The organism is Streptomyces sp. NRRL S-87, from assembly GCF_000719335.1.
Classification (GTDB): domain Bacteria; phylum Actinomycetota; class Actinomycetes; order Streptomycetales; family Streptomycetaceae; genus Streptomyces.
The window spans coordinates 1-57,671 of sequence record NZ_JOGB01000022.1 but is presented as its reverse complement, the minus strand read 5'-3'; the positions used below and the strand labels follow the sequence as shown (position 1 = coordinate 57,671).

Annotated in this window: 44 protein-coding genes and 2 riboswitches (1 of these 46 running past the window's edge); of the genes, 22 read left to right on the top strand and 22 right to left on the bottom strand. The window is 73.1% G+C overall.

What is annotated here, in order from left to right:
* Nucleotides 1-713 carry the beginning of a sugar transferase gene (locus IF43_RS0116425; protein ID WP_030200502.1) on the bottom strand. 760 nt of this gene lie to the left of the window's left edge, so only the first 713 of its 1,473 coding nucleotides appear in the window; its start codon is at nucleotides 711-713; the stop codon falls past the left edge of the window.
* A 393-nt stretch (nucleotides 714-1,106) separates the two neighbouring features.
* On the opposite strand from IF43_RS0116425, the gene IF43_RS0116420 reads away from it, so the two are divergent.
* Nucleotides 1,107-3,380, top strand: coding sequence for a M4 family metallopeptidase (locus tag IF43_RS0116420; RefSeq protein WP_030200500.1), 2,274 nt, complete (start codon nucleotides 1,107-1,109; stop codon nucleotides 3,378-3,380).
* Between the two features lie 222 nt (nucleotides 3,381-3,602).
* On the opposite strand, the gene IF43_RS0116415 is transcribed toward IF43_RS0116420, so the two are convergent.
* Nucleotides 3,603-4,520: a DMT family transporter gene (locus IF43_RS0116415; protein ID WP_051795448.1), complete on the bottom strand. Its 918-nt coding sequence runs from the start codon at nucleotides 4,518-4,520 to the stop codon at nucleotides 3,603-3,605.
* A gap of 168 nt (nucleotides 4,521-4,688) precedes the next feature.
* Between IF43_RS0116415 and IF43_RS0116410 the strand changes: the two genes are divergently transcribed.
* Nucleotides 4,689-5,834 (top strand): AI-2E family transporter, encoded by a 1,146-nt coding sequence (locus tag IF43_RS0116410; protein WP_051795432.1) that lies wholly within the window; start codon nucleotides 4,689-4,691, stop codon nucleotides 5,832-5,834.
* Nucleotides 5,835-5,940: 106 nt separating this feature from the next.
* Here the strand turns inward: IF43_RS0116410 and IF43_RS0116405 are convergent, their stop codons facing one another.
* From IF43_RS0116405 to IF43_RS0116395, 3 genes are read right to left on the bottom strand one after another with little or no spacing between them, the layout of a single operon-like run.
* Nucleotides 5,941-7,188, bottom strand: coding sequence for a hypothetical protein (locus tag IF43_RS0116405; RefSeq protein ID WP_051795430.1), 1,248 nt, complete (start codon nucleotides 7,186-7,188; stop codon nucleotides 5,941-5,943).
* A complete protein-coding gene (locus tag IF43_RS0116400; protein WP_063753342.1) occupies nucleotides 7,185-9,002 on the bottom strand; it encodes a hypothetical protein in 1,818 nt (605 codons plus the stop codon). The genes IF43_RS0116405 and IF43_RS0116400 overlap by 4 nt, the downstream gene beginning before the upstream one ends.
* On the bottom strand, nucleotides 8,999-10,204 hold the full coding sequence (locus IF43_RS0116395; RefSeq protein WP_030200489.1) for a glycosyltransferase family 4 protein: 1,206 nt from the start codon (nucleotides 10,202-10,204) through the stop codon (nucleotides 8,999-9,001). Before IF43_RS0116395 ends, IF43_RS0116400 begins: the two co-directional genes overlap by 4 nt.
* 172 nt (nucleotides 10,205-10,376) lie before the next feature.
* Between IF43_RS0116395 and IF43_RS0116390 the strand changes: the two genes are divergently transcribed.
* Nucleotides 10,377-10,865 (top strand): adenylyltransferase/cytidyltransferase family protein, encoded by a 489-nt coding sequence (locus tag IF43_RS0116390; protein ID WP_030200487.1) that lies wholly within the window; start codon nucleotides 10,377-10,379, stop codon nucleotides 10,863-10,865.
* Between the two features lie 86 nt (nucleotides 10,866-10,951).
* Here the strand turns inward: IF43_RS0116390 and IF43_RS0116385 are convergent, their stop codons facing one another.
* Nucleotides 10,952-11,683, bottom strand: a complete 732-nt coding sequence (locus IF43_RS0116385) for a CDP-alcohol phosphatidyltransferase family protein (RefSeq protein WP_030200484.1) — start codon at nucleotides 11,681-11,683, stop codon at nucleotides 10,952-10,954.
* Between the two features lie 65 nt (nucleotides 11,684-11,748).
* A complete protein-coding gene (locus tag IF43_RS0116380) occupies nucleotides 11,749-13,068 on the bottom strand; it encodes an MFS transporter (protein WP_051795428.1) in 1,320 nt (439 codons plus the stop codon).
* 77 nt (nucleotides 13,069-13,145) lie between these two features.
* Here IF43_RS0116380 and IF43_RS0116375 point away from each other — a divergent pair, with 77 nt between their 5' ends.
* Complete coding sequence (locus tag IF43_RS0116375; RefSeq protein ID WP_078910214.1) at nucleotides 13,146-13,634, top strand: MarR family winged helix-turn-helix transcriptional regulator; 489 nt, start codon at nucleotides 13,146-13,148, stop codon at nucleotides 13,632-13,634.
* 67 nt (nucleotides 13,635-13,701) lie between these two features.
* Here IF43_RS0116375 and IF43_RS0116370 read toward each other — a convergent pair whose 3' ends face one another.
* Both IF43_RS0116370 and IF43_RS0116365 read right to left on the bottom strand, forming a co-directional pair.
* Nucleotides 13,702-15,531, bottom strand: a complete 1,830-nt coding sequence (locus IF43_RS0116370) for an ABC transporter ATP-binding protein (RefSeq protein ID WP_037888811.1) — start codon at nucleotides 15,529-15,531, stop codon at nucleotides 13,702-13,704.
* Complete coding sequence (locus tag IF43_RS0116365) at nucleotides 15,528-17,423, bottom strand: ABC transporter ATP-binding protein (protein ID WP_037888808.1); 1,896 nt, start codon at nucleotides 17,421-17,423, stop codon at nucleotides 15,528-15,530. The genes IF43_RS0116370 and IF43_RS0116365 overlap by 4 nt, the downstream gene beginning before the upstream one ends.
* An 87-nt stretch (nucleotides 17,424-17,510) precedes the next feature.
* Between IF43_RS0116365 and IF43_RS0116360 the strand changes: the two genes are divergently transcribed.
* From IF43_RS0116360 to IF43_RS41640, 3 genes are all read left to right on the top strand, one after another.
* Nucleotides 17,511-18,740 carry a hypothetical protein gene (locus IF43_RS0116360; RefSeq protein WP_158939349.1) on the top strand — a complete coding sequence of 410 codons (1,230 nt, stop codon included), beginning with the start codon at nucleotides 17,511-17,513 and terminating at the stop codon, nucleotides 18,738-18,740.
* 165 nt (nucleotides 18,741-18,905) lie between these two features.
* Nucleotides 18,906-19,271: a hypothetical protein gene (locus tag IF43_RS0116355; protein WP_030200474.1), complete on the top strand. Its 366-nt coding sequence runs from the start codon at nucleotides 18,906-18,908 to the stop codon at nucleotides 19,269-19,271.
* A gap of 401 nt (nucleotides 19,272-19,672) precedes the next feature.
* Nucleotides 19,673-19,819: a hypothetical protein gene (locus IF43_RS41640; protein ID WP_158939347.1), complete on the top strand. Its 147-nt coding sequence runs from the start codon at nucleotides 19,673-19,675 to the stop codon at nucleotides 19,817-19,819.
* Nucleotides 19,820-19,863: 44 nt separating this feature from the next.
* On the opposite strand, the gene IF43_RS0116345 is transcribed toward IF43_RS41640, so the two are convergent.
* A complete protein-coding gene (locus IF43_RS0116345; protein WP_030200471.1) occupies nucleotides 19,864-20,256 on the bottom strand; it encodes a nuclear transport factor 2 family protein in 393 nt (130 codons plus the stop codon).
* Nucleotides 20,257-20,348: 92 nt separating this feature from the next.
* Here IF43_RS0116345 and IF43_RS0116340 point away from each other — a divergent pair, with 92 nt between their 5' ends.
* Complete coding sequence (locus IF43_RS0116340; protein ID WP_078910211.1) at nucleotides 20,349-20,993, top strand: PadR family transcriptional regulator; 645 nt, start codon at nucleotides 20,349-20,351, stop codon at nucleotides 20,991-20,993.
* On the opposite strand, the gene glgX is transcribed toward IF43_RS0116340, so the two are convergent.
* Nucleotides 20,947-23,238: a glycogen debranching protein GlgX gene (gene glgX, locus IF43_RS0116335; protein ID WP_030200466.1), complete on the bottom strand. Its 2,292-nt coding sequence runs from the start codon at nucleotides 23,236-23,238 to the stop codon at nucleotides 20,947-20,949. The genes IF43_RS0116340 and glgX overlap by 47 nt on opposite strands.
* Before the next feature lie 152 nt (nucleotides 23,239-23,390).
* On the opposite strand from glgX, the gene IF43_RS0116330 reads away from it, so the two are divergent.
* The 9 genes from IF43_RS0116330 (at nucleotide 23,391) to IF43_RS0116290 (ending at nucleotide 31,845) form a co-directional block, all read left to right on the top strand.
* Nucleotides 23,391-24,614 (top strand): Ig-like domain-containing protein, encoded by a 1,224-nt coding sequence (locus tag IF43_RS0116330; protein ID WP_030200459.1) that lies wholly within the window; start codon nucleotides 23,391-23,393, stop codon nucleotides 24,612-24,614.
* Between the two features lie 129 nt (nucleotides 24,615-24,743).
* Entirely contained in the window at nucleotides 24,744-25,280 is a 537-nt protein-coding gene (locus tag IF43_RS0116325) for a prealbumin-like fold domain-containing protein (protein WP_158939345.1), read from the top strand.
* Nucleotides 25,281-25,398: 118 nt separating this feature from the next.
* Nucleotides 25,399-26,169, top strand: a complete 771-nt coding sequence (locus tag IF43_RS0116320) for a L,D-transpeptidase family protein (RefSeq protein WP_234332201.1) — start codon at nucleotides 25,399-25,401, stop codon at nucleotides 26,167-26,169.
* A 157-nt stretch (nucleotides 26,170-26,326) separates the two neighbouring features.
* On the top strand, nucleotides 26,327-27,574 hold the full coding sequence (locus tag IF43_RS0116315) for an Ig-like domain-containing protein (RefSeq protein WP_051795424.1): 1,248 nt from the start codon (nucleotides 26,327-26,329) through the stop codon (nucleotides 27,572-27,574).
* A 50-nt stretch (nucleotides 27,575-27,624) separates the two neighbouring features.
* Nucleotides 27,625-28,392 (top strand): enoyl-CoA hydratase/isomerase family protein, encoded by a 768-nt coding sequence (locus IF43_RS0116310; RefSeq protein WP_030200455.1) that lies wholly within the window; start codon nucleotides 27,625-27,627, stop codon nucleotides 28,390-28,392.
* Between the two features lie 230 nt (nucleotides 28,393-28,622).
* Nucleotides 28,623-29,135: an ATP-binding protein gene (locus IF43_RS0116305; protein ID WP_030200453.1), complete on the top strand. Its 513-nt coding sequence runs from the start codon at nucleotides 28,623-28,625 to the stop codon at nucleotides 29,133-29,135.
* A gap of 406 nt (nucleotides 29,136-29,541) precedes the next feature.
* Nucleotides 29,542-30,342, top strand: coding sequence for a polysaccharide deacetylase family protein (locus tag IF43_RS0116300; protein ID WP_030200443.1), 801 nt, complete (start codon nucleotides 29,542-29,544; stop codon nucleotides 30,340-30,342).
* The gene (locus IF43_RS0116295) at nucleotides 30,339-31,550 is read left to right on the top strand and encodes a PQQ-binding-like beta-propeller repeat protein (protein ID WP_051795422.1); all 1,212 of its coding nucleotides are present in this window, start codon (nucleotides 30,339-30,341) and stop codon (nucleotides 31,548-31,550) included. The genes IF43_RS0116300 and IF43_RS0116295 overlap by 4 nt, the downstream gene beginning before the upstream one ends.
* Before the next feature lie 82 nt (nucleotides 31,551-31,632).
* Nucleotides 31,633-31,845, top strand: coding sequence for an EF-hand domain-containing protein (locus IF43_RS0116290; protein ID WP_030200436.1), 213 nt, complete (start codon nucleotides 31,633-31,635; stop codon nucleotides 31,843-31,845).
* A 48-nt stretch (nucleotides 31,846-31,893) separates the two neighbouring features.
* On the opposite strand, the gene IF43_RS0116285 is transcribed toward IF43_RS0116290, so the two are convergent.
* The 7 genes from IF43_RS0116285 to IF43_RS43490 form a co-directional block, all read right to left on the bottom strand.
* On the bottom strand, nucleotides 31,894-32,454 hold the full coding sequence (locus tag IF43_RS0116285) for a PadR family transcriptional regulator (protein ID WP_030200432.1): 561 nt from the start codon (nucleotides 32,452-32,454) through the stop codon (nucleotides 31,894-31,896).
* A gap of 34 nt (nucleotides 32,455-32,488) precedes the next feature.
* Nucleotides 32,489-33,310 (bottom strand): energy-coupling factor ABC transporter ATP-binding protein, encoded by an 822-nt coding sequence (locus tag IF43_RS0116280; protein ID WP_030200431.1) that lies wholly within the window; start codon nucleotides 33,308-33,310, stop codon nucleotides 32,489-32,491.
* 74 nt (nucleotides 33,311-33,384) lie between these two features.
* The gene (cbiQ, locus tag IF43_RS0116275) at nucleotides 33,385-34,134 is read right to left on the bottom strand and encodes a cobalt ECF transporter T component CbiQ (RefSeq protein ID WP_030200430.1); all 750 of its coding nucleotides are present in this window, start codon (nucleotides 34,132-34,134) and stop codon (nucleotides 33,385-33,387) included.
* A gap of 3 nt (nucleotides 34,135-34,137) precedes the next feature.
* Nucleotides 34,138-34,623: an energy-coupling factor ABC transporter substrate-binding protein gene (locus IF43_RS42730; RefSeq protein WP_030200428.1), complete on the bottom strand. Its 486-nt coding sequence runs from the start codon at nucleotides 34,621-34,623 to the stop codon at nucleotides 34,138-34,140.
* Entirely contained in the window at nucleotides 34,620-35,321 is a 702-nt protein-coding gene (locus tag IF43_RS0116265) for an energy-coupling factor ABC transporter permease (protein WP_030200425.1), read from the bottom strand. Before IF43_RS0116265 ends, IF43_RS42730 begins: the two co-directional genes overlap by 4 nt.
* Nucleotides 35,322-35,349: 28 nt before the next feature.
* Nucleotides 35,350-35,548, bottom strand: a riboswitch (cobalamin riboswitch).
* 127 nt (nucleotides 35,549-35,675) lie between these two features.
* Nucleotides 35,676-36,218 (bottom strand): hypothetical protein, encoded by a 543-nt coding sequence (locus IF43_RS0116260; protein ID WP_030200423.1) that lies wholly within the window; start codon nucleotides 36,216-36,218, stop codon nucleotides 35,676-35,678.
* Nucleotides 36,219-36,346: 128 nt separating this feature from the next.
* Nucleotides 36,347-40,810, bottom strand: a complete 4,464-nt coding sequence (locus IF43_RS43490) for a ricin-type beta-trefoil lectin domain protein (RefSeq protein WP_267884782.1) — start codon at nucleotides 40,808-40,810, stop codon at nucleotides 36,347-36,349.
* A 369-nt stretch (nucleotides 40,811-41,179) separates the two neighbouring features.
* Here IF43_RS43490 and IF43_RS0116250 point away from each other — a divergent pair, with 369 nt between their 5' ends.
* Both IF43_RS0116250 and IF43_RS0116245 read left to right on the top strand, forming a co-directional pair.
* Nucleotides 41,180-49,282 (top strand): ricin-type beta-trefoil lectin domain protein, encoded by an 8,103-nt coding sequence (locus IF43_RS0116250; RefSeq protein WP_030200419.1) that lies wholly within the window; start codon nucleotides 41,180-41,182, stop codon nucleotides 49,280-49,282.
* Nucleotides 49,264-49,740 carry a hypothetical protein gene (locus IF43_RS0116245; RefSeq protein ID WP_030200416.1) on the top strand — a complete coding sequence of 159 codons (477 nt, stop codon included), beginning with the start codon at nucleotides 49,264-49,266 and terminating at the stop codon, nucleotides 49,738-49,740. The genes IF43_RS0116250 and IF43_RS0116245 overlap by 19 nt, the downstream gene beginning before the upstream one ends.
* Before the next feature lie 76 nt (nucleotides 49,741-49,816).
* Here the strand turns inward: IF43_RS0116245 and IF43_RS0116240 are convergent, their stop codons facing one another.
* The 4 genes from IF43_RS0116240 to gcvT all read right to left on the bottom strand — a co-directional run bounded on the left by IF43_RS0116240 (nucleotide 49,817) and on the right by gcvT (nucleotide 54,350).
* The gene (locus IF43_RS0116240; RefSeq protein WP_030200413.1) at nucleotides 49,817-51,199 is read right to left on the bottom strand and encodes an L-serine ammonia-lyase; all 1,383 of its coding nucleotides are present in this window, start codon (nucleotides 51,197-51,199) and stop codon (nucleotides 49,817-49,819) included.
* A 287-nt stretch (nucleotides 51,200-51,486) separates the two neighbouring features.
* Complete coding sequence (gene glyA, locus IF43_RS0116235) at nucleotides 51,487-52,743, bottom strand: serine hydroxymethyltransferase (RefSeq protein WP_030200411.1); 1,257 nt, start codon at nucleotides 52,741-52,743, stop codon at nucleotides 51,487-51,489.
* Nucleotides 52,744-52,765: 22 nt separating this feature from the next.
* Entirely contained in the window at nucleotides 52,766-53,143 is a 378-nt protein-coding gene (gcvH, locus tag IF43_RS0116230) for a glycine cleavage system protein GcvH (RefSeq protein WP_030200410.1), read from the bottom strand.
* Between the two features lie 91 nt (nucleotides 53,144-53,234).
* On the bottom strand, nucleotides 53,235-54,350 hold the full coding sequence (gcvT, locus tag IF43_RS0116225) for a glycine cleavage system aminomethyltransferase GcvT (RefSeq protein ID WP_030200409.1): 1,116 nt from the start codon (nucleotides 54,348-54,350) through the stop codon (nucleotides 53,235-53,237).
* Nucleotides 54,351-54,560: 210 nt separating this feature from the next.
* Nucleotides 54,561-54,673, bottom strand: a riboswitch (glycine riboswitch).
* A gap of 420 nt (nucleotides 54,674-55,093) precedes the next feature.
* On the opposite strand from gcvT, the gene IF43_RS0116220 reads away from it, so the two are divergent.
* The 3 genes from IF43_RS0116220 (at nucleotide 55,094) to IF43_RS0116210 (ending at nucleotide 57,530) form a co-directional block, all read left to right on the top strand.
* Nucleotides 55,094-55,696 carry an AAA family ATPase gene (locus tag IF43_RS0116220; protein ID WP_234332205.1) on the top strand — a complete coding sequence of 201 codons (603 nt, stop codon included), beginning with the start codon at nucleotides 55,094-55,096 and terminating at the stop codon, nucleotides 55,694-55,696.
* 249 nt (nucleotides 55,697-55,945) lie between these two features.
* The gene (locus tag IF43_RS0116215) at nucleotides 55,946-56,704 is read left to right on the top strand and encodes an enhanced serine sensitivity protein SseB (protein WP_051795440.1); all 759 of its coding nucleotides are present in this window, start codon (nucleotides 55,946-55,948) and stop codon (nucleotides 56,702-56,704) included.
* Between the two features lie 85 nt (nucleotides 56,705-56,789).
* Complete coding sequence (locus IF43_RS0116210) at nucleotides 56,790-57,530, top strand: enhanced serine sensitivity protein SseB C-terminal domain-containing protein (protein ID WP_030200397.1); 741 nt, start codon at nucleotides 56,790-56,792, stop codon at nucleotides 57,528-57,530.
* Nucleotides 57,531-57,671: the final 141 nt, after the last annotated feature.

Here is a 57,671-nt window from a genome sequence, read left to right as displayed (position 1 = left end):
AGCCGGGCGCCCGGCGCGACGAGCACGAGGTCGGCGTGCTGGTCGCGGACGGCGGTGAGGACCGCTTCCGCCTCGGACAGTCCCTCCGCCGCCTCCGCCCCGAGCCGCGCCGGCTCGGGCACGCCGCTGGTCAGACGGCCGGGGCCGATGGGGACGGCGCCCACGACGACGTACGGGTGGTCGGTGCGGCCGGCGAGGTGGCCGATGACGGCCTCGGCGGCCTCGGGCTCGCCGACGACGAGGACCCGGCTGACGGCCTGGGCCTCGCGGCGGGCGGCTCCGAGGTGGCGGTAGGTCAGCTTGTGGCAGGCGACCGTGAGGAGCAGGGCCGGCACGAGCGCGCACAGGGACACCAGCGGAGCGCTGGACTCACCGGTCGCGGCCCGCGCCACGGCCAGGACCCCGATCAGAATCAGCCAGTCGTGCAGTACGGGCAGGACGCCCCGCGATTCGCCCAGGGCGCGGCCGGCGTAACGGCGGCGAAGGGCCTGGACGCCGGTCCAGACCAACGCGGCCCCGAGGGCGCACCCCACCGGACGCGGCTGGTCGGACGCGTTGAACACGAGCGCGACCGGGACGCCCGCGCCGAGCAGGTCGGTGGTCAGCGCGGCGGGCAGGTACCAGCGCGCTTTGACGCCGAGTCCGCGGGTCGGATGCCCGGATGTGGTCGCTGATCTGGCCACACCCGCAGCGGGAACGTGAACATGCCTCATGGGCCCCCCTGGCACGTCGCTTCATGGTCGTGCGCCCGTCCATCGCTTCCCCTGGCGACGAACAACTGACGCACCGGGAAACAGTACGACAAACACCCGTACGGAAGGCGCCGTTTGCGTGAACGAAACGGCTCGTTGCCCGTTCGTTAACAGGCGGTATCCCTCGTTCCACATGACTCTCGCACACACGGGCGATCTGGCGTCACCTGGGTACGGACAGTTCGTATATCGGATGTGTCTCTTCGGACAACGAACGATTTCCGGCCAACCTTTTGACGCGACCCTGACATTCATACACCCGCGGTGGCACTCTTCACTCCGTTCTGCGCACAAGCCTGCTCTGCCCGGTGGCCCACCCAGCCTTCCGGAACCCCCCTGCAGAAGGAGTCTGCGTTGAGTCCGACCCCCCACAGGCGTGCCACCGCCGCCGGCGCACTCGTTGCCGCCGCGGCCATGCTCGCCGTCGGCATCCAGACCGGTACCGCCTCCGCCGACGCCACCGCGTCCAAGGCCCCGGCCGCCGCGCCCCGCTCCAACCCCGGCGCCGCCCCCGCCAAGTTGAGCCCCTCCGAGCGTGCGACGCTCATCGCGGAGGCCAACTCCACCACCGCCCGGGCCGCCAAGGCCCTCGGGCTCGGTGCCAAGGAGCGGCTCCTCGTCCGTGACGTGGTCAAGGACGTCGACGGCACGACGCACACCACCTACGAGCGGACGTACAAGGGACTGCCCGTCCTCGGCGGCGACCTGACGGTGCACGCCCGCGCCGGCGTGACCAGGTCCGTCACCCGCGCCACCAACCACGTCATCAGCGTCCCGACGACCACGGCCACCGTGGCCGCCTCGGCCGCCGAGAAGCAGGCGATCGGCGCCGCCAAGGCGCAGGGCGGCAAGGACGCCAAGGCCGCCAACTCCGCCCGCAAGGTGATCTGGGCCGCCACCGGCGCCCCCCGCCTCGCCTACGAGACCGTGGTCGGCGGCGTCCAGCACGACGGCACGCCGAGCCGCCTGCACGTGGTCACCGACGCCAGGACCGGCGCCAAGATCACGGAGTGGCAGACGATCGAGACCGGCATCGGCAACACGCAGTACAGCGGCCAGGTCACCATCGGCTCCTCGCAGTCGGGCAGCACGTACAACCTGACCGACGCGACGCGCGGCAACCACAAGACGTACAACCTGAACCACGGCAGCTCCGGCACCGGCACGCTGTTCTCCGGCCCGGACGACACCTGGGGCAACGGCCAGGCCTCCAACGCGGAGACCGCCGGCGCGGACGCCGCCTACGGCGCCCAGCTGACGTGGGACTACTACAAGACCGTGCACGGCCGCAACGGCCTGCGCAACGACGGCGTCGCCCCGTACAGCCGCGTCCACTACGGCAACTCGTACGTGAACGCGTTCTGGGACGACAGCTGCTTCTGCATGACCTACGGCGACGGCTCCGGCAACTCCAAGCCGCTGACCTCCATCGACGTGGCCGCCCACGAGATGACCCACGGTCTGACCTCGGTCACCGGCAACATGACCTACTCGGGCGAGCCCGGCGGCCTGAACGAGGCCACCTCCGACATCATGGCGGCCGCCGTCGAGTTCTGGGGGAACAACGCCTCCGACGTGGGCGACTACCTCGTCGGCGAGAAGATCGACATCAACGGCAACGGCACCCCGCTGCGCTACATGGACAAGCCGAGCAAGGACGGCTCGTCCAAGGACAGCTGGTACTCCGGCATCGGCAGCGTGGACGTCCACTACTCCTCCGGCCCGGCGAACCACTGGTTCTACCTGGCCTCCGAGGGCTCGGGCGCGAAGGTCATCAACGGCGTCAGCTACAACTCGCCGACCGCGGACAACCTGCCGGTCACCGGCATCGGCCGGGCCGCCGCCGAGAAGATCTGGTTCCGCGCGCTGACGGTGGGCTACTTCAAGTCCAACACGAACTACGCCGCCGCCCGCACCGCCACCCTGCAGGCCGCCGCCGACCTGTACGGCCAGGGCTCGACCACGTACAACAACGCCGCGAACGCCTGGGCGGGCATCGCGGTCGGCAGCCGCATCCAGAACGGTGTCACGGTCACCAACCCGGGCAACCAGACCACCGTCACCGGCAGTGCGGTCAGCCTGCAGGTCCAGGCCAGCAGCACCAACGCGGGGGCGCTGTCCTACGCGGCCACCGGCCTGCCGACCGGCCTGTCGATCAACTCCTCGACCGGTCTGATCTCGGGCACGGCGTCGACCGCCGGCACGTACAACACGACCGTCACGGTCACCGACTCGGCCAACCAGACCGGTACCGCGTCCTTCACGTGGACCGTCGGCACGAGCCAGCAGAACGTGTTCGAGAACACGACGGACTACCCGATCAACGACAACTCGACCACCGAGTCGCCGATCTCCGTCACCCGCACCGGCAACGCGCCGAGCACCCTGAAGGTCGACGTCAACATCGTCCACACGTGGCGCGGTGACCTGGCCCTCTCGCTCGTCGCCCCCGACGGCAGCGTCTACGCCCTGGAGAGCTTCTCCGCCGGCGACAGCACCGACAACGTCGTGAAGCAGTACACGGTGAACGCCTCGTCCGAGGCCGCGGCCGGCACCTGGAAGCTCCGCGTCCAGGACCGCGCGACCTACGACACGGGCTACATCAACAGCTGGAAGCTCACCTTCTGAGAAGGCCGCCTTCCACCGAGCAGCACTGAACCCACGCAGTGAGCCGCGCTGACCCGCGGCCCACAGGACCGGCCCGGGGGCCCCGCCCCCGGGCCGGTTCCGCGTTCCCGCCCCGTGGCCCGTCCCCGTCGATCAGACGGGTGGGCCGGTGCGCGGCGGTGTGGCGTGGCCGTCGAGCGGGCATCGAGGGCGGAGCCGATCTCGAAGGTGGCCGCGGCGACCCTATTCCGGGGCGTCGGCGTCGGCGGCGACGGCACCGTCGGAGCCGGACCCCGGGGCGGACGGCGGGTTCGGGTCCGGGTCGCGGCGGGAGAGGGCCAGGACGCCGGCCACGATCAGGGCCAGGCCGGCGAGTTCCGCGTACACCCAGCCGCCGCCGCGCACCCGCTCCGAGTACAGCAGGATCCCCAGCAGCAGGCTCACCGTCGCGTCGCCCAGCGTCAGCGCCGGCTGCGAGGCGATCAGCGGACCGCCCTGCATGGCGTGCTCGAGCAGGGTCAGGGCGGCCATGCCGGTCAGCGCGAAGCCGTACGTCTGCCAGGAGGTGAGGAAGGCGACGAAGCCGTGGTCCTCCAGGATGTAGACCGCCGACTTCATCAGGGCCGCGGTCAGCGCGTAGCAGATGGCCGTGGCCGCCCCCAGGCACGCCGCCCGCATCCGCCCCGGCGGCCGCCGCAGTCCGGCAGCGGCGAGCGCGCCGACCGCCACCGCGCAGGCGACCAGCGCGGGGACCCAGCGGTCCGGCGGGACGTGGACGCGGTTGCCCTCGGGGGCGGCGGCCCCCAGCGCCAGACCCAGCCCGACCACCACCGCCGCCACCGCCGCCCACACCGCCCCGGGCATCCGCCGCCGGACGAACAGCGAGGCGATCAGCAGCGCCAGCGGCAGCTCCAGCACGAACAGCGGCTGTACGAGCGCCAGCGGGCCGGAGGCCAGGGCCAGGGCCTGCCCCGCCCCGGCCGCGACCACCGCCGCGATCCCGCCGATCCAGACCGGGCGCCGCAGCAGGTCCACGATCAGGCCGAGCCGGAAGCCGGAGCTCTGCGGCACCGTCAGGGCGGCCCGCCGCTGGAGCACGGTGCCGAGCGCGTTGCTGCCCGCGGCGAAGACCGCGAAGAGCACCGCCAGGGTGAGGGACAGGGACACACGTCCTCCGATGGGCTGGGTGGCGTCCTCCCTCCAGGCTCCGGCGGGCGGCGGCCCGCCGCGCGCCGGCACCGGGCGCCGGTCGCCCGTACGGACCCCCGGTCGGGGGAACCTGGGGGCGCGCGCGTGGCGGGCCGGGTGCCGGGTGGTACCAGAACCGGCATGCAGCCCCAGGTGTCCCCGCTCCTGCGCAAGGCCGCGGCGTACGCCTGGCGCCTGCTGGTCGTCGCCGTCGTCGTGTACGGGGTCTTCGGGATCCTCGGCCGCTTCCACGAGATCGGCGTGGCCCTCTTCCTGGGCCTGGTCATCACCGCGCTCCTGCGCCCGGTGGCCGACCTGCTGGCCCGGGGGCTGCCGCGCGGGCTCGCCGTGGCGGTGTCCCTGCTGGGCAGCATCGCGCTCGTGCTCGGCGTGCTGGCCCTGGTGGGGGAGGCGGTGGCGGGGGAGAGCGACAGGCTCGTCCGCGAGTTCCGGGAGGGCCTGGACAGCATCGAGCGCTGGCTGGAGAAGCCGCCCTTCCGGCTGGATCCGCACGCCCTGTCCGACCTCCAGGCCAAGATCGGGGAGTTCCTCTCCAGCCACCGCTCCCGGCTGCTGTCCACCGCGGTCAGCGGGGCCGGCCAGGTGGTGAAGGTGCTCACCGCGCTGGCCCTCGCGTTGTTCTCGTCGGTGTTCTTCATCCACTCCGGGGACCGGATGTGGCTCTGGTTCCACGACCAGCTGCCGCCGGGTGTCAGGGAGCGGACGGACCGCGCCGCCCGGGCCGCGTGGAGCACCTTCACCGGCTACACGCACGGGATCGTGCTGGTGGCCGCCACGAACGCGGTGCTGGTCGGCCTCGCGCTGTTCTTCCTGGGCGTGCCGCTCGCGGTGCCGCTGGCGCTGCTGGAGTTCTTCGCCGCCTTCGTCCCGCTGATCGGCTCGCCCGTGGCGCTGGCCGTGGCGGCGGTGGTGGCGCTGGCGGCGAAGGGGCCGCTGACCGCGGGCATCGTGATCGCGCTGATCGTGATCATCGGGCAGATCGAGGGGCACCTGCTGCACCCGCTGGTCATGAGCTGGGCCGTGCGGCTGCACCCGCTGGTGGTGGCCGTCTCCGTGATCGCGGGGTCGATCGCGGCGGGGGTGGTGGGCGCGGTGGTGGCGGTGCCGCTGGTCTCTGTGGTCTGGTCGGTGGTCGTGGCCCTGCGGGCCCAGCCCGTCCCGGCGCCCGTGCCGGAGGCCGCCCCGGAGTCCGGCGGACCACCGCCCGGCCCGCCCCCGGCCGACCCCCCGCCGCCCGGAGGGCCGGCCCCCGGCACACGAGGATGATCCCGGGCCGGACCGGGCGGGCTGTAGGCGAGGCCCCGGTCAGGCGAGGCCCTGGTCGGGCGAGGCCCCGGTCAGGGGACGGCTCCCGTCGGGGTGGCGCCCCGGCTCAGGCCGTGACCGCCGCCGCCGACGTCCCGTCCTGCGCCGGTCGCGGCCGGGGCTCCACCCGCGAGACCCGGTACCAGGCCGCCAGGGCCTTGAGGGCCGAGCCCGCCGCCAGACCCCACGCGGCGCCGGGCGCGCCCCACAGGGCGTAGCCGCCCAGCAGGAAGCCCACCGACAGCAGCGAGAACACCACCTGCACCGACAGCGTGGCCTTCGGGCTGAGCACGCGCAGGGTCAGCAGGGCGCAGGTGCCCAGGCCCATCACGGCGTACTGCGCGCCGGTGGCCGGCAGCAGGGCCGAGGCCGCCCCCCAGGTGGCCCCGAGCAGTTCGCGGCCGAGCCGGTCGGGCAGCGCGTACAGCACCGCTCCCCAGCCCGCGCCCACGACGGCGAGCGCGCCGCCCAGTCCCAGCGTGGCCCGGACCACCCGCCGCTTGCCCCGGAACCGGCCGAGCAGCGGCGGCCCGAAGGCGTTCGCCGAGTTGAACAGCACGTTCAACGGTCCGAACAGGGTGGTCGCACCGCGCAGCGCGCCGACCGCGAGCGGGGTGGCGATCACGCCGAGCCCGAGCACGGCCAGCTGGCTGGAGCCGTTGCCGACCGCGAACTCGACCAGGAACCGCTGCCCGAGGTGACCCCGGCGCAGGTACGGCCGTACGTCCGCCCGCGCGCCCGCGGTGAACGGGCGCAGCAGCCACAGCCCGAGCGCCAGCGCGGGCAGCGCCGACAGTCCCCACACCAGCACCAGCCGGGCCGGCGAGACCCCGTGCGGCTGGGTGGTGAGGGCCGCGACCACGCAGGCCAGCCGCAGCAGGTCGGCCGCCAGGGCGCGCTGCGGCTGCCGCAGGGCGGAGAAGCAGTAGCGCAGCCCGTCCTGGCCGAGGGCCACGGGCAGGACGGCGCCCAGCGCGAGGAACGCCCCGCCCGAGGGCCCGCCCAGCACCAGCCCGGCCGCTGCGAGCAGGGCGCCGGCGGCCAGCGAGCCCAGACCCGTGAAGGCCACGGCGGACCGGCACACCGCGCCGACCCCGGAGCCGCGCTCGAGCACCACCGTCTGGCCGACGTACGCCATGTTCACGCCCAGCAGCACGCTGAAGGCCACGTACACCATGGAGAAGGCCGCGAAGCCGTCCGCGGAGGACAGCCGCGCGGCCAGCACCAGGACGAGGATGTTGGTGAGGCTGGAGGCGGCCTGGTCGAGGACCGAGGCCGCGACGGCCACCAGCCGCCGCGGCTCGCGGGGTGTCACCGTTCGCCCGGGCGGACCATGCGCAGGGCGACGGTGTCACTGCCGTCACCGGGTATGTGCTGGGTCGGGTCCGGGATGCGGTCGGCCGGGTTCGGCGGGCCCGCCGGGTCGGGGGTCGGCTGCGTCCGCTCGGACGCGGCCGGCGGCGGCACGTGCTGGCGGCGCGGCGCCGGGGCCGGCGCCTCGGCGCGCCCGCCGCCGCGACGGCCGGCCTTGCCGCCGTCACCGCCACCGCCGCCACGGCCGCCCTTCTTCTGGCCGAGCTGCTCGCGGTGCACCACCGCGCCGAGCACCGTGCCGCCCGCGCCGCTGATCAGCTCGCGGATCCGGACCAGGTCGGTGCGGTGCACCTCGCGCGGGTTGCAGACCACGAGCACGCCGTCCACGCGGTCGACGAGCGCGAGGGCGTCGGCGTACGAGAGCACGGGCGGGGCCAGCACGACCACGGTCGAGTTGGGGGAGTCCGCCTCGGAGATGAGCCGGGAGGTCCGCTGCGAGGTCAGCGCCCGCGCCACGTTGCGCACCTCGTCGCCGGGGATGAGGTCGAACGAGCCGGACTCGCCGGCGTCCACGACGAGCTGGTGGCCGTCGGGCCACTCCGCCTCGGTGGTGCCGCCCAGCTGGCTGCTCCAGCGCGGACGCGCCCCGGTGTCGGTGCGCAGCTGGCTGGCCAGCACCGGCGTGCGCAGGTCGGCCTCGATCATCAGGACGTCCTTGCCGGTCTCGGCGAAGGACGCGGCCAGGTTGACGGCCACCGCGGCCGCCTGCTCGCTGCTGCCGCGCGGTGCGACGACGAGCAGCCGGCGCCGGTCGGCGAACCGGGAGTCGTAGGCGAGCCGGAAGGCCACCGAGCGGTACTCCTCGGCGAGCCGCGGGTCGACGTCGCCCGCGGCCAGCAGCGGGCCGCCGCCGGTCTTGTCCCGGGGCAGGGTGCCGAGCACGGGGGCGCGCAGGGCGCGGGCCACGTCGCCGTCGGAGCGCGGTGCCGGGTCGAAGACCAGCCGCACCCAGGCCGCGAGCAGGCCGAGGGCCAGGCCCACGGCACCACCGAGCAGCAGCGACATGATCACGCCGGGGCCGTCCGGGGACTTGGGGGGCGTGGCGGTGTTGGTGATCCGGCCCGGGGCCATGTCGAGCGACTGGAGCTTCTGGATGTCGCTCTCGATCCCGCCCTTGGTGTCGGCGGCGACGGCCTTCTGGGTGAGGAGCGTGTCCCGGCCCGGGCCGTCGGGCGTCCGGCTGATCTCCTTGTTGAGGTCCTCGATGCGCTCCGCGAGCGGCGTGGCCTGCTTCTTCTTCGCCTTGACCATGTTGTCCCGCTGGGACTCGTACGCGGCCTGGCGGTTCTTCAGGTAGGCCTCGGTCATCGCGTTGGCGCGCTTCGCGGCCTGGGCGGGCGAGGTCGAGGTGTAGGTGAAGCGCAGCACGAGGGTCTGCGGCGGGTTGGTGACCTGCAGGCCCCGGCGCAGGGCGCCGAGCTCGTCGGTGGGCAGGTCCAGGTCCTTGGCCGCCGTCTTGGCGACCTCGTTGCCGAGGGCGGCCTGCCGCTCCGAGCCGATGTTGATCAACTTGTCGGGGGAGGAGCCGTTCGCGTCGAACGGGTTGAGCGCGGGTGCCCGCAGCACGACGTCCGAACTGGCCACGTAGGTGTCCGCGGAGGAGATCCCCAGGTACGCGCCCCCCACCAGGCCGACGCCGACGCCGCCGAGCAGGATCCGCCGGTAGCGGGTCAGCTGCCGGAACTGGTCCCTCAGGAGGTCCGGTTCGTCCTCTCCCGCGGTCACGGCCGCGGCGGGTCGGTTCGTCTCCGTCACGGCAGGGGTCCCCCAAGTGCTTCGTCTATCAGTGCGTCGATCCGGGCCAGGCCCGCCTCGCGGCTGAGGTGCGCCGCCACGTGGCGCGGTCCCGCGGCGCCCAGCTCGTCGGCCGCCGCCGGGTCCTGTGCCAGCGACCGTACGGCCTCCAGCAGGGCGTGCGGATCCTCCGGCGGGACGAGCACCCCGGCGCCGGAGCGCCTGACCTCCTGCGCGGTGCCGCCCTCGGCCGCTACCGACGCGACGACCGGTCGCCCGGCCGCGAAGTAGGAGGTCAGCTTGGACGGCACGCTCATGTCGAGGACCGCCGCGTGCTGCGTCACGGCGAGCACGTCCGCCGCGGCGAGGATATCCGGGAACTTTCCGTCCTCGGCAGGGGGGATGATGTCCAGGTTGGGGACGTCGGCGGACAGATCGGCCAAAGCGGAACGCTGACTTCCGTCGCCCATCAGCACGAACCGCACCTTCGGGTCCAGCCGGGCCGCGCCCACCAGGACCTCCAAACCCTGCTTGAGGCCCATGTTGCCGGAGTGCAGCACCACCGTCTGGTCCGGCGACCATCCCAGGTGCCGGCGGGTCTCGCCGCGCGGCTGCGTGGGGGTGGCCACGTGCGACCAGTTGGGGACGAGCCGGATCTTCTTCTCGTCCACGCCCATGGCGACGACCTTGTCCACGAACGTCTCGTGGATGACGCCCACCAGCGTGGCCCGGGTCAGCGCGTACGCCTCCGCCCGGCCGGCCAGGGCGGCCGCCTTGTCGCCGCCGCTGATCCCGCTCTGTGCGGCCGCCGCGCCCATCAGGTCCTGGACGACCGGGACGTACGGGACCTTCCACTTGGCCGCGAGCCGGGCGGCGAGCACCCCGCCGGCCAGGCTCGGCATCTGCGCGAGGATCGCGTCCGGCTTCGGCATCCGCGGCGGTGCCACGGCGCCGTGCAGGAGGATCGATCCTTCGAACGCGGCCCGCTTGACGGCGGTCTGGCGGGCCGGGACGGTGTGCGCGCGCCGGTGCACGGTGACCCCCGCGCGCTGTTCCGTGCGCCGGAGCGCCCCCTTGTACTCCGGTTCCAGCGCCCACGAGGGGTAGTGCGGCATGCCCGCGAACACGTGTGTGTCGTGACCGAGTTCCGCCCAGTGCTCCGCGATCTGAGTCGCGTACGGGCCGATCCCCGCGTGCTCAGGTGCGTAATTCGTGGACACCAGCAGCAGTCTTCTGTGACTGGATGTGGACACTGAGCGTCCCCTTCCCCCCTGGGTGGTGCGTCGGCCACCCTAGTCGTTCATCCGCGCGCCGTGGAACGTGCACGCTATCGTCTGATAATCCGCCGCACTGGGGAGTGCGGCTTTTGGGGGGTTGTCAATGACGGAGCGAAAGATGTCCGAGACCGCGGAGCGCACGAGCAGGCCGTACCGGGTCGGCTATGCGCCGGGTGCCTACGACCTGTTCCACATCGGGCATCTCAACATCCTCCGGCACGCCCGCAGCCAGTGCGACTACCTCGTCGCCGGTGTGGTCTCGGACGAGATGGCCGAGCTGGCCAAGGGCCGCCGCCCCATGATCCCGCTGGTGGAGCGACTGGAGATCGTCCGCAGCGTCAAGTACGTGGACGCGGCCTTCGTGGAGACGGTTCCGGACAAGCTGGAGACCTGGAAGCAGGTCCGGTTCGACGTGCTCTTCAAGGGCGACGACTGGCGGGGCACGCCCAAGGGCGACAAGCTGGAGACCGACTTCGCCACCGTCGGCGTGGACGTCGTGTACTTCCCGTACACGGTGCACACGTCCAGCACCCAGCTGCGCCGGGCCCTGGACGCGCTCTCCCAGCCGACGGCCGCCGAGCCGCCGGCCGTCGCCGAACTGCGCTGAGCCGCCCCGGGCCGGGGGTCCGGGCCCCCGGCCCGCCCCGCGCCGGCCGGGCCCGGCGTCCGACCGCGCCCGGCGTCAGGCCGTGTTCACCGCCTGACCGCGCTCAGCTCCCGGAACCACTTGGCCAGGAAGGCCGCCAGGAACAGCACGGCCACCGCGCCCAGCGCGGCGTACGCCCACCGGAACAGCCCGCCGCCGCCGAGCAGCAGGAACACCAGGCAGAACACGCCGTAGTCCACCGGCAGCAGCGCCACCGCGCGCAGCGTCGAGGGCGCGGCCGCCGGGCTGCCCGGAGCGGGCTTGGGCTTGAGCTTCTCGGTCAGCAGGCCGCCGAAGAACGTGACGATCGCGGCGAACTGGAAGCCCAGCGGCACCAGGAGCCACGGCTCGCCCCCGTCGCCGGATATCCCGTAGTCCTCGGGGAAGCGGTAGAAGGCGATCAGCACACAGCTGTGCAGGGCGGTGAGCTTCGCGCAGTCCACCACGTGGTCCAGCCACTCGCCGGCCGCGCTGCCGCTGCCGCGCAGCCGGGCCAACTGGCCGTCCGCCGAGTCGAAGGCGAAGCCGACGGCCAGCGCCGCCCACACGGCGACGCCCAGCCCCCACGACGGCGCCGTGAGCGCCACCGCGGCCGCGGCGGCGAAGCTGAAGGCCGCGCTGACCAGCGTCACCTGGTTCGGGGTGAGCCCGAGCGCATAACTGCCCGCGGCCAGGTAGCGCCCGGCCGGCCGGTTCACGAACCGGGAGTAGAGCGACACCCCCTTCGCGGACTTCTGCGCGCCGCGCAGCTGCTCCAGGGCGGTCCCGACTCTGCCCATGCCCCACCTGATCCCCTCATAGCGCTTATAGAACGCGGGTACGACACGTCCCGCTGAGGCGGACATCATGCCAGGGCGGGGACCGGCTCCCGCGGGGTATCCGCACGTACGTCCGGAAGCAGCAGTACGGCGAGGTTCGCGCCGGCCACCAGCACCGCGGCCACCAGCAGCGGCGCGGTCGTCCCGGTGAGGCCCGCCAGCGGGGCCGCCACCGCCAGGCCGAGCGGCCGGGCCGCGAACGAGAGCAGGGCGTCGAACGAGCCCACCCGGCCCAGCGCACCGGCCGGGATCCGGCGCTGCATCTCGGTCTCCCACAGGGGGTTGAGCACTCCGAGCCCGAACATCCCCGCGCAGTACGCCGCCGCCACCGCCGCGGTGGGCAGCCGCAGCGCGAGCGCCGTCAGCGGCAGGGCGTACGCCGCCGCGCCGACCGCCACCCAGCACAGCGGGCGGCGCACCGGGAGCCGGCCGGCCGCCCACATCCCGACCAGCAGGCCGGCCGTGCCGACCTGGGCGATGACCACCCAGGACGTCTCGCCGCCGAGGGACTCCACGGCGATCAGCGGGCCGAGGGTGAGCAGCGCCCCGGCGGCCAGGTGCCAGACGCCGTGGCCGAGGACATTGGCGAGAAACCACGGGTGCCGGCGCGTCTCGGCCCAGCCGGCGCGCAGTTCGGCCGTGAACGCCGCGGCGCCGGCGCCGGTGCGCTCCGCCGCCCGTCCGGGGGCCGGCCGGGTGGCGGCCGGTCGGGTGGCGGGCAGTCCGCCGAGGGTCAGTGCCGACAGCGTGAACAGGACCCCGGTCAGCAGCGAGGACCAGCCCGGCCCGACGGCGAGCATCAGCGTGCCCGCCGAGGCCGGACCGGCGACCTGGGCGAGCCCGGTCGCCACGCCGAGCCGGCTGTTGACGCGCAGCCGCCGGTCCGGATCGGTCACCACGGCGGTCACCAGGGTGTGGGCGGACGGCGAGCCGAGGGCCACGCCCGCGCCGGTCACCGCGGCCAGTGCGGCGAGGGCGGGGACGCGCACCGTGCCGGCCAGCAGCAGGGCGCCGGTGCCGAACTGGGCCGCGGCGCGCACCAGGTCGGCGGTGAGCACCACCCGCTGGGCGCGGAACCGGTCGGCGACCACGCCCGCGACGGGGAGCAGGAGCAGCATCGGCACCAGCTCGCTCGCCAGCACCAGGCCGAGGTCGGCGGTCGAGCCCGTGCCCACCACGGCGAGGGTGAGCGTGGTGGGGATGAGCGCACTGGCGAGGGCGGCGAAGGAGCGGCCGACCAGCAGGCGTGCGGTGCCGGCTCCGACGGGGCGTCGGGCCCCGGGGGCGGCGGCGGGGGGCGCGGCGGGCGCCCCGGGAGCGGCAGGTCGAGTCGATGGCGGAGTCATGACGGCAAAGTATTTCGCTAGCGAATCGTTCGTCAACGAAATAAAACGGTGCGGGGCGGCCCCCGATAATGGGCGGCATGGAGGATTCCGTCGACCGCCACATCGCCCGCTGGCGCGGCAAGGCGCCCTTCGACGAGCGCGTCGAGGGGATCGTCACCCGCATCCAGCTGCTGACCAAGCACGTGCACCAGGCCAAGGAGCGGGCGCTGGCGGAAGTCGGGCTCCAGCACTTCGAGTTCGAGACCCTGCACCGGCTCGCCTCCCGTGGCGAGCCCTACCGGGCCACGCCCTCCGAGCTCGCCGGCGAACTCCTGCTGTCCCCGGCCGGGATGAGCGGGCGGCTCGACACCCTGGAGAAGTCCGGGCTGGTCCGGCGGTTGCGCGCCGCCGAGGACCGCCGCCGGGTGGACGTCGAGCTGACCGCGGAGGGCAGGGCCCGCTGGGAGGCGGCGATGCGGCTGCGCGGGGTCGCCGAGGACGCGATGGCCGAACCGCTGTCCGCCGAGGAGCAGGACACGCTCTCCGCCCTCCTCAAGAGGATGCTGCTGCACGTCGAGAACGCCTGACCGACGCCGACCCCGACGCCGACGCCGACGTCGAAGTCGACGGGAAGCCCTGGCCGGAAGCGGGGCCTCAGGACGGCAGGCCCTGCACCAGACCGTCCCGCCACGCGCGGTGCAGCTCCGCGAAGCGGCCCGCGCCCGCGACCAGTTCGGCGGGGCTGCCGTCCTCCACGACCCGGCCGCCGGCCATCACCAGGACCCGGTCCGCGATCTCCACCGTCGACAGCCGGTGCGCGATCACCACCGCCGTACGGCCCTGCAGCACGGTCGCCATGGCCCGTTGCACGGCCCGCTCGCCCGGCACGTCCAGGGAGCTGGTGGCCTCGTCGAGGATCAGTACGCCCGGATCGGCCAGCAGCGCCCGCGCGAAGGCCACCAACTGCCGCTGCCCCGCCGAGATCCGGCCGCCGCGCTTGCGCACGTCGGTGTCGTACCCGTCCGGCAGGGAGCTGATGAAGTCGTGCGCCCCGATGGCCTTGGCGGCCTGCTCGATCTCCGCGCGGGTGGCGTCCGGCCGCCCCAGGGCGATGTTGTCCGCCACGCTCCCGGAGAACAGGAACGCCTCCTGCGTCACCATCACCACCCCGCGCCGCAGGTCGGGCCCCGACAGCTCGCGCAGGTCCACCCCGTCGAGCAGCACCCGGCCCTGCGAGGGGTCGTAGAACCGCGCCAGCAGCTTGGCGAGCGTGGACTTGCCCGCGCCGGTCGACCCCACCACGGCCACCGTCTGCCCGGCCGGCAGTCGCAGGTCGAACGGCGGCAGCACGTCCACTCCGCCGCGGTAGCCGAAGCCCACCCGCTCGAACACCACCTCGCGGCCCGGGTGCGCCCCGTCGCGCACCGGCAGCTCCCGGGGCGCGACCGGCTCGGGCACCGAGGGCGCCTGGGCCAGCAGGCCGGCGATCTTCGCCAGCGAGGCGGCGGCCGACTCGTACGCGTTGAGGAACATCGACAGCTGGTCGATCGGCTCGTACAGGCGGCGCAGGTACAGCACGGCGGCCGCCAGGACGCCGAGGTCGAGCGACCCCTCGGCCACCCGCCAGCCGCCCCACAGCACGATCGCCGCCACCGTGAGGTTCGCGGTGCTCCGGGAACCGGTGACGTAGCGGGCCATCTCCAGCAGCGCGTCGCCGTTGTACCGCTCCAGGCGCCGGTTCAGGACGGCGAACTCGGCGTCGTTCGCCCGCTCCCGCCGGAAGACGCGGACCGGCCGGATGCCGTTCAGGGTCTCGGTGAACTTCACGATCACCGCCGCCATCGCGGTGGACTTCCCCGAGAACACCGGCTCGGCGCGCCGGCGGTAGCTGCGCACGAGGAGGTACAGCGGCCCGAAGCTGGCCACCGCCAGCCCGCCCAGTCCCAGGTCCAGCCAGAGCAGGGTGCCGCCGATGAACACGAAGGACAGCAGTACCGCCAGCAGCTCCTGCAGCCCCTCGCCCAGCAGCTCGCGCAGCGACTCCACGTCCGTGGTCGAGCGGGAGATCAGCCGGCCCGAGGTGTAGCGCTCGTGGAAGTCGAGGCTGAGCGCCTGGGCGTGCCGGAAGATCCGACCGCGCAGGTCCAGCAGTACGTCCTGGTTGACCCGGGCCATCGCCCGCACGTACCCGTACTGGAGCAGGCCCGCGCCCGCCGCGCACAGCAGGTAGGCGACGGCGACCGCGACCAGCGGGCCGTGGTCCCCGGCCCGGACCGCGGGCACGCCCCGGTCGATGGCGTACGCGACCAGCAGCGGCCCGGCCTGCCGGGCGGCGGTCTCCAGGACGAGCAGCAGCGCGGCCGCCACCACCCGGGCCCGCAGCGGCGCCAGGAGGCTGCGCAGCAGCGCGCCGGTGGCCCCGGGCGGCGCCTCCAGCTCGTCCCGGTCGAAGGCGTCCGCCCCGGCCGTGGCGTCCGCGCTCATCGCAGCTCCCCCTCCGCCCCGAAGGGCCCCGTACCCGACATGAGCCAGGCGTACTCGACACTGTCGCGCAGCAGTTCGTGGTGCGTGCCCACGGCCGTGATCCGGCCGCCGGACAGCAGTGCCACCCGGTCGGCCAGCTGGACCGTCGACGGCCGGTGCGCCACCACCAGCGCGGTGGTGTCCGCCAGGACCCGGCGCAGGGCGGCCTCGACCAGCGCCTCGGTGTGCACGTCGAGGGCCGACAACGGGTCGTCCAGCACGAGGAAGCGCGGGCTGCCCGCGACGGCCCGGGCCAGCGCGAGCCGCTGGCGCTGGCCGCCGGACAGGCTCAGGCCCTGCTCACCGACGCGGGTCCCGAGGCCCTCCGGCAGGTCGTGGACGAACTCGGCCTGGGCCGTGGCCAGGGCGCGGGCGACCTCGGGGCCGCCCATCGACACGTTCTCCTCGACGGTCGTCGAGAACAGCGTCGGTTCCTCGAACGCCACCGACACCAGCGAGCGCAGCCGCTCGCGCGGCATGGCCGTGACGTCCTCGCCGTCGAGGGTGATGCGGCCGCCGACGAGCTCGTGCAGCCGTGGCACGAGCGCGGTCAGGGTGGTCTTGCCGCTGCCGGTGGCGCCGACCAGGGCCATCGTCTCGCCGGGGCGCACGTGCAGATCGACACCGTCGAGCACCGGGGGCGAGTCCGGGTCGGCGTCGGGGTAGCGGAACCGGACGCCCTCCAGGCGCAGGCCGCCGGCGGCCGCGGGCCCCGGCGCACCGGCCGCCGTCGGCGCCCCGGTGGCGCCGGACCCCGTCACCGGCGGGACCGTGGCCGTGGCCGAGTCCGTGGCGATCGGAGCGGGGTCGGGGCCCCGGCCCGGGCCCGTCGTGTCCCAGGGGTCCTCGCGCGGCTCGTCCAGCGCCTCGAAGTAGCGCTCGGTCGCGGTGGCCGCCTCCTGGCACAGGGCCAGCAGCCAGCCGATCGACTCCACCGGCCAGCGCAGCGCCAGCGCCGTGGAGAGGAAGGCCACCAGGGTGCCGGCCGACAGGTCCCCGTCCGCGACCTGCACGGTGCCCAGCACGAGCGCCACCCCGATGGCCGCCTCCGGCAGCACGGTCATGTACGCCGAGATGCCCGCCAGCAGCCGGGCCTTGACCAGCTCCGTGCCGCGCAGCTCGCCCGACAGCTCGCGGAACGCGCGGGCCTGGCTGCGGTTGCGCCCGAAGCCCTTGATGATCCGGATGCCGAGCACGCTCTCCTCGACCACCGTGGTCAGGTCGCCGACCTGGTCCTGGGACCGCCGCGAGACGATCGCGTACCGGGCCTCGAACGCCCCGCACAGCACCACCAGCGGGACCACCGGGATCAGCAGCACCAGCCCCAGCGTCCACTCCTGCACCAGCAGGATCACCGCACCGGCCACCACCGTGACGGCGTTGACCACCAGGAACGTCAGCGGGAACGCCAGGAACTGGCGCACCATCATCAGGTCCGTCGTCCCGCGCGAGAGCAGCTGGCCCGAGGCCCACCGGTCGTGGAAGGCCACCGGTACCCGCTGGAGGTGCGCGTACAGCTCGCCCCGCAGGTCCGCCTCCACGCGCGACAGCGGGCGCGCCACCAGCCAGCGCCGGTAGCCGAACAGCCCCGCCTCCGCCAGCCCGAGCAGCACCAGCCACAGCGCGCCCCAGGCGACCCCGGCCGTGTCGCCGGCGGCCACCGGGCCGTCGACGATCCACTTGAGGACGAGCGGGATCACCAGGCCCACGCAGGAGGCGGCGATCGCGACGAACACGGCCGTCAGCCAGCGCGCGCGGACGGGGCGCACGAACGGCCACAGGCGCAGCAGCGTACGGACCGCGGAGCGTTCGCGGCCGGCTGCGGGGGCGGGGGAGTCAGGGAGGGAGGCCATCAGGCGCGAGCATACGATTCGCTCCTGACATCGCCCAGCGATTATCCGGATGCGCTACCGGGGGGAAGAATGAGCAGTCCGCAACGCATGAGACGAGCCGTCAGGGGAGTGGCCGCGGTACTGCCGCTGCTGCTCACCGCCACCGCGTGCGCCGTCGCGTTCGGGGACGGCGACGGGGGCCGGGGGGCCGACGTCTACGGGAAGCCCTTCTCGCAGCACTTCGCCGCCGCGATCGCCGCCACCCGGGCCGCCGGCTCGCTGCGCTTCACCTCCACCCTCGAGTACGCCGGCGTGACCGCGACCGCCCGCCACGTCACCGAGGGCCGGGTCGACTTCCGCAGCGGCACCGCCGAGGCCCTGCTGACCCGCGAGGTACCGGTCGGCTTCGAGGACGCGGCCGACCTCGACGCACCCGGCGTCTCCTACCCCCAGCGGCTCGCCGTCGCCGGCTCCGAGGTACGGGCCCGGGGCGTCGACGGCGGCTGGCTCGGCTACCCGCCGGCCACCCGCAAGGCGCTCGACCCGCGGGGCGGGGCACCGGCCTCCGTGCACGCGCCGGGCCCGTTCCTCCCCTACGGCGGCACGCTCGCCGACCTCGTCGCGCGGGTCAGGCCGCACGCGACGCCCGTGGTCCAGCCCGACGGCAGCCGCGAGTACCGCACCACGCTCACGGTCGGCCAGGCGCAGACCCTGCTCCCGCACCGGATCGCGTACACCGGCACGGGCCCCGGCGTCATGGACCTGCCCGTGCCGCTGTACGTCCGGCTGGACGAGGAGGGCCGGCTGATCGGAGCCGACGCCGACCTCGCGGTGCTGCTCGACCGGGTGCAGCACGGCCCCGGCACCCGCTTCCTCAAGGGCGTGACCCGCCTCCGGGCCAGCTTCCTGGCCAGCGGCTTCGGCGAGGCCGGCGAGGTCCGACCGGCTCCCGCCGCGGACGCCCGCAAGGCCACCGCCTCCGCCTTCGCCCTGCCCAAGGGCAGCTGCGCGGTACCCGCCGCCGGTCTCGCCGACCCCGCCCGGGTGCGCGTCGTGGGCTGCTCGGCCCGCCACACCATGCGCTTCTTCGCTGCGGCCGGCACCGCGGACGCCGGTGGGGTCACGGCGTCGGGGTACGTGTCCCGGACCTGCGAGGGACCGTACCGGGGCCTGCCGCACGCCTGGCTCGAGGGCGCCGAACCGCGCTACCGGAACGTCATGAGCGTGCGGTCGGGTTCGTTCCGCTTCTCCTTCGACGCCTCCGGCAGGACCACCGGCGCCCCGCCGAAGCTCGCCCTGAACGTGGCCTGCTACCTGAGCACCCCACTCCGGTCATAGCGGTCGGATCCGCCGACCGGTCGGCAACGGCCTTAAACCGACGCAAAGTTATGCCCCAAAGATGACTGTCTGCAGCCGGATCCGGTCGGATAGCAAGGACCCGGCGCCCCGGACGGCCCGCCGAAGGTCGGCGGCGATGCCGGCGCGCCGCGAAGGGAACCCCTCATGATCCGCACCCGTACCGCCGCCGTGCTGGCCACCCTGGCCGCCACCGCCCTCGCGATCACCGCGAGCCCCGCCTCGGCCGCCCCCGGCGACACGCAGAACATGTGCTCCAGCACGCTCACCCCCGACGGCTGGGTGGACGTCCAGTGGTGGAACAGCGGCGGCTGCGGCTCCGGCTTCAACCCCAACACCAAGCAGATCAAGGACCTCCGCGGCTACCCGGTCGGTACCCAGGTCAACGCCTGCGCCTCCACCTGGCCGCCGGCCGGCTGGACCATCACCGCCAGCTACTACTCGAGCGGCTGCCGCTACTCCGCCGTCCCCAGCTTCAACCCCAACACCTGGACGCTGAAGCGCACTTCCTGACCGCCACCGCACCCGGCGGCCACCGCAACCGCCCGCACCGCCTCCGGACCAGGACCGGCCGGCGGCGCGGGTGGCGGCACGGGCGGCCCGGCCGCGCCGCCGCACCGTACGGCCCCGGCCCCCGCCGCGGTGCGGGCGCCGGTGGGGTGCTCTAGCGTCGGAAGAGCGGGGGTGGCCGACGCGTGAGCCGGTCGCCTTCCGGAATGCCTGCTCCGCGCCGCCCCCGCCCGCGGTCCGGCGCACTCGCGGATCGCGTGACCGACCGAGAGAGCAGGTGCATCCGCATGCGTCCGTCGGCCCGCCTCCCCGGTGTCCTCGCCGCCCTGGTCCTCGCGGCCGGCGGCGTCGCCGTCGCCGCCCCGGCAGCGTCCGCCAGCGTCCAGGACTGTACGAAGTACGTGGTGGCACACGGCAAGAAGTCCACGTCCGACATCGCCCAGGGGTGCTACCAGGGCTCCATCGGCAACCAGACCAGCTGCGTCGCCACCCTCCAGCAGGCCGGCCTCTCCTCGAGCGACGCGGGCGGGGCCTGCCGCGCGGCCCGCTAGCGGCGGGCGCGCGGGCCGAGGGGCTCCTCCCTCCGCCGGGCTGCCTAGGCCTGCGCCGCCTCCTGGGCGATGCGGTCGAACTGGGCGCCCATCGCCTCGGCGAGGGCGTTGGCCGCGGACAGGGGGCGGACCATGACCGTGAAGGCGTCGATCCGGCCGGCCTCGTCGAAGTGCAGGAAGTCGCAGCCCTGGATCCGCTTGCCGCCCACCGTCGCGTTGAAGACGAAGGCGTGGTCGCGGCCGGCCGGGTCGGCGATCTCCCGCTCGTAGGCGAAGTCCTCGAAGACGCGGTCCGCCGCACGCAGGATCGCGGCGGTGATCGCCCTGCCCCGGTACGGCTTGAAGACGACCGGGCTGGTGAACACGACGTCGTCGGCCAGCAGGGCCTCCAGCGCCGCGTGGTCATGGGTCTCGACGGCCTTGCGGAACGGGTGCACGGCGTCCCCTCGCTAGTAAAAAAATTGAATAGGTGTGGATGAGGGTAGGGAGGGTGGTCCCGCCCTGTCCAGACCCGCGCTACCGTGGCGGGATGGCACTGCGCAACGCCCTGATGGCCGCCCTGCTGGAGGGCGAGGCGTCCGGCTACGACCTGGCCAAGGAGTTCGACGCCTCCGTCGCCAACTTCTGGATGGCCACGCCCCAGCAGCTCTACCGCGAGCTGGAGCGCATGACGGCCGACGGCCTCGTCACCGCCCGCGTCGTCGAGCAGGAGCGCCGCCCCAACAAGCGGCTGTTCGCGCTCACCGACGCGGGCCGGGCCGCCGTCCGCGCGTACGTCGCCGAGCCGCCGGCCCGGCCCACCGCGATCCGCGACGAGCTGATGGTCAAGGTCTCCTGCGCCGACGTCGGCGACCTCGACGCCGTCCGCGCCGCGATCGGCGAGCGGATGGACTGGGCCGCAGCCAAGCTCGCCCGCTACGAGCGGCTGCGCGAGCGGCTGCTCGCCGGGCGCACCGAGGACGAGTTCTTCGACACGGCCGAGCGCGTCGGCCCGTACCTCACCCTGCTGCGGGGGATGGCCTTCGAACGCGAGAACCTGACGTGGGGCCGCACCGCCCTGCGCCGGCTCGACCGCCGCGCCGCGGCGCGCACGGCGGCCCCTCCGGCCCCTCCGGTCGGTCCGCCGGTCACCCCGTCACCTTCAGCAGCAGCACCGCCCGCGCCGGCACCGTGAGCGGCTGCCCGCCCCGGTAGCGCACCCCCGGCGCGGCCGCCTGGTCCTCCCGCGCGGTGTCCACCACCAGCTCGTACGTCCGGGCCCACGGCTCCCCGGGCAGCGTCCACGCCAGCGGCCGGTCCCCGGCGTGCAGCAGCGCCAGGAAGCTGTCGTCGGTCACCTTCCGGCCCCGGGCGTCCCGCCCCGGGATGTCCCGCCCGGACAGGAACAGCCCCAGCGCCGACCTCGGTTCGTACCAGTCCGACTCCGTCATCTCCGTCCCCCCGGGCGTGAACCACGCCAGGTCCCGCAGCCCGTCCGGCTGCTGCGGCCGCCCCGCGAAGAACGCCCGCCGGCGCAGCACGGGATGGGCCCGGCGCAGCCCGATCAGCCGTGCCGTCAGCGCGAACAGCTCCCGCCAGCCCGGCGCGTCGCGCAGCGACCAGTCCACCCACCCCGTCTCGTTGTCCTGGCAGTACGCGTTGTTGTTGCCGCCCTGGGTCCGGCCGAACTCGTCCCCCGCCACCAGCATCGGCACGCCCGTGGACATCAGCAGCGTGGTCACCAGGTTGCGCAGCTGGCGGCGGCGCAGCGCGCCGATCCGCGGGTCGTCCGTCTCGCCCTCGACCCCGCAGTTCCAGGACCGGTTGTCGTTCGTGCCGTCCCGGTTGTCCTCGCCGTTGGCCTGGTTGTGCTTGCGCTCGTACGAGACGAGGTCGCGCAGGGTGAACCCGTCGTGCGCGGTCACGAAGTTCACCGACGCGTACGGGCGGCGGCCGCCCCACGCGTACAGGTCGCTGGAGCCCGACAGCCGGTAGCCCAGGTCCCGTACGTCCGGCAGCGCGCCCCGCCAGAAGTCCCGCACCGCGTCCCGGTAGCGGTCGTTCCACTCCGTCCACAGGGGCGGGAAGGCGCCGACCTGGTAGCCGCCCGAGCCCACGTCCCACGGCTCGGCGATCAGCTTCACCCGGCGCAGCACCGGGTCCTGCGCGATCACCGCGAGGAAGGGGGAGAGCATGTCGACGTCGTGCATGGAGCGGGCCAGGGCCGCCGCCAGGTCGAAGCGGAAGCCGTCCACCCCCATCTCCGTCACCCAGTACCGCAGCGAGTCCGTGATCAGCCGCAGCACGTGCGGGCGGCCCGCGTGCAGGGTGTTGCCGCAGCCCGTGTAGTCGGCGTACCGGCGCTGGTCGGACTGGAGCCGGTAGTAGCCCCGGTTGTCGATCCCGCGCAGGGACAGCGTCGGGCCCAGCTCGCCCGCCTCGGCGGTGTGGTTGTAGACCACGTCGAGGATCACCTCGATCCCGGCCGCGTGCAGCGCCCGCACCATCTGCTTGAACTCGCCGACCTGCTGGCCCGCCGTGCCGGAGGCCGCGTAGCCGGCGTGCGGGGCGAAGTAGCCGATCGAGTTGTAGCCCCAGTGGTTGCGCAGGCCCCGGCGCAGCAGGTGGTCCTCGTGCGCGAACTGGTGCACCGGCAGCAGCTCCACCGCCGTGACCCCGAGCCGGGTCAGGTGCGCGATCGCCGCCGGGTGCGCCAGACCCGCGTAGGTGCCGCGCAGCTGCGGGGGGACGTCCGGGTGGCGCATCGTGAACCCGCGGACGTGCAGCTCGTAGATGACCGAGTCGGCCCACGGCGTCTTCGGGCGCACGTCGTCCGCCCAGTCGTCGTCATCGTGGACGACCACGCCCTTGGGCACGTACGGCGCCGAGTCCCGGTCGTCGCGCACGGTGTCCGCGATGTACTGCTGGGGCCAGTCCCGGACGTGCCCGTACACCTCCGGCGGCAGGGCGAAGTCCCCGTCGACGGCCCGGGCGTACGGGTCCAGCAGGAGCTTGGCCGGGTTGAACCGGACCCCCGTCCACGGGTCCCAGCGGCCGTGCACCCGGTACCCGTACCGCTGCCCCGGCCGTACGCCCGGCACGAAGCCGTGCCAGATCTCGTGCGTGAGTTCCGGCAGGGCGCACCGGGTCTCCGCGCCGCGCTCGTCGAACAGGCACAGTTCGACAGCCTCCGCGCCACCGCCCGCCCACAGCGCGAAGTTGGTGCCCGCCACGCCGTCCGGACCCACCCGGTAGCGGGCCCCCAGCGGGGTCGGCGCCCCGGGCCACACCGGTGGGCCCGGCAGGGCCCGGGCGGGGCGCCTGCCGTTCGTGCGCGGGGCGGGCGCGTGGCCGACCCGCTCTGCCCGGGGGGTCCCGGGCCCGCCCGGGACCGTCTGCTGCCCGCCCGGGACCGCCTCCTGCTCCGCTGCGCTCGACACTCTCCCGCCTCCCGCGGCTCGGGGTACCGGCGGGACGCGGGCCCGCGGCGTCCCGGCCGCGTCCCGTCCCCGTCTGGTCCTTCCCCCTGTCATGCCCGGAACCGAGCCCGGACTCACGTTTCCAGGGGAGGGGCGTGGTCGTTGGGCTGTCCGTGAGATACGTGAAGAGGCGGGCATGGGCGGGCTTGGCCGCCGTGGTGGCGTGGGCGGGGCTGCTGGCGGGCTGCTCCGGCTCCGGAGAGGCCCCGGGCATCGCGGTGGAGCTGCCCGGCAAACCCCGCTCCCCCGATGAGGCCATCCGGGTCACGCCCGACGACGGCGCCCGGGGCGTGCCGGCCGGCGGGCCGCTGACCGTCAGCGTGCCGGAGGGGCGGCTGGAGCGGGTCACGGTCACCAAGGTCGAGGACGCCCAGGAGGAGAGGGTGCCCGGCACGATCGCCCCCGACGGGCTCAGCTGGAGCCCCGACCCGGCCGCCGGGAAGCTGGCGCTGGCCGCCAAGTACACCGTCGACGCGGTGGCCGTCGACGGCCACGACCGGCGCCAGGCCCGGCACACCAGCTTCACCACCTACGTGCCGGAAGAGCGCTTCATCGGCTACTTCAAGCCCGAGAACCGGTCCACCGTCGGCACCGGGATGATCGTCTCCTTCAGCTTCAACCGCTCCATCGAGAACCGGGCCGAGGTCGAGCGGGCCATCACCGTCACCTCCGTCCCGCCGGTGGAGGTGGTCGGCCACTGGTTCGGCGACGAGCGGCTCGACTTCCGGCCCCGCCAGTACTGGAAGCCCGGTACCGAGGTCACGGTCGCCATGCGGCTGCGGGACGTGCAGGGGGCCAAGGGCTCGTACGGCATCCAGAGCAAGACGGTGCGGTTCACCGTCGGCCGCTCCCAGGTCTCCACGGTCGACGCCGAGGAGAAGACCATGGTGGTCCGGCGCGAGGGCAGGGTGCTGGCCACCCTGCCCGTCAGCGCGGGGGCACCGGGCCGCACCACGTACAACGGCAAGATGGTCGCGATGGAGATGTTCGACGTGACCCGGATGAACGGCCGCACCGTCGGCTTCGGCGGCGAGTACGACATCCCCGACGTACCGCACGCGATCCGGCTGACCACCTCGGGCACCTTCCTGCACGGCAACTACTGGGCCTCGCCCGACACCTTCGGCTCCGTCAACACCAGCCACGGCTGCGTGGGCCTGCGCGACGACAAGGGCGGCGGCTCGGACACCCCCGCGGGCTGGTTCTTCGACCGGACCCTCGTCGGGGACGTCGTCGAGGTGGTCAACTCCGAGGACAAGACCGTCGCCCCGGACAACGGGCTCGGCGGCTGGAACCTGTCCTGGGCCGACTGGGTGGCGGGCTCCGCCGTCACCTGAGGGCCCGCAACAGAGTGATCGTCAGATCGGAAAACGCCCCGGCGGGGAGTGTCGGCCACGGCCCCCGCCGGGGCTCCGCCCACCCTGGCACGGGCGTCCCGCGCCCAGCCGACGGACGGACGGAGAGAGATGACACGAAGGAACTGGACCCTCGGCCTCGCGGTGGCCGCGGCCCTGGCCGCCCCGGCCGCCCCGGCCCGGGCGGCGGTCCCCGCGGTCCCGGCCGCCCCCGCCACCGCGGCCCGGACCCCGGCGCACCCGGACTACCGGGGCACGATCCGCGTGGTGAAGACCGACGCCAGGACCGGACGACGGCTGGCCGGCGCGGTCTTCGAGCTGTGGGTGGAGTACAACGCCACGCCCGGCCTCCAGACCCGCGGCATCAACCCGGACATCGAGGCCCTGGGTCCCTGCACCACCGACGCGTACGGCGTCTGCGCCTGGCACGGCCTCACCGAGAACGCCTACTACGTGAAGGAGGTCGCCACCCCCGCCGGCTACGTCCTGCCGAAGCGGCCCGTCACCGGCCCGATCGAGCTCGGCGCCGGCCGGTACCCGCCCGTGCGGGTCACGGTCCCGCGGACGAACGCGCGCGCCGAGCCCGCCGCGGGCGGCACGGGCGGTGGCCGCGGCGAGGGCGACCGGGACGACGACGTCCTGCGCTGACGCCCTTCCGGCGACCGGCCCGACCCCCTTTCGGAGTACCCGCCCAGGCGCCGGGGCGGGTTCCCCACGGACACTGGCCGGAGGGAGCCCGACGCCGACGGGGGGACAGGAGGTCGTCTTGATACCCAGCTCCGTGCCCCGCACGCCCCGTGCCCGGCGCACCCCCTCCGCGGGGGCCGCCGCACTGGCCGCCCTCGCCGTCCTGGCCGCCGCGCCCGCGGTCCGCGCCGCGCCCGCCGGCCCGGCGCCCACCGCCCCCGCGGCGGCGCGCCCCGCCGGCCCGGCCTCCGGGGCCGCGTGCAACGCGCGCACCGGCCCGTACCAGCGGCCCATGGAGGAGTACCTCGGCCGCCCCGTCGACGGCCGGCAGTCCGTCGCCGACTGCGAGGCCATCCGGGCCTTCCAGGAGAAGCAGGGCCTCGAGCTCGCCGACGGCTACGCCGACCTCGTCACGTTCCGCACCATGACCGTCCTCAAGGCCCGCAAGGACCCCAACGCCGACGGCCGCTGCCCGGTCCGGGACTTCCGGGTCACCTGCGTCGACCTGGACCGCCAGGTCCTGTGGGTGCAGGACGGCGAGGACGTCGTGTTCGACGTGGTCCCCGTCCGCAGCGGGCGCGACACCGAGGAGACCCGGCTCGGCTGGCACGAGATCTACTGGCGCGACAAGGACCACGTGTCCACGATCTACAACAACTCGCCCATGCCCTACTCCCAGTTCTTCGACGAGGGCCAGGCCATCCACGGCCGCCTCGACGACCTGTACGACGGCGGCGGCTCGGCCGGCTGCGTCAACCTCGCGCTCAAGGACGCCGAGGCGCTGTGGGACCTCCTGGAGTTGGAGGACCAGGTCTACGTCTGGGGCGCCAAGCCCGGCACGGACGACTGAATCCCCGCCTCCGCCCGCCCCCGCAGGGGGCTGACGTGGGGCGTTGGGACGGAACGGTGACACGGCCGTGTCCGACCGTCGCCCTCCCGTGTGATTTCCTGTCCGCAAGCGCGCGACTACGCGCGCGGGGGACAGGGGATTCCGGGAGAAGACGAAGTTGAACGTGCAGCCGATACCGGGGGAGTCGCGCACGCGACGCGGCCGCGCCCGTACCGCACTGTCCGCCCTGGCGCTGGGGGCGGCCCTGCTGCTCACCTCCGCGTGCAGCGGCGGAGCCACGGCCGGCAAGGGCGGTGACGACGCGAAGGCGCCGGGCGGCAAGCCCGCCGCCGGCACCGAGGCCTCGCAGGCCACACTCAGCATCACGCCCGCCAACGGGGCCAAGGAGGTCGCCACCAGCGGCGCCCTGAAGATCACCGCGGCCAACGGCAAGCTGACCACCGTCACCGTCGCCGACACCAAGGGCAACACCGTGGAGGGCAAGCTGGCCGCCGGCGGCGCCAGCTGGGAGCCCGTGCGCCACCTGGGCGCGGCCACCCAGTACAAGGTGCACGCGGTCGCCACGGACGGCGCGGGGCACGAGACCGCCAAGGACGTCACCTTCACGACGCTGACGCCCAAGAACACCTTCATCGGCCAGTACACGCCCGAGGACGGCTCGACCGTCGGCGTGGGCATGCCGGTCTCGGTCAACTTCACCCGCGGCATCACCAACACCGAGGGCGTCGAGAAGGCCATCACCGTCACCTCCGAGCCCTCGGTGCCGATCGAGGGCCACTGGTTCGGCAACGACCGCCTCGACTTCCGCCCCGAGAAGTACTGGGCGCCCGGCACCAAGGTCACCGTCAAGCTCAACCTCGACGGCGTCGAGGGCCGGCCCGGCGTGTACGGCAAGCAGACCCGCACGGTGAAGTTCACCATCGGGCGCTCCCAGGTCTCCACGGTCGACGCGAGCACCCACCGCATGGTCGTCGTCCGCGACGGCAAGGTCCTCAAGGACCTCCCGATCACCGCGGGCGGCCCGGCCACGACCACGTACAACGGCCAGATGGTCATCAGCGAGAAGTACGAGGTGACCCGCATGAACGGGGCCACGGTCGGCTTCGGCGGCGAGTACGACATCGACGACGTCCCGCACGCCATGCGGCTGTCGAACTCCGGCACCTTCGTGCACGGCAACTACTGGGCCCCGTCCAGCACCTTCGGCTCGGAGAACGTCAGCCACGGCTGCGTCGGCCTGGAGGACGTCCGCGGCGGCTACGACAAGGGGATCCCGGCCGCCTGGTTCTTCAACAGCTCGATCATCGGCGACGTCGTGGTCGTGAAGAACTCCAAGGACAAGCAGATCGCTCCGGAGAACGGGCTCAACGGCTGGAACATGCCGTGGTCGGAGTGGACCTCGTAACACCCGCCGGGGGTTGCCCGCCCCCGGTTAACGGGCACTAACCTGCCCGTATGACCATCTCTCTCGAAGTCTCCGAGGGCGTCGGCACCATCCTGCTGAACCGCCCGCCGATGAACGCCCTGGACATCGCCACGCAGGACGCCCTGCGCACCCTGGCGGAGGAGGCCACGGCCCGCGACGACGTCCGGGCCGTGGTCCTCTACGGCGGTGAGAAGGTGTTCGCGGCGGGCGCGGACATCAAGGAGATGCAGACCATGGACCACGCGGCGATGGTCGCCCGGTCCCGTGCGCTGCAGGACTCCTTCACCGCGGTGGCCCGGATCCCCAAGCCGGTGGTCGCGGCCATCACCGGGTACGCGCTGGGCGGCGGCTGCGAGCTGACCCTGTGCGCCGACTACCGGATCGCCGCGGACAACGCCAAGCTCGGCCAGCCCGAGATCCTGCTCGGCCTGATTCCCGGCGCCGGCGGCACCCAGCGCCTCTCCCGCCTCATCGGCCCGTCCAAGGCCAAGGACCTCATCTTCACCGGCCGGATGGTCAAGGCCGACGAGGCGCTCGCCCTCGGCCTGGTCGACCGGGTCGTGCCGGCCGCCGAGGTGTACGAGCAGGCGCACGCCTGGGCCGCGAAGCTGGCCCAGGGTCCGGCCATCGCCCTGCGCGCCGCGAAGGAGTCGGTGGACGGCGGCCTGGAGGCCGACATCGACACCGGCCTGACCATCGAGCGCAACTGGTTCTCCGCGCTGTTCGCCACCGAGGACCGCGAGATCGGCATGCGCAGCTTCGTCGAGGAGGGGCCCGGCAAGGCGAAGTTCGTCTGACTCCCCCCTGGGGGTGGTTTAGCCGCGGCTTAAAGCAACCTTAAGGAGTTGTGGAGATCCACTCTGCGTGATGACCGCGGAACGGTGGGTCATCGCAGGTCATGGTGGGTTTCTCCCTGTGAAGGTTGCCTCTGGAATATGCCGGACACCCCCTCGGAACGCTCCGTTCCGAGGGGGTGTTTTCGCGGGGAACGGCCTTGCGGACGGCTTCGACCGTTCATGATGAGTGCATGGCGGGCCTGGAGGGTGTGGAGCAGCCGCGGCAGCGCGAGAGCGCTCCCGTCGTACGGTTGACGGCGGCTCTCGAGGACGAAGAGGGCCTGCGGGCCCTGGAGTTGCACGGCAATCCCACCGAGGCCGAAGTGGCGCTCCCGTCCCGCCCGGAGTCCGCCGGTACGGCCCGCCGGCTCACCCAGTGCGTGGTGGTCCGTCAGTGGGGGCTCTCGCCCCAGGTGGCCGAGCACGCGGTGCTGCTCGTCTCCGAACTCGTCGGCAACGCGGTCCGGCACACCGGGGCCCGTTCGTTCGGGCTGCGGATGCTGCGGCGGCGCGGCTGGATCCGGGTGGAGGTGCGGGACCCGTCGCGCGGGCTGCCCTGCCTGATGCCGGTGGGTGACCTGGACGAGAGCGGTCGCGGGCTGTTCCTCGTGGACAAACTGTCCGACCGCTGGGGGGCGGACCTGTTACCCCGGGGCAAGGTCACGTGGTTCGAGATGCGGGTGGCCGACCGTCAGCCGGGCTGACGGGTCCCCGCCGGACCGGTTCCGGATACGCAGAAGCCCCCTGCTGCCGTGGGGTGGGGGCACTGCGGGGGCTTCATGAGTGCGCCGAGGACCTTGTATGGGGTGTGGTCCCCGGCGGCGGGGCGACCTCGCTCGGGTCAACGGGAAGTCGTGCCTCCGACTATGGCAGACGAGGCCTCAACCAGCAAAAGTCCCAAAACGGGCAAAAGTGATCAAATAGTAAGAGTTTCCACCTAAATCCTAGGTGAGATGGGCCACTCACCTCGTAATCGATGAATAAATATTGCATCGGTCGAGTGAATCCTTGATCAAAGGCTGGATGCTCCGCCGAATCCGTCATCTTCGGCAAAGGTCCTGGGTTGGGTCAATCGTTACCTTTCGGGCGTGGCGGCCCTTAAATGGGCGGGTGCCTAGTCATCCGGACCGCCGGGCCCTCCTCCGCACGACCGCCGCAGCGGTCGCCGGGACCCTCGCCGCCGGCTGCGGCGCGGACCCCGACGGGCCGCCGGACCCGCCCGCCGACCGCTCGCCGGCCGCCGCCCCCCGCCCCAGCGTCGACGGGCGACCGGCCGCCACCGCCCCCGCCCCCCGCGCACTGCCCGGCCTGCCCGCCCAGATCGCCCACGGCCCGCACGGCCGCCCCCAGGTCGCCCTCACCTTCCACGGCAGCGGCGACCCGGCCACCGCCCAGGCCCTGCTCGGCGAGGCAGAGAAGGCCGGCGCCCGGCTCACGGTCCTGGCCGTCGGCAGCTGGCTCGACGAACAGCCCGCCATGGCCCGCCGGATCCTCGACGGCGGCCACGAGCTCGGCAACCACACCCAGCGCCACCTCGACGTCAACGCCATGGCTGAGGCCGAGGCGTACGCCGAGATCGACGGCTGCGCGCAGCGGCTGCGCCGGCTCACCGGCTCCATCGGCACCTGGTTCCGGCCCTCCCGGGCCCGGTACGCCAGCCCCCTCGTCCAGCGGCTGGCCCGCCGGGCCGGCTACCCGCACGTCCTGTCGTACGACGTGGACTCCCTCGACTTCACCTCGCCCGGTGCCGCGGCCGTCCTCCGCAACGTCACCGGAACGGTCCGCCCGGGATCGGTGGTGAGCCTGCACTTCGGCTATGCGGACACGGTCGACGCACTGCCGGCCCTCCTCGAAGAACTCACGCGCAGGGGACTGCGCGCGGTGACCACCACGGAGCTGCTGACCCCATGACCACCTCCCACCGCCGCCACTTCCGCCGCTCCCGCACAGCCCGGGCCGCCGCCCTGCTCCTCGCCGGGCTGGCCTCCGCCGCCCTCGCCGGCTGCGGCACGGGCGGCAAGGGCGAGCCCGAGGCGCTCGGCACGCAGGGCGCGGCCCGGGCCCCCCGCGCGGTGCCCGAGATCCCACCCGGGCTGCCGGGCATGCCGCCGCTGCTCGATCCGCGGGACGTGTACGCGGCCGACCGCCCGAACCGGCTCTCCCCGGTGGTCCGGGACTTCCCCTCCCGGGTCTACGTGCCGAACACCACCTCCAACACGGTGTCCGTGATCGACCCGGCCACCTACGAGGTGATCGACACGATCCCGGTCGGCGTCCAGCCCCAGCACGTCGTGCCGTCCTGGGACCTGAAGACGCTGTGGGTGAACAACAACCGCGGCCACACCCTGACCCCCATCGACCCCGCCACCGGCAAGGCCGGCACGCCGGTCGAGGTGCACGACCCGTACAACCTGTACTTCACGCCCGACGGGAAGTACGCCGTCGTCATGGCCTCCATGGACCGCGAACTCGTCTTCCGGGACCCGCACACCATGGCCGTGGCCAAGACCGTCCCCGTCGACTGCTACGGCGTCAACCACGCGGACTTCTCCGCCGACGGCCGCTACTTCATCGTGTCCTGCGAGTTCTCCGGGGAACTCCTCAAGGTCGACACCGCGAAGATGGAGGTCCTCGCCAAGCAGCGGCTCCCCTTCGAGGGCGCGATGCCGCAGGACGTGAAGATCTCCCCGGACGGCAGGACCTTCTACATCGCCGACATGATGGCGCACGGCATGTGGGTGCTGGACGGCGAGAAGTTCACCGAGCCGAAGCTCCTGCCCACCGGGAAGGGCTGCCACGGCCTGTACGTGAGCCGCGACTCGAAGGAGATGTACGTCTCCAACCGCGGCGAGGGCACCATCTCGATCTTCGACTTCACGCAGAACAGGCTGACGAAGAAGTGGCGCCTGCCCGACGGCGGCAGCCCCGACATGGGCGGCGTCTCCGCCGACGGCAAGGTGCTGTGGCTGTCCGGCCGCTACAACGGAGAGGTGTACGCCGTCGACACCCGGACCGGCCGGCAGCTGGCCCGCATCCCGGTCGGCGGCGGACCGCACGGCCTGGCCGTCTACCCGCAGCCGGGCCGCTACTCCCTCGGCCACACCGGCATCTTCCGGTAGGGGCGTCCCCTGGGTGCCGCGCCCGCGCGAGGGGTCGCTAACCTTGCCCGGTCAGCAAGCACCAGCAAAGGGGTGGATCCCAGTGGCGGACATCGACAGCGCACGCGAGACCTTCGGCCGGTTCGACGTGGACGGCGACGGCTACGTGACTCCGGAGGAGTTCAAGCACGCCATGGCCGAGATGGGCGACCCCTTCGTGACCGGCCCGGTCGCCGAGGCCGTCATCGCCTCCAAGGACAGCAACCACGACGGCAAGATGAGCTTCGACGAGTTCTGGGCCGCCCTGAACAAGTAGTCGAGAGCCACCCCGGCCGCCGGGTGGGGAGCCGCCCGGGGGACACCCCTAGGCCCGCTCCTCACCCGGCGCGCTCATGTCCGAGACCTCCGGCAGCGCCTCCGCGAGCCACCGCAGCCAGAACGTCTCCAGCTCGATCCCGCCCCGCAGCACCAGCCGCCGCAGCCGGTCCTCGTCCGCCGTGCGCCGCCCGGGCGGGAAGTCCCGCGCCTCGATGGCCTCGTACACCTCCAGCTGCCCGCGGTGCAGCTCCTCGTGCCGGCGCAGCTCGGCCGCCAGGCCGGCCACCCCGACCACGCCCGCCGCCCGCAGCCGCAGCAGCAGCGGGTCCCGGATCGGCTTGGGGTCCTGGCTCTCGCCGACCCACCGGACCAGCTCCTCGCGCCCGGCCGGCAGCACCTCGAACTCCTTCTTCTGCCCGCGCGCGGGCACCTCGGTCGGCAGCGCCCGGATCAGCCCCGCCTCCTCCAGCTTCCCCAGCTCGCGGTAGATCTGCTGGTGGGTGGCCGACCAGAAGTAGCCGATCGACCTGTCGAACCGCCGGGTCAGCTCCAGCCCGGAGGACGGCTTCTCCAGCAGTGCGGTGAGGATCGCGTGCGGCAGTGACATGCGGTCATCCTAGGAGCGCGCTGCCCGCCGCCGGTCAGCGGTTCGCCGCCGACCAGGCCGCCAGGGCCTCCGGGGTGCGCGGGCCCGGGACGTCGGGGGCCAGCAGGCCCCGCTCGCGCAGCACCGCCGTGACCGCCGTCGGCCAGGGCAGCCGCAGACCCGCCCTGGCCAGCAGGTCCGGGTCGGCCAGCAGCTCGGGCGCCGGGCCGGTACGCACCCCCTCCGGCACCAGCACCGCCGCGTCGTCCGCCCAGCGCAGGGCCAGGTCCACGTCGTGCGTGGCCATGACCACCGTCGTGCCCAGCTCCCGCAGCCCGGCCAGCGCCGCCAGCAGCCGCTCCTGGCCCTGCGGGTCGAGGCCCGCCGTCGGCTCGTCCAGGATCAGCAGCCGGGGCCGCATGGCCACCGCCCCCGCGATCGCCGCCCGCTTGCGCTGCCCGTACGAGAGGAGGTGCGTGGGGCGGTCCCGCAGGGCCGTGATGTCGAGGGCGGCCAGGGCCTCGTCCACCCGGGCCCGCACCTCCGGCTCCGGCAGCCCGAGGTTCAGCGGCCCGAACGACACGTCCTGGCCCACCGACGCCGCGAACAGCTGGTCGTCGGGGTCCTGGGTGACCAGCTGCACGGAGGTGCGCAGCCGGGTCAGGCCGGCCCGGTCGTACCGCACCCGCTCGCCGTCCAGCCGCAGCTCGCCCGAACCGGGCCGCAGCCCGCCGCTCAGCAGCCGCATCAGCGTGGTCTTGCCGGCCCCGTTGCGGCCGAGCAGCGCCATCGTGCGCCCCCGCGGCACGGCGAAGTCGAGCCCCGCCAGGACCGCCGGCCCGTCCTCGTACGCGTACCCCGCGCCCACCAGCTGCACGAGCGCCGCTCCGGCGCCCTGCGGCGTCCCCGCGCCCTGCGGTGTCCCCGCCGGCTCCGTCGGCTCCTTCGGCCTCACAGCCCCAGTCCTCTCAGTCCGTACGTCGCCGCGGCGACCGCGGCCAGCAGGGCGCCGGTGGCGCCCAGGAAGCGCCACGACACCGCCGCCTCCGGGACCAGGACGCGCAGCGTCCCGTCGTACCCGCGTCCGGCCAGCCCCGACTGGAGCCGGGCGGCCCGGTCGAAGGCGCGGACGAACGCCGTGGCGGCCAGCCCGGCCAGCGAACGCCAGGCCGCCGCCCGGCTGGTGTGCCCCAGCCGGGCGGCCTGCGCGTGCCGGATCCGGGCCACCGCGTCCAGCAGCAGGAAGCCGATCCGGTACATGACGAGCGCCACGTCCACCACGGGTGCCGGCACCCCCGCCCGCACCAGGCGGGGCAGCAGGTCCGAGACCGGGGTGGTGAACGCGAACAGCAGCACCCCGAGGGACGCGGCGGACGTGCGCAGCAGCAGGTCCACGGCCTGACCCGGGCCGCCCGGGGCCGCCGAGACCCAGCCGTCCGGGCCGCCGAGCCGGACCAGCAGCGGCAGCGCCCCGGTCACGCAGAAGCCGAGCGGCACCCGGAAGGCCCGCCACAGCTGACGGGGCGCCACCCCGGCCGGCCCGAGCAGCACCCCGAGCGCGGCGGCCGACACCAGCGGCCCGCCCGGCCAGGGCGGCAGGCAGACCGCGGCGACCGTCAGGCCGAGTCCGAGCACGGCCTTCTCGGCCGGGTGGCGGTGGCGCCAGCGGCTGCCGTGGGCCGCCGCGTCGATGGGGAGCACCGGCTACGACTCCCCGCGGGGCGCGTCGTCACCGGCACGCGCGGCCCCGGCCGCCCCCGACCCCTCCGGCGCGGCGGTCGTGCCCGGCGCCGGCCCGGGCCGCGCCGCGGTCTTCGCCTCGGCCTCGTCCAGCGCGGCGGCCGCGGCCACCACCGCCGCCCGGGACCACGCCCTGCCTTCCCGGAGGCCCTCCTCCCGGCCCTGCCGGCGGCCCCGGCGCACCCCGAAGTAGTACGCCAGGACGCCCGCGCCCAGGGCCGCCTGGAGGGCGAACAACGCGGACTCGATCTCGCCGGACGGCGGTTCGTACAGCGGAGCGAACCACGGCTCGTAGTCCGGCTCCAGCTCGGTGATCGCCGCCTCGGCCTGCGCGTCCGCGCCCGTGAACGGCTCGTCCTTGCCCTCGCCCAGCCCCAGCACGAGCGGCAGCACCGCCAGCGCGGCGACCAGGACGAGGAGCAGCGTGTTGATCTTCGCGTTCCGGCTCATCGGACGGCCGCCCCGTCGTCCTCGGCCCGCGCGGCCGTGCCGGGGAGCACCCCGAGCCGCGTCAGGTCGCCCTTGCTGGACTGCACGAGCAGCCGCACGACCAGCACGGTCAGCAGGCCCTCGCTCACCGCGAGAGGCACCTGGGTGACGGCGAAGATGCCGCCGAACTTCGCGAGCGCGCCCGCGAAACCGGACGAGGGGTCCGGGAAGGCCAGCGCCAGCTGCACGCTGGTGACGCAGTAGGTGCTCAGGTCGGCGACGAAGGCGCCGACGAACACCGGGACCATCAGCGGCAGGTCGAACCGGCGCAGCAGCCGGTACGCCGCGTAGCCCGCCCACGGCCCCGCGATCGCCATCGAGAAGACGTTCGCGCCCAGCGTCGTCAGGCCCCCGTGGGCCAGCAGCAGGGCCTGGAAGAGCAGAGTGATGGTGCCCAGTACCGCCATGACGGGCGGCCGGAACAGGATCGCGCCCAGGCCCGTGCCCGTGGGGTGCGAGCAACTGCCCGTCACCGAGGGGATCTTCAGGGCGGACAGGACGAAGGTGAACGCTCCGGACGCGCCGAGCAGCAGGGTGCTCTCGGGGTTCTCCTTCACCTCGCGGGTCAGGGCGCGGACGCCGTGCGCGACGAAGGGGGCGGACGCCACGCCCCAGGCGGCGGCGTGCAACGGGGGCAGGAAGCCCTCGGCTATGTGCATGTGTGGGGAGACCTCTCCAGCACCTCGTGGATGGACGACGCACCCTGGTCGGTCTCCTGGCTCACGGGTGCTGATGCCCGGACCCCGCCTTCCCGGGCCGGCGCGGTGGTCAACCGCGGCAGCCCAGTGGCTTCCGCGAGGAGTGGAGCCGGACTTCCCGATCACAGTGGCGAGGGCCGCACCGGTTTCGCACCGGTTTCCCGTACACCAAGGCCCATTGACCCTAATCGCCCGAGTGCGGGAGGGACAACCCGCCCTCCACCCCGGCACGACCGCCACCGGAGGCGAGGGGGAACGCGAGGGGGCCGGGACGCGATCCGCGTCCCGGCCCCCGGCCCCGTGCCGCGAGCGCCGTCAGCAGACGTTCGCGTGCTGCACGTCGAGCACGAAGCGCTCGGGGTGGTGCAGCTTCTTGGTCGTGTACTTCGGATAGGTGTGGAAGGCGGTTCCGAAGGTGACCACACCCTCGAAGTCGCCGGTCAGGGCGATGCCCTTGAGCTTGGGCAGCGTGAGCCGCTTCAGCTTCGGGCCCTTGTAGACGTTGTGGCCGGCCGCGTCGTGGGCGGCGGCGGGCGTCAGCTTGATCTCCAGGAAGTACCGCCCGGGCAGCGGCACCCTCCGGCCCGAACCGTCGTAGCGCAGGACGGGGACCCGCTTGACGGAGGTGGTGGGCATCGTGCCCTGGATGTCGATGACGAGCCGGTCGTACGTGCAGTGCGCGCCGGTGCGGGCGTTGACCACCAGAGGGGTGGTGAAGCCCGGCGTGACGGAGGTCGGCTGCCCGGCGGCCCGGACCGGCGCCGCGGAGGCGGTGACGGGCACGGCGAGGCCGGCCCCGAGGGCGAGGGCGACGCCCGTGGCCGTGGCCACGAGACGGCGGTGGCGGATGTTCGGCATTGCGTCCCCCGGTTCTCCAGGTAGTGGGGACAGTGGTGTCACCCGGAAGGACGCCGCCCGGACCGGACCCGGTTGCACGGCGGCGGCCCGGTTCCCTGGGGGAACCGGGCCGCCGTCGGGTGTGCGGGTCAGTCGAGCTGGGTGATGCCCGGGAGCTCGGCGGTGGCCGCGGCGTTCGCCGCGGGCAGGGCCCGCTGGTAGAGGCGTACGTCGCTCACGGCGCCGTTGGCGTATTCGCCGTAGGCGGACTGGTACAGCCGACGGCCGATCTGCACGCCGCCGGTGGCGGTCCAGACGGTGCCGCCGAAGGACTTCTGGCCCGCGAGCTTGCCGTCCACGTAGATGTACAGCTGCTTCGCGTCCGCGTCGTACACGCCGGTGAGGTGGGTCCACTTGCCGGCCGCGGGCGTCACGCCGTACGAGTACGCGGCAGAGAAGGCCGTGCCTGCGGTGCCGTCGTTGTGCCGGCCGAAGGCCCAGGCCTTGGCGCCGGAGGAGTAGTACAGCTGGAACCCGTTGGCACTGCCCGCCCCGTCGGACTGGGACACGAACGTGGAGTTGCCCGTCGTCGAGCCGAGCTTGACCCACGCAGAGACGGTGAAGTCCGCGGAGGTGTTCAGCGCCGGCCCGGTCGTGGCCGCGTACCCGGTGGAGCCGGAGAGCAGGAGCACCTTGCCGCGGACGGCGTCCGTGCCCCAGGTGTACGCGCCGGTCAGGGACGCGGTCAGGGTGCCGGGGGAGTCGGCGGCGGTGGTGCCGGCGCCTTCGTCGAGCCGCCAGCCGTGGGTGGCGGTGTTGCCGACGGCACCGAGCGAGACGGGCGCGCCGAAGACAGCCGAGGTGCCCGTCGGTGCCTGGCCCGGGTACTCCAGGAGCTGGCCGGCGGCGTCGACCGCGTACAGCTCGGGGTTGCCGTCGGGGCCACCGGCCGCGCTGTTCAGGTCACCCGGGGACGTGACCGCCGGGTAGTCGGCCGCCGTAAGCACCGGGGTCAGCGGGGCAGGCGGGTTGGTGGTCCAGCCCGCCGCGGCGCCGACCGTCCAGCTCTGGTTCGGGTTGCCGGTGCAGGTGAAGATGAACAGCTGCGTGCCGGGGGCCTTGTTGCTGTTCGGGTCGTCCAGGCACTTGCCGGAGTTCGGGTTGACCAGGCTGCCCGCGGCGCCGAGGGTCCACTTCTGGGCCGCGGAGCCGTTGCAGGTCCACAGCTGCACGATGGTGCCGTTGTCCACCCCGGCGCCGTTGACGTCCAGGCAGCCGCCCATCGCGCGGATCGAGCCGTCGGACATCAGCGTCCAGCTCTGGGCCTTGGTCTGGTTGCAGGTCCAGATCTGGACCCGGGTGCCGTTGGCATACAGCGCGTGGTCGATGTCGAGGCAGAGTTTGCTGCCGTCGGTCGCGAGTACGCCGGAGGTGAGCGCGGTGTGCACCGGGGCGTGCAGCAGCACCGGGACGTCGCTGCCCGCGGTCAGGGTGATCGGGAAGGACATCACCGAGCCGGTCACGTCGTCCCGGGCCCAGAGCACGGAGGAGCCGCCGCTGACGCTGCCCTTGCCGGTGGCGTCCGTGGTGAGGGTGCCGCCGACGACGCCCGGGCCGAGGAGCGTGTAGCCGGACCAGTCGCCGTCACCGAGCAGCAGCGGGTGCTTGAAGTGGCCGCCGCCGTCGGCTTGGTAGATCCACAGCTTCTCGTCCTCGACGGTGATCACCGCCGGGTAGGAGGGGTTGCCGTAGACGTCGCCCGGCGTGATCAGCTGGTCGATGTTCCAGGTGGCGGCGTTGTAGCCGGCGGTGCGGCAGCGGGAGTCGTCGGCCACCTCGGTCGCCGGCTGGCACGGGTCCTTGGGGACCCAGTCGTACCGCCTGCCGGTGAACCCGCCGTACGTGGAGTACGGGTCCGGAGGACTGGGCCAGGAGGTGCCCGAGACCAGGTCGTTCTTGACGATGTAGAGCTGCTTGGTCGTCTTGTTGAAGGCGAAGAGGTCGTCCACGTCGGCGCCGTGCATGCTGCCGCGGTGGGCGATCAGGTAGTTGTTCCAGCCCGTGCCGTCCGGCGTGTGCTCGGCCTTGGCCACGGTGACCGGGCCGCCTGCCGGGGTGGTGGTCTCCTTGGTCGGGGGCTGTACCGGCGCCAGCGGCTGCGCGGCGTCGGTGTTGCCGGGCAGCATGACCAGGTCGCCGGTGCGGGTGGTGGCCAGCAGGTCGGGGATGCCGTCGCCGCCGATGTCACCCGGGGTGATCTTGGTAGCCGGGTTCCACGGCACGGTGTACGTGTAGCTCACCGGGGCCTGCGAGAGGTTGCCGGCGTTGTCCACGGCGGCCACGTACAGGGTGTGGACGCCCCACTGGGTCACCGGGACGGTGAGCTTCGCGGTGGCCACGCCGCTCGCGTCGGTGGACGCGGGATTGACCGAGGTGCCGACCTGGGCGGTGGGCTGGGCGTCGAGCCGCCAGACGAAGTGGTCGATGCCGCTGGACAGGCAGGGGCCCGGGGTGCAGGTGGCCGCCGGTGCGCGGTCGGCCGCCGAGACGTTGAAGTCCGTGGTACGGCCCGGAGCGGCGTACACGACCGGCTGGCCCGCACCGCCGCCGACCCGTGGGAAGGAGGCGTTGTCGGTGACGTCCGGGGTCTCCGGGGCGGTGAAGTCCGTCCGGAACCAGCAGTGGTCGGAGGTCGGCGAGGGCAGGTGGGCCGAGGAGTTGGTCTTCGCGTAGACGTCCCAGCCGTACTCGTGACCGTCCTTGAGCGTGACGCCGACCGGGACGACGGCGTCGGTGCCGGAGGCGACGTACGAGCTGGTCGGGCTGGAGATGGTGGTCGGGTTGCCGTTGGTGAGCTGGGTGCGGTCCAAGAAGTCGTAGAAGGCCTGCGCCAGTTCACCGGAGACGTTGGTGGTGAGCTTGGCGTGCAGCTGGAGGTTGCTGCCCGCGGCGCTGTACGTGGTCGCGCCGATCCAGCCGAGACCGCTGGTCACGCAGGCGCCGGAGGCGCCGAGCGCGGACGGGGTGGTGTACAGGTTCGACGGCTTGCTCGGCGGGATGTCGAAGGTCGTCGTCAGGTAGACCACCGTCGACACGCGCAGGTAGTTGTCGTTGCTGCTGGAGATCGACTCGTCACCGAAGAGCGCGACCGTCCAGGTGTCGATGCCGGCGTCGGCGATCTTCTGGGCCTGGTTGGTCACCGTGAAGCTGGCGGTGTGGTTGCTGCAGCTGCTGTTGGAGTTGGCGGCGCTGGGGATGGTGGTCCGCACGGCCGGGTGGGTGCTGTCGTTGGTGCCCGGCTGGTTGTTCCAGGTGGTGGAGGAGTTGATCGACCCGGTGGTGTGCAGCGTGATGGGCTGGTCCTTGGAGCAGTCCCAGCTGGCCGCGTAGGTCGAGTTGACCGTGATCAGCGCCTTGGAGATGACCATCTCGGGGGCGAGCCCGCTGGTGTTGATCCCGTAGAACGACCGCTCCAGGCCGCTGCCGCAGGCCCCGCCCCAGCGCTGGTATCCGACGCCCTCGCCGTTGGACTGCGGCTTGTTGTACTGCGGGCTGTTGGAGCACGTGGAGCTGGAGTAGACCTCGGTGTAGTTGCCGGAGGTGCTGGAGACCGGGTTGGTGTACGGGTCGATGTAGACCGGGTACACGGTGTCCGGGCCGGTCAGCACGGAGGTGTCCGGGCGCAGGGTCACGCTGGTCGACGTGGTGGTCATCGGGACCTGGTCGACCTGGGCGCCGGCGCCGGGGCCGTCCACCGAGGAGACCGGGGCCTCGGCGGCGGTGTCGGCCAGGGAGGTCACGCGGACGGCGGAGGCGGCCGCGGCGACCGGGGTGCTGCCGGCCGGGCCGGCGCCCGGGGCGCCGGCCTCGGGGGTGGCGGAGTCCCACATGACCGGGCGCGGGGAGACGTAGTCCAGCGTGCCGTCGGCGGTCTTGGCCTCCAGGCCGCCGGAGGGGGTCGCGGTGAGCTTCAGGCCGTCGGTGGCCGCGCTGAGCCTGAGCTCCTTGATCCGCGGGTCGGCCGCGGCGGCCTTGTCGTGGACGATCAGGACGTCGCTGAAGCCGCCCTGGTCGGTGACCGAGAGGGAGAGGTCGACCCCCGGGAGCACCGACCGGTACAGCGCGGTGTCGCCCGAGACCTGCGGCGCGGGCAGCGGGAAGGGCATCGTCAGCGCGAGGCGGCTGCCGTCCTCGTGGGTGAGGCGGACGGCCGGGCCGCTGCCGCCGCCGGAGAGGGCGACGGCGTGGGGGGTGGCCTTCGGGGACCAGGTGCCGTCCGCGTTGCGGCCGAGGGTGGCGTCCACCGGGACCCACGCGCCGTCCTTCTGCACGCGGACGGGCATGAGGGCGGTGGTGGAGGTGAAGGAGCCGTCGGGGTTGGCCTTGACCGTGGTGGTCTGGGTCGTCAGGTCGTCCACCGGCACGGTGTGGTGCTCGGCGAGGGCCTCCTGCTGCGCGAGGAACAGCGGACTCCCGGCCGCCGGCTCACGGTCCTGGGCGACGGCGGGCACAGCGGGTGTGACGAGGCTCACGGCGGTGAGCGCGGTCAGGAGCGCGCGGGACAGCGCCAGGGATCTGGAACGTCTCGTACCGCGATCGGTAGTGCAAAGCATGCGTCAAGTTCCTCGCAAGATCGTATGAGGTGGAATCAAGGATTCCCCCATGCATCGCCGGCGACGTCGCGGCGGTGCGGCAAAGCGGTCCCCGTGCTTTGTCGGATTCGCTGGTTGTTTGTCCCGCGTAAAGGCGGACAACTTTCCCTACGGAATGGCTTATTCCGTTCGAACTAGGAGACGAGTCACCGTATTGATCCAACCCCCCGCGCATCAATAGCCTCCGGCGGTCACACGCGTCGTGTGACGTGAACTGCGGTGGTACGGCGCATGCCGCCACCGATGGCAGGGGGATGGCACGTGGCACCACGGCCTCGCTGGTTTGCGAGCAAGAGAGTTCGAATATGGGGCGGCGGAAGCCTGCTGGGGGTGGCCTTTCTGGCCACCCTCGCGCTGCTTCTGCCGCTGGCCTTCACTCAGGGCCTCGACCTCGGCCTGCTGGGCGCGGGTAAGGACGACTGGGAGGGCCGGAACGGCCAAGCGGGGGACTACCACTTCCACGGCGAGGTCTGGAACCCGAAGAAGGTCTCCGAGGCCACCGGGGTCGGCGGGCACGAGCTCGCCGCCCGCCAGACCGGCCCCAAGCAGGGCCACCCGGCCGGCTACCGGCCGGTCAAGCGGTACCAGCCCGGCCGCCAGTCCTGGCCGAAGGCCGGCTCGGCGACGGTCAAGCTGACGGCCGGCACGCGCACCGCCGAGGGCGGTGCGAAGAAGCCGGTCAAGGCGGGCACCCTGCCCGTGTGGGTCGCCCCGGCGAAGCCGGCGACCGCCGCCAAGGGCGGCGCGACCCCGAAGGGCGCCGCGACCGCCCCGGACGCCGTCCGCGTCAAGGTCGGCTCCCACGCCCAGGCCCTCAAGGCCGGCGCCAACGGCATGCTGGTCTCCCTGACCCCGGCCGCCCCGGCTGCCGGCACGGGCAAGGTCCAGGTCGTCATCGACTACGGCTCGCTCGCCAAGGCGTACGGCGGCGGCTACGGCTCCCGCCTGCGGCTCGTACAGCTGCCGGACTGCGCGCTGACGACCCCCCAGCTGGCGAAGTGCCGCACCCAGACCGAGATCCCCTTCACCAACCGCGCCACCGCCGACCAGCTGACCGCCACGGTCACGCTCGGCACCCCGGCGGCGCCCGCGTCCCCCAAGGGCACGAAGGGCGCCAAGCCGGCGGCCTCCGCGATGGCGGCTCAGACGGCCCAGTCGGCCGAGGCGGCCACCTCCGGCGCCACCCTCGGCGTGACCTCCGGCAGCGGCGGCTCCCAGGGCGACTACGCGGCCACCTCCCTGAACCCCTCCGGTTCCTGGCAGGCCTCGGGCACGGGCTCGTTCACGTACGCGTACCCGATCGACGTCCCCGCGGGCCTCGGCGGGAACGCCCCGAGCGTCGGCCTCTCGTACGACTCCCAGGCGGTCGACGGCGAGACCTCGGCCCGCAACTCCCAGTCGACCTGGATCGGCGACGGCTGGAGCTACGACCCGGGCTTCGTCGAGCGTACGTACCGCGGCTGCGGGAGCCTCCGCGACGGCAACGGCAACAAGATCCTCAAGGGGTCCGCCGACAACTGCTGGACGGGCGCCAACGCCCAGATCTCCTTCGGCCCGCACTCCGGCGTCCTGATCCCGGACACCAAGGACGCGAGTGTCCCCGGCCTGCTGCGCCAGTGGAAGCTGGGCGGCGATGACGGCACGATCGTCCAGGAGCTCTCGGGGGCCCAGAACGGCCTCGAGGACGGCACCTACTTCCGCGTCCTGATGACCGACGGCTCGGCCGCCTACTTCGGTTCGAACCACGCCCCCGCGGGCGTCGGCACCGCCGCCGTCCCGCAGTCGGGGACGCCGACCGACAACAGCACCGACTCCGCCTGGGGCCAGCCGGTCCTCCACCCCCAGTCGGGCGACCCCTGCTACGACTCGGCCAAGGGCAAGGCCTCCCGCTGCGCCAAGCCCGAAGGCTGGCGCTGGAACCTCGACTTCGTCGTCTCGCCGGGCGGCCTGGTCCAGCGGTACGACTACACGTCGGCGACCAACTGGTACAGCCTCGGCGGCGGCCAGGCGCCCGACGGTGACTTCGGCACCCTGACCTCGTACACCCGCGGCGGCACCCTCGACTCCATCTCGTACGGCTACACGCTGACCGACGCGCTGGCCGAGCGCACGCCGTCGGCGCAGGTGGTCTTCACCACCAAGCAGCGCTGCCAGACCGACGCGACGTTCACGGACTGCTCGGCCGGCAACCTGAAGGACTCGACCTCGCCGCACTGGCCGGACACCCCGTGGGACCAGCACTGCGACTCCACGGACAAGACGGTGATCCCCGAGGGGTCCACCACCGTCCCCACGGACGTCTGCGTCATCGCCGGTCCGACCTTCTGGTCGACCACCCGCCTCGACTCCATCACCACCAAGGTGCACGTCAAGGACGCGACCACCGACAGGCTGGTGGACGTCGACTCCTACCAGCTCGGCCACGTCTTCTCCGATGCCGGCGGCTCGGTCGACCCGGTCACCGGCACCTCGGTGGACCCGGCGCACTCCGGCTTCCTCCAGGCCGTGATGTGGCTGCAGACCATCCAGCACACCGGCAAGGACACGTACGGCAACGGCAACAGTGACATCACCCTGAACAAGGTGGCGTTCACGGGCACCGAGATCGACAACCGCGTCAACGACGTCGAGCCGTCCGCCCCGCCGCTGTACCACCCGCGCATCTCGACGATCCAGACGGAGACCGGCGGCTCCATCGCCGTCGACTACAACCTGGACCCCTGCGCGGGCAAGACGCTGAGCTTCGCGACCGCGGACTCCAACACCAACTCCTGCTACCCGGTGGCCTGGACGGTGCCGGGCGCCTCGAAGCCCATCGAGGACTGGTTCAACAAGATCACGGTCCGCCAGGTCACCACCTCCGACCTGACGGTCGCCGGCACGTACAAGCCGGACGGCAGCGCGGCCCCGGCCGGCTCCGCCGCGCACGTCGCCACGTACAGCTACGCGGGCGCCGCCTGGCACCGCGACGACTCGGCGTACACGGACGACCAGTACCGCACCTGGAACCAGTTCCGCGGCTTCCGCACGGTGACCGTCCAGACCGGCCAGGCCCCCGAGCCCGTCACGCAGGCGGTCTCCACGTACCTCCAGGGCATGGACGGCGACTACAAGGCCGACGGCACCCGCCGCTCGGTCACGGTGGACGCGAAGGCCGGCGGTCAGGTCGTCCAGACGGTCACCGATGCCGACCAGCTGGCCGGCACCGAGCTGCAGAAGGACGTCTACTCCGCGGCCGGCGGCTCGATCGTCTCCACCAGTGTCAGCGGCCCCTTCACGGCCACCGACACCGCGACCCTTTCCCGGACCGCGTGGAGCGGTTGGGAGCAGACGGACCACCCGGGCGAGACCAAGCCGGCCCTGTCCACCCTGCCTCCGCTCGTCGCCCGGCGGATGCAGAGCGCGCAGCGCCACGACTACGCCAAGCTCGCCGACGGCACCTGGCGCCACACGCAGACGGACACGACGTACGACGCCCAGGGCCGGGTCGCCAGCACGGACGCGCACGGCGACGTGGGCGACCCGAGCCAGGAGAAGTGCTCGACCACCACGTACGCGAGCCCGCCGGCCGAGAACCCGCGGATGCTCTCGTACCCGGTCCGGGTCACCGCGGTCACCGGGCCCTGCGGTGTGCCCGTCACTTCCGCCAACCTGCTGTCCGACCGGAAGATCTACTACAACGGCGACGGCACCCTCACCGGCCTCGGCGCCTTCGGGCAGGTCTCGGCGGACGCCGGCGTGACCGGCATGCAGATGGCCACCGGCTACACCGGCACCACCGAGAACTGGCAGACCACCGCTGCCATGAAGTACGACGGCATCGGCCGCATCACCGACGCGCTCGACGCCACCGGGCAGAACACCCACACCGACTTCACCCCGGCGTGGAGCAGCGCGGGCAACAACACCGTCCCGACCACGGTCAAGACCACCAACAGCAAGAACTGGACGGTCACCTCCACCCACTCCCCGCTGCGCGGGCTGGAGATCCAGAGCGTCGACGCCAACGGCCGCAAGACCGAGGTCACCTACGACGCCCTCGGCCGCCGCACCGCCGTCTGGCTGCCCGGCCGGGACCGGAGCGCCGGCAAGAGCGCCGACCGCACCTTCGCGTACTCGGTGAACCCGGGCGCGGTCGCCGCCCCCGGCGACACGATCACCCAGCCCGGCGCGCCGACCTCGGTCACCACCAGGACGCTGCGCGAGGACGGCACGTACTCCGTCGGCATCGACATCTACGACGGCCTGCTCCAGCCCCGGCAGAAGCAGACCATGCCGCAGGGCGACAGCGACACCGGCCGGCTCATCGCCGACACGTTCTACGACTCGCACGGCTGGCCGGTCACCTCGTACGCCCCGTACTACGAGCCCACCGCCGGGCCCTCCGGCACGCTCTTCGCCGCCAACGAGAACCAGATCCCGTCCGAGAACACCACGACGTACGACGGCCAGGGCCGGCCGACCAGGTCGACCCTGTGGCACCAGGCGGTCGAGCAGTGGCACACCTCCACCAGCTACCCCGGCGCCGACGAGACCGACACCACCCCCTCCGCGGGCGGCCGGTCCACCGCCGTCTTCACCAACGCGCTGGGGCAGACCGTCCGCAGCGTCGTGAAGAACACCGGCGGCACGGTGATGGTCCGGGGCAATGACGTCATCCCCTCGGGCACGTCGCTGACCTCCAACACCGTGCGCCTGACCATGCAGGCCGACGGCAACCTGGTCCTGACCGCGCTGGCCACCGGCAAGCAGATCTGGGCGAGCGGTACCGCCGGCAACCCGGGCGCCTACGCCAAGTACGGCACCGACGGCAACCTCGTCATCTACACCACGTCCGGCGTCTCGAAGTGGACGACGGGTCTCGCGGCCTCGACCGGCTCCACCTTCCGGGTCCGGGCCGACTCCACCGTGGTGGTGGTCGCGGCCGACAACAGCACGGTGCTGTGGAAGCAGGGCACCGCCGGCGCCGTCCCGGTGGCGAACGCGACCACCAGCTACACCTACACCCCGGGCGGCCAGGTCGCCTCCGTCAAGGACAACGCGGGCAACACCTGGTCCAACACGTACAACTTCCTGGGCCAGAAGCTCACCCAGTCCGCCCCCAACAGCGGTACCGGCACCTTCGACAAGTACGACCTCGCCGGCAACCTGCTCCAGGCCACCGACGCGCGCGGCCAGACCGTCTCCTTCACCTACGACTGGAACAACCGGCGCACCGGTGCGTACTCCGGTCCGTGGCAGGCGACCCCGGACCCCAGCAAGCTCCAGGCCGCGTGGGTGTACGACACCCTGGCCAAGGGCTACCCGACCTCCTCGACCCGCTATGTGGGCGGTGCGTCCGGCAAGGCGTACACCAAGGCGGCCACCGGCTATAACACGGCCTACCAGGCGCTCGGCAGCACGGTCACCATCCCGGCGTCCGAGGGCTTCGCGGCGGCCGGCCAGTCCGCGGCCCCCGCGAGCGGCACCGTCACCTACACGATGGCCGCCGACTTCACCCCGACGCTGGGCCTGCTGTCCACGACGCACTACCAGGCCGACGGCAACCTGCCGGCCGAGGACGTGGACTACGGCTACACCCAGCAGGGCAACCTGGACACCTTCGGCGGATACATCAGCGCGGCCAACACCCCGGCCTACCTGTCCAACACCGTCCACGACGCCTTCGGGCGGGTCCAGCAGACGAACTACGGTGCCGCCGGCAAGCAACTGGCCACCTTCTCCCAGTACGACGCCACCACCGGCCGCACCATCCAGAACAGCAGCATGGTGCAGACGTCCGCGACCGCGCTGGACGTCGTCAACTACCGCTACAACCAGGCCGGCGAGATCACCGCGATCGACGACCTGCAGAACAACACCACGCACGACACCCAGTGCTTCAGCTACGACTCCTTCCAGCGCCTGACGGCGGCCTGGACGGACACCGCGGGCATCACCTCGCCCACGGCGGCACCGGTCGGCGGGGTCGGCGGCTGCACCACCGCGAAGGTGCAGACCACCAGCTCGGGCCAGATCAAGACCACCACGGTCGGCGGCCCGGCCGCCTACTGGCAGACGTACTCCTACGACCTGCTCGGTGACCGCACCGGCATGGTCGACCACGACCCGTCCGGCAACGCGCTGGCCGACACCAGCCAGTCCATCGCCTTCACCGGGGCCGACGGCACCGTGGCGGCCACCCTGCCCAACCAGGCGGGCGCCACCGCCAACAGCAACCCCGCCACCGGCACGGCCAACTGGACGAACGGCTACGCGGACCCGGCCTACGGGAACAAGAACGCCGGCAACACCGTCAGCCGGAAGGTCGCCACGACCGGCCCGCTGACCACCGGCTTCACCCTCTCCGGCGGCGGCAAGCTCTGCATCGAGACGGCGGGCGGCGCCGCCACCGCCGGCACCAAGGTCCAGGTCGGCACCTGCTCGGGCACCAGCACCGCGCAGAAGTGGACCGTCGGCACCGACGGCACCGTCAAGGTGCTCGGCATGTGCCTGGACACGGTCGCCAACGCGACCGCCGCGGGCACGCTCGTGGTGATCGACACCTGCAACGCGGACGCCACCCAGAAGTGGAAGGCGACCACCACCGGCACCCTGGTCAACGAGGCCAACAGCGCGGTCTGCCTGACCGATCCGGCCGCCAGCGCCACCGCCGGCACCCAGCTCAAGCTCGCCACTTGCGGCAGCGCGGGCCAGGTGTGGACGACGGCCGCCACCGGCGCCGTCCCGGCCGGCCAGACCCAGACCCTGACGTACGACGTCGAGGGCCGCACGGCCGGCGTCACCACGGGCACCGGTACCACCAGCACCACCAGCAAGTACCTGTACGACGCCGACGGCCAGCTGCTCATCCAGACCGGCGCCGCCGGCGGCACCGACAAGACCCGCATCCTGTACCTGTTCGGCGGCGCCGAGCAGATCACGCTGAACATCGCGGCGAAGACCTGGACCGGCCTGCGCCACTACAAGGGCCCGGACGGGACCGACGTCACCCGCAGCAGCTCGGGCAGCGTCACCTACCAGATCGCCAACGCCCAGGGCACGTCCACGACCGCCGTCGACGCGGGCAGCCTGCTCGCGACCCGGCGCTCGTACGACCCGTACGGCAACGCGCGCGGTCCGAAGCCCACGTCGTGGGTCTCCCCGGACGAGAACCGCGGATTCGTCGGCCAGCCGCTGGACACCTCCAGCGGTCTGAACCTGCTCGGCCTCCGCAACTACGACGCCACCAGCGGCCGCTTCCTCGCTCCCGACCCGGTCTTCGAGGCCGGCGACCCGAACCAGATGGGCGGGTACAGCTACGCGGCCGACAACCCGACCAGCACCAGTGACCCCAGTGGCGCCTGCCCCAAGGACCTCTGCGACGGCTACGGCCAGAACCCCGGCCATCCCCCGTCGTCGACCACGACCACGACCGTCACGACGACCACCACGACCTCCTCGGGAGGCAGCGGAAACGACGACGAAGACGAATGCGACGGCTTCTGGGGCTGCGCGGGCCACTACCTGAAGAAGGCCGCGCCGATCATCGAGAAGGTCGTCATCGTCGTGGTCGTCGTCGTGGTCGTGGCGGTGGTCGTCACGGGCTGCGCCGGCGCACCGGTGCTCGCACCGGGCTGCGTGCTCGCCCTCGGCGAGGCCGCGGGCATCGTGACGGGCGCCGTCGGCGGTGACTGCGCGGCCATGGGCTGCGGAGCGGCTGGCGGCTTCCATCCGTCCATGGAGGGCGAGGGAGCAGCAGCAAGCGGCGCGGCGAAGGCCTCGGGCGAGGCCGCGGCCTCCGCCCCCAAGGGCGCGGCCTCGGCCGGCGGCGCGGCGAAGGCCGCCGCCGAGGAGGCGGCCGGCGCCAATGCGGCCGCCCCGAAGAAGGCGAGCACCCCGCAGGACGCCGCCGAGGCGTCCTCCTCCTCGAAGGCCGCGCCGGACGCCCCGGAGACCGGAGCGCCCGCGGCCGCCGCCGCCAACCCGCAGCGCGGTTCGCACGGCTACCGCTACGGCAACGCCACGCACGGCACCAAGGGCGAGCGTACGGGCGAGATGCCCGAGGTGCAGGTGCAGAAGGCCGAGCCCGGGTGGACGGTCGAGCAGCGGCTCGGCGACGCCGCCGCCCTCCGCAACGACATGCAGGCCGCCTCGACCGGCAAGGCCAAGACGGCCACCTGGACCGGGGCGGTCCACCTGGACACCGGCGAGATCGCGGCGACCTGCTCCGGGCACGGAAGCTGCGCGGAGATCAACCTCCTGGAGGTCACCAACTGGGACCCGAACCGCATCCTCTTCACCCGGGCGTTCCGGGTCGAGAACCTGAGGGACAACCCCGGCAAGCACTGGCAGGAGAAGGCGATCTGCGACGTGTGCGACGCGACGCTTCCCCGAGGTAGTTTCCTGGAGACAGCACTGACGAAGGAGCGCCCGTGGCCACCCCGTGGATGATCGAGCTGAAGCGCGTCGACTGGGACGCGTACGACTGCTACTGCGGCGGCCGCGGTCACGTCGGGGACTACCTCGCCCAGCTCATCCAGGCCCGGTCGGAGGCCGAGATGGCCGGAGCGTCGCTGGAAGGCCACGTCGAGGACGAGGCGGGGCTCGCCCCCGTCGCCGCGCCCGCCGTGGGGGTCATCATGGCCGCCTTCCAGGAGGACCTGGCGCCCGTCGTACGGCAGGACCTGATGCTGACCCTGTGGAGGGTCGTCCTCGGCGCTTCGGAGGAACCCCTGGCGGACGAGGTCTATCCGAAGGTCCGCGACGGTATCTGGGCGCTCTACAAGGAGGCGGCCCAGGGCGACACCGAGTCGGCCCTGGAGATCCTGGAGTACGTGGAGCGCGACACCGGGCGCTTCGCGGCCTTCAAGAAGGCCCTGCAGTCCCGACTGGACAAGCGCGCACGCTGACCGGCCGTTCATGACGAAGGGGCGGTGACCGGAGAGATCCGGTCACCGCCCCTTCGGCGTACGTGCGGTCAGGCGGTCAGCACTCGATGACGTTGACCGCGAGGCCGCCGCGGGCGGTCTCCTTGTACTTGATCTTCATGTCGGCGCCGGTCTCCTTCATGGTCTTGATGACCTTGTCCAGGGAGACCTTGTGGCTGCCGTCGCCGCGCATGGCCATGCGGGCCGCCGTGACGGCCTTGACCGCCGCCATGCCGTTGCGCTCGATGCAGGGGATCTGGACCAGCCCGCCGACCGGGTCGCAGGTCAGGCCGAGGTTGTGCTCCATGCCGATCTCGGCCGCGTTCTCCACCTGCTCCGGGGTGCCGCCCAAGACCTCGGCCAGCGCGCCGGCCGCCATCGAGCAGGCCGAGCCGACCTCGCCCTGGCAGCCGACCTCGGCGCCGGAGATGGAGGCGTTCTCCTTGAACAGCATGCCGATCGCGCCGGCCGCGAGGAGGAAGCGGACCACGCCGTCCTCGTCCGCGCCCGGGACGAAGTTCACGTAGTAGTGCAGGACCGCGGGCAGGACGCCGGCGGCGCCGTTCGTCGGGGCGGTCACGACCCGGCCGCCCGCCGCGTTCTCCTCGTTGACCGCCATCGCGTAGATCGTGGTCCACTCGCTGCGGTGCAGCAGCGGGTCGCCCTCGGTGCGCAGCTGGCGCGCGGTGGCCGCGGCCCGGCGCTTGACGCGCAGGCCGCCCGGCAGGATGCCTTCGCGGGACATGCCGCGGGCCACGCAGGCCTGCATGACGCGCCAGATCTCCAGCAGGCCCTCGCGGATCTCCTCCTCGGTCCGCCAGGCCTTCTCGTTCTCCAGCATCAGGGAGGAGATCGACAGGCCGGTCTCGCGGGTCAGGCGGAGCATCTCGTCACCGCTGCGGAAGGGGTACTTCAGCACGGTGTCGTCGAGCTTGATCCGGTCCTCGCCGACCGCGTCCTCGTCCACGACGAAGCCGCCGCCGACGGAGTAGTAGGTCTTCTCCAGGAGCGGCGCACCCGCCTCGTCGTACGCGAAGAGGGTCATGCCGTTGGCGTGGTACGGCAGCGAGCGGCGGCGGTGCAGGATCAGCTGGTTCGGCTCGTCGAAGGCGATCTCGTGCACGTCACCTATCTCCGCGCCCAGCAGGCGCAGCCGGCCGGTCCGGCGGATCCGCTCGACCTCGTCGTCCGCCTTCTCGACGTCGACCGTGCGCGGCGAGTAGCCCTCCAGGCCCAGGAGCACGGCCTTCGGCGTGCCGTGGCCGTGGCCGGTGGCGCCGAGGGAGCCGAAGAGCTCGGCGCGCACGGACGCGGTCTGCGCGAGGACGCCGTCCTTCTTCAGGCGGTTCACGAACATCCGGGCCGCCCGCATCGGGCCGACCGTGTGGGAGGAGGACGGACCGATGCCGATGGAGAAGAGGTCGAACACGGAGATGGCCACGGGTCGGACTCCTTTGTCTGCTCGTGGAGGGGCAGGAGATGGGGATGTGTGCGGATTTTGTCCGACAGACGAGCCTAACCCGCCGAGGTGAACGTCTCGGCCGCCGGAACGGTCGCGGACGGGGCCGTCAGGCGTCGGGTGTGGTGCAGCTCACGCCGCCCGGCGGGACCTGCGGGGGGCGGTCACCGGAGAGGGGCTCGCCGGTCACCGTCCGTAGGGCCCCCGCGGTCATGAGAAGGGCCCGGCCGTGTGGGTCACGGCGGGGCCCGACTCGTCCACCGGTCTGCTTACAGCGAGGGGTACAGCGGGTGCTTCGCGGCCAGGGCCGAGACCCGGGCCTTGAGGGCGTCCCCGTCGAACTCCGGCTTCAGCGCCTCGGCGATGATGTCGGCGACCTCGGAGAAGTCCTCGGCCTGGAAGCCGCGGGTGGCCAGGGCCGGCGTACCGATGCGCAGGCCCGAGGTGACCATCGGCGGGCGCGGGTCGTTCGGGATCGCGTTCCGGTTGACCGTGATGCCGATCTCGTGGAGGCGGTCCTCGGCCTGCTGGCCGTCGAGCTCCGAGTTGCGCAGGTCGACGAGGACCAGGTGCACGTCGGTGCCGCCGGTGAGCACGTCGACGCCCACCTTCTTGACGTCGTCCTGCACCAGGCGTTCGGCGATGATCTTCGCGCCGGTCAGGGTGCGCTCCTGGCGCTCCTTGAACTCGGGCGAGGCGGCGACCTTGAAGGACACGGCCTTCGCCGCGATCACGTGCTCCAGCGGACCACCCTGCTGGCCCGGGAAGACCGCGGAGTTGATCTTCTTGGCCAGCTCCTGCGTCGACAGGATCACGCCACCGCGCGGACCGCCGAGGGTCTTGTGCGTGGTGGTGGTGACGACATGGGCGTGCGGCACCGGGTTCGGGTGCAGACCCGCGGCGACCAGGCCCGCGAAGTGGGCCATGTCGACCATCAGGTACGCGCCGACCTCGTCCGCGATCCGGCGGAACGCGGCGAAGTCCAGCTGGCGCGGGTACGCCGACCAGCCGGCCACGATCAGCTGCGGCTTCGACTCCTTGGCCAGGCGCTCGACCTCGGCCATGTCGACCTGGCCGTCCTCGCCGACGTGGTACGGGACCACGTTGTAGAGCTTGCCGGAGAAGTTGATCTTCATGCCGTGGGTCAGGTGACCACCGTGGGCCAGGTTCAGGCCCATGATCGTGTCGCCCGGCTTGAGCAGCGCGAACATCGCGGCGGCGTTGGCCTGCGCGCCGGAGTGCGGCTGCACGTTCGCGGCCTCGGCACCGAACAGCGCCTTGATGCGGTCGATCGCGATCTGCTCGACCACGTCGACGTGCTCGCAGCCGCCGTAGTAGCGGCGGCCCGGGTAGCCCTCGGCGTACTTGTTGGTGAGGACGGAGCCCTGGGCCTCCATGACCGCGACCGGAGCGAAGTTCTCCGAGGCGATCATCTCGAGGGTGGACTGCTGGCGGTGGAGCTCGGCGTCGACGGCGGCGGCGACGTCCGGGTCCAGCTCGTGGAGCGGGGTGTTCAGAAGCGACATCGTGGATCCCTCGCGTGTGGGGTCAGCCGGCGTTGAAGGCGGTGTACTCGTCGGCGGAGAGCAGGTCGGCGGGCTCCTCGGCGACGCGGACCTTGAACAGCCAGCCGCCCTCGAACGGGGCGGTGTTGACCAGGGCCGGGTCGTCCACGACGTCCTGGTTGGCCTCGACGACCTCACCGGTGACGGGGGAGTACAGGTCGCTCACGGACTTGGTCGACTCGAGCTCGCCGCAGGTCTCGCCCGCGGTGACCGTGTCGCCGACCTCGGGGAGCTGGGCGTAGACGACGTCACCGAGCGCGTTGGCCGCGAACTCCGTGATGCCGACCGTCGCGACGCCGTCCACGGCGGCCGACAGCCACTCGTGCTCCTTGCTGTAACGCAGCTGCTGGGGGTTGCTCATGACCTGATTCTCCTGGATGCGGGGTACTGCTGATGAACGGATGTCTTGGAGTCTGAGACGAGTGGTGACGGGGTTCCCGGGGCGGGAACCGTCACTTCTGCCGCTTGTAGAACGGCAGCGCCACGACCTCGTACGCCTCATGCGTACCGCGAATGTCCACGCCGACGCCGGAGGTGCCGGGCTCCGCGTGCGCCGCGTCGACGTACGCCATCGCGATCGGCTTGCCCAGCGTCGGGGACGGGGCGCCCGAGGTGACCTCGCCGACGACCTCGCCGGCGGCGACGACCGGGAAGCCGGCGCGCGGGACGCGGCGGCCCTCGGCGATCAGGCCGACCAGCTTGCGCGGCGGGTTGGTGGCGGCGCGCTCGGCGGCGGCCTCGAGGGCGGCGCGGCCCACGAAGTCGCCCTCCTTCTCGAACTTCACGACCCGGCCGAGGCCCGCGTCGAAGGGGGTCAGCGACGTCGTCAGCTCGTGCCCGTACAGCGGCATGCCCGCCTCCAGGCGCAGCGTGTCGCGGCAGGACAGGCCGGCCGGCACCAGGCCCGCGGCCTCGCCGGCCTTGCTCAGGGCCTCCCACAGCTCGACGGCGTGCTCGGGCTTCACGAAGAGCTCGAAGCCGTCCTCGCCGGTGTAGCCGGTGCGGGCGATCAGGGCCGGGACGCCGGCGACGGTGCCGGGCAGGCCCGCGTAGTACTTCAGGTTGTCCAGATCGGCGTCCGTCAGGGACTTCACGATGCCGGGGGAGGCCGGGCCCTGCACGGCGATCAGCGCGTACGCGTCGCGGTCGTCGCGGACCTCGGCGTCGAAGCCGGCGGCGCGCTCGGTGAGGGCGTCGAGGACGACCTGGGCGTTGGAGGCGTTGGCGACGACCATGTACTCCGTCTCGCCGAGGCGGTAGACGATCAGGTCGTCGAGGATGCCGCCGTCCTCCTGGCAGATCATCGTGTAGCGGGCGCGGCCGACGCCGACGGTGGAGATGTTGCCGACCAGGGCGTAGTCGAGGACCTTCACGGCCTCCGGGCCGAGGACGGTGATCTCGCCCATGTGGGAGAGGTCGAACAGGCCGGCCTTGGTGCGCACTGCGTTGTGCTCGTCGCGCTCGCTGGCGTACCGCAGCGGCATGTCCCAGCCCGCGAAGTCGGTCATCGTGGCACCGAGGGAGCGGTGCACGGCGTCGAGGGCGGTCAGACGGGGGGTGTTCGTCATAGGGGTGGCTCCCAGGGCAGGCCCGCGTGAGTGACTGAAGGACGATCCTCCAGCAGCTGAAGGACATTCCTCCCCATCTGTCATCGGAACCTGAGAGGTTCGTCACGACCGCACGCGCGTACGAACGGCTACGCGCCGGGTTGCGGAGGTGACTTGCACCTTGGGTGGAGCCGGCGGTGGTGGACCGTCGTGCCCGCTTTTCAGATGTGCCTCGCCCGCGCGGTAACTGGGCCTGAGAGATTCAAGGGAGGGTCTTGCTCCTTCGGCGTCCGGTACGCCGCCCTCGACCGAGGACGTGCCCGGAACTCTCCCGCGCGGATTCAAGCGGCCGGTATGCAGTTTGCGCGCACATCATTGCACGCGTTTGCGACGAACGGGGGGTCGGGCCCGAAAGCGGTCGGAGGGCGGGGCGAAACGACCGGGGATACCGGAACCGCGGAGGCGGGCATTACCGTCTCTTTACACTCGACGGGCATGTGACCTGCGTGACCCGACTGGGGGAGGCGAGCACTGTGCGGATCTTCGGAGCGGTGACTGGAACCGCGGGGCCGGCACCGACCGGGGCCGGCGGCCTGCCCGTCCCCGTGCCCCTGGGGGGTGCCCAGGACCTCGTGCCCGGCGCGGGCGCGGTCCCCACCCAGCCGCGCCGCCGGCGCCGCGGGGCACCGGGCGGGCCGGGGGCCCCGGACGCGCGGCCGGCCCACCTGCGGCTCGCCGCCACCGTCCGGGAGGCGGACCCCGCCCTGCGGCAGGGCGCCCCGCGGGTGACGGACCTGCGGGGGCGGGGCGACGGGTCGCCCGTCCCGGAGCGGCTGGAGTTCGCGGCCGGGGACCTGGTGGTGGTCTCCGGGCTCCCCGGCGGCGGCAAGTCCACCCTGATCAAGAGGACCGCGGCCGGCCGGGTCGTCGACTCGCAGGACGTCCGGGAGCGCTGGCAGCGCCGGATGCCCACCCGGCTGCCGTACGCGGGCTACCGTCCGCTGGTCCGCATCGCGCACTACGCGGGGCTGTGGCGGATGCTGCGCTCCGGCGAGAGCGTGGTCGTCCACGACTGCGGATCGCAGCCGTGGGTGCGCCGGGGCCTGGCGCGGGCCGCCCGGCGCCGCGGCCGCTCCCTGCACCTGGTCCTGCTCGACGCGAGCCCCGAGGAAGCGCTGTCCGGGCAGCTGGCACGCGGCCGGGGCGTGACGGGCTACGCCTTCACCCGGCACCGCCGCACGGTCGCCCGCCTCCTGTCCGCCGCGGAGCGGGGCACCCCACCGCCCGGCTGCGCCTCGGTCACCCTCCTGGACCGCCGCGCCGCCGCCCGCCTCACCTCCCTGTCCTTCACGGCGCCCACCCCATAGTCGAAGCCCGGCAACACCGGACAGCCCGGAGCCCTACCCCACCTCGCCGCCGAAGCTGCGGGCCCACGAATGCGCGAGAGTGCCGTCCCGTGGTGTGTGGGGGAGCCTCTTGAGGCGCCATGGCAGGCTGGTCCGCCCACATCCCCACCACACCACCCCCACCCCGGGGTGTGGCGTACGCGCCGTCGGGCCCCGGCGGTAGGGTCGGCGGCAGCGCACGCGCGGGGGAGAGGAACCGGCAGGGTGGACATGTACGGCACGCAGGGCTACAGGACCGCAGGTGACGGCTGGCCCGCGAACGAGCTCGAGGAGACCCTCGCCGCCTCCCTCGGCAACCCCGGCGCCGGCGGCCGCATCCTCGAGGTGCTCGGCCGCAGCCAGGTCTGGATCCCGCTCCCCGAGGGCGGCGGACCCGACAGCCAGGGCCTCGACCTGCCCACGCTGGAGCTCGACGGCGCCCCGTACGTCCCGGTGTACAGCTCGCAGGCGCAGTTCGCCCGCGGCGCCGGCGACCGGATGGCGTGCGCCGTCGCCCCGGCCGTCGAGTTCGCCCGTGGCCTGCCCCCGCAGCTCGGCATCGCGGTGAACCCCGACGCCGCGATCGGCGTGCCCCTGCCGCCCGCCGCGGTGGCCGAACTGTGCCGGTCCGGCCGCACCGCCCTCGACGGTCCCGCCACGGGCGGCCGGGTCCGGCTCTTCGAGCCGGACTGGCAGGAGGACCCGGTCGACTTCCTGACCGTCGCGGCGGAGGAGTTCCGGGCCACCGGCGTGGTCGCCTCGGCCCGCCGCTGCCTGGCCAGCATCGAGGGCGGCGAGCCGGTGATGTTCGTCGGCGTCCAGTTCCTGAACTGGGAACTCGCCGACAGCAACGCGCCCATGGAGGCCCTCGGACGGGCCCTGGCCCGGGTCGGTCCGCCCTGGCCGGTGAACCTGCTGCTGCTCGACGTGGCGCAGGACCCGGTCGGCGACTTCATGCTGCAGCGCGTGCGGCCGTTCTACGTGCCCTAGTCGGCCGTAAGCTGGTTTCATTTCCCGGCCGCACGCGCGCGGCCGGATGCGCGTGACGAACGGGCGGACGAAGAGGGGTATCCGGGTGAGTGCGTCAGGCACGGCCGCGGCGGGCCAGGTCGAGCACATGCTGCGCCAGGTGACGCCCGGGCGCTACGACAGCTACGAGACGCTGCTGCTGGCCCTCGCCGAGGGCCGGCTCTGGATGCTGCTCTGGCACGGGCAGCCCGGGTCTCCCGACGCGCAGTACGGCGCCATGGAGGTGGACGGCGTCCACTACGTGCCCTGCGTGACCTCCCCGGAGGAGCTCGCGGCCAGCGGGTGGAACCGCGCCTACGAGGTCGTGTCCGGCTGGGAGGTGGCCCGCACCCTCTATCCGGACCGATGGGGCATCTGGCTCAATCCGCACGCTCCGGGCGGTGGCCTCGGCATCCCGTGGGCCGACCTGCGCCGGATCGCGACGGGGCTGGACCGCATGCCGGCCGGACCGCTGCGGATCTCCGACCCCGCCATCGAGCTGCCGCAGTTCTACGCCCTGCTCACCCAGCACGCGCACCGCACCACCGCGGTCCGCTCGCTGCGCCGCGCCTGGGTGCAGCCCGCCCTCGGGACGCCGTACCTGGCCATCGGGCTGGAGCTGTACGACTCGTCGACCCCGGCCGTCGAGTCGGTGCGCGCGATGATGCGGCACGCGGTCCCGGCCGTACCGGACGGACTGCCCGTCTCGACGGTCGCGCTCGCCGACGAGCACGACCCGGTCGCGATGTGGTTGCGCGCCCAGGCGCGCCCGTTCTACGACCGCGAGGCGCACGCCCCGGCGTACTGACCGGCGCACCGGCACGAGTTCCGCGTACGGCCCCGCGCGCCCGCCCGCGCCCCCGGCCCGCCCGCGCCCCCGACCCGCACCCGTCCCCCGTCCCACTCCCCGACGCGCCCCCACCCCGCGCCCTCCTGCGCCCCCCGCCCC

Coding starts and splice junctions, on each gene's coding strand:
- IF43_RS0116410 (WP_051795432.1), top strand. CDS start 4,689: ATGCAGCCCCAGGTGTCCCCGCTCCTGCGCAAGGCCGCGGCGTACGCC.
- IF43_RS0116390 (WP_030200487.1), top strand. CDS start 10,377: ATGTCCGAGACCGCGGAGCGCACGAGCAGGCCGTACCGGGTCGGCTAT.
- IF43_RS0116385 (WP_030200484.1), bottom strand. CDS start 11,683: ATGGGCAGAGTCGGGACCGCCCTGGAGCAGCTGCGCGGCGCGCAGAAG.
- IF43_RS0116380 (WP_051795428.1), bottom strand. CDS start 13,068: ATGACTCCGCCATCGACTCGACCTGCCGCTCCCGGGGCGCCCGCCGCG.
- IF43_RS0116375 (WP_078910214.1), top strand. CDS start 13,146: ATGGAGGATTCCGTCGACCGCCACATCGCCCGCTGGCGCGGCAAGGCG.
- IF43_RS0116370 (WP_037888811.1), bottom strand. CDS start 15,531: ATGAGCGCGGACGCCACGGCCGGGGCGGACGCCTTCGACCGGGACGAG.
- IF43_RS0116365 (WP_037888808.1), bottom strand. CDS start 17,423: ATGGCCTCCCTCCCTGACTCCCCCGCCCCCGCAGCCGGCCGCGAACGC.
- IF43_RS0116360 (WP_158939349.1), top strand. CDS start 17,511: ATGAGACGAGCCGTCAGGGGAGTGGCCGCGGTACTGCCGCTGCTGCTC.
- IF43_RS0116355 (WP_030200474.1), top strand. CDS start 18,906: ATGATCCGCACCCGTACCGCCGCCGTGCTGGCCACCCTGGCCGCCACC.
- IF43_RS0116340 (WP_078910211.1), top strand. CDS start 20,349: ATGGCACTGCGCAACGCCCTGATGGCCGCCCTGCTGGAGGGCGAGGCG.
- IF43_RS0116325 (WP_158939345.1), top strand. CDS start 24,744: ATGACACGAAGGAACTGGACCCTCGGCCTCGCGGTGGCCGCGGCCCTG.
- IF43_RS0116310 (WP_030200455.1), top strand. CDS start 27,625: ATGACCATCTCTCTCGAAGTCTCCGAGGGCGTCGGCACCATCCTGCTG.
- IF43_RS0116305 (WP_030200453.1), top strand. CDS start 28,623: ATGGCGGGCCTGGAGGGTGTGGAGCAGCCGCGGCAGCGCGAGAGCGCT.
- IF43_RS0116295 (WP_051795422.1), top strand. CDS start 30,339: ATGACCACCTCCCACCGCCGCCACTTCCGCCGCTCCCGCACAGCCCGG.
- IF43_RS0116285 (WP_030200432.1), bottom strand. CDS start 32,454: ATGTCACTGCCGCACGCGATCCTCACCGCACTGCTGGAGAAGCCGTCC.
- IF43_RS42730 (WP_030200428.1), bottom strand. CDS start 34,623: ATGAGCCGGAACGCGAAGATCAACACGCTGCTCCTCGTCCTGGTCGCC.
- IF43_RS0116265 (WP_030200425.1), bottom strand. CDS start 35,321: ATGCACATAGCCGAGGGCTTCCTGCCCCCGTTGCACGCCGCCGCCTGG.
- IF43_RS0116260 (WP_030200423.1), bottom strand. CDS start 36,218: ATGCCGAACATCCGCCACCGCCGTCTCGTGGCCACGGCCACGGGCGTC.
- IF43_RS43490 (WP_267884782.1), bottom strand. CDS start 40,810: ATGCTTTGCACTACCGATCGCGGTACGAGACGTTCCAGATCCCTGGCG.
- glyA (WP_030200411.1), bottom strand. CDS start 52,743: ATGTCGCTTCTGAACACCCCGCTCCACGAGCTGGACCCGGACGTCGCC.
- gcvH (WP_030200410.1), bottom strand. CDS start 53,143: ATGAGCAACCCCCAGCAGCTGCGTTACAGCAAGGAGCACGAGTGGCTG.
- gcvT (WP_030200409.1), bottom strand. CDS start 54,350: ATGACGAACACCCCCCGTCTGACCGCCCTCGACGCCGTGCACCGCTCC.
- IF43_RS0116215 (WP_051795440.1), top strand. CDS start 55,946: ATGTACGGCACGCAGGGCTACAGGACCGCAGGTGACGGCTGGCCCGCG.